We start from the raw sequence: 57,671 nt of genomic DNA on the forward strand, positions 1-57,671 counted from the left end.
TACCATCAGCGCGACGCAGGCTTAGCTTCCGGGTTCGGAATGGGACCGGGCGTTTCCCTGCCGCTATCAACCACCGACACAACCAACCAGACAACACACAAACAAATCATGTGCCCGTCAACCACACAAACACGGCGTGGTGTGTCAAACACTGCATAGTGGACGCAAAGCACAACAAAAATTAATCTCTCACGAAAAACACCAGCCAAAAAACCGGCATGTTGTAGTAGTTCGGTGAATTAGTACCAGTCACCTCCACGCCTTACAACGCTTCCAGATCTGGCCTATCAACCCCATAGTCTCTAGGGCACCTAATAACGAAACCTCATCTCAAAACAGGCTTCCCGCTTAGATGCTTTCAGCGGTTATCCCTTCTACACGTAGCCAACCAGCCATGCCACGGGCGTGACAACTGGCACACTAGAGGTGTATCCATCCCGGTCCTCTCGTACTAGGGACAGCCTTTTTCAAGTTTCTACGCGCGCGGCGGATAGAGACCGAACTGTCTCACGACGTTCTGAACCCAGCTCGCGTGCCGCTTTAATGGGCGAACAGCCCAACCCTTGGGACCTACTCCAGCCCCAGGATGCGACGAGCCGACATCGAGGTGCCAAACCATCCCGTCGATATGGACTCTTGGGGAAGATCAGCCTGTTATCCCCGGGGTACCTTTTATCCGTTGAGCGACACCACATCCACAAGTAGGTGCCGGATCACTAGTCCCGACTTTCGTCCCTGCTCGAGCAGTAACTCTCACAGTCAAGCTTCCTTGTGCACTTACACTCAAAACCTGATTGCCAACCAGGCTGAGGAAACCTTTGGGCGCCTCCGTTACTCTTTAGGAGGCAACCGCCCCAGTTAAACTACCCACCAGGCACTGTCCCCAACCCAGATCATGGGCCAAGGTTAAGGTATCCGATCAAGCCAGAGTGGTATTTCAACAACGACTCCACACACACTAGCGTGCATGCCTCACAGTCTCCCACCTATCCTACACAAGCCAAACCGAACACCAATACCAAGCTATAGTGAAGGTCCCGGGGTCTTTTCGTCCTGCCGCGCGTAACGAGCATCTTTACTCGTACTGCAATTTCACCGGGCCTGTGGTTGAGACAGCAGGGGTCTCGTTACGCCATTCGTGCAGGTCGGAACTTACCCGACAAGGAATTTCGCTACCTTAGGATGGTTATAGTTACCACCGCCGTTTACTGGGGCTTAAATTCTCCGCTTCGACCCAAAAGATCTAACAGGTCCTCTTAACCTTCCAGCACCGGGCAGGCGTCAGTCCATATACATCAACTTAACGTTTTCGCATGGACCTGTGTTTTTGATAAACAGTCGGACCCCTCTATTCTCTGCGGCCCCACCAAGCAAAACCCGGTGGGGCTCCCCTTCTCCCGAAGTTACGGGGACATTTTGCCGAGTTCCTTAACCACAGTTCACCCGAACGCCTTAGTATTCTCAACCTGACTACCTGTGTCGGTTTAGGGTACGGGCCGAATATGCACTCGCTAGAGGCTTTTCTCGACAGCATAAGCACACCACATTCACCCAAAAAAGGGCTACGCATCACGCCTCAGCAAACAGTGCCCGGATTTACCAATGGCACCAACCTCAACGCTTACACCAACAATCCAATAAGCGGCGTGGCTGCCCCACTGCGTCACCCCATCACTTGGACCACAGATCAGGCCCCACAAACTCAACCCATCAACACACTCAAAGAGCATAATCAATGAGTCTCACACGTGGTTAGTATCACTGCTTTACCATTGACGCACACACTCGGGTACCAGAATATCAACTGGTTATCCATCGACTACGCCTGTCGGCCTCGCCTTAGGTCCCGACTCACCCTGGGAAGACGAACTTGACCCAGGAACCCTTAGTCATCCGGCGGTAAGGATTCTCACCTTACAATTCGTTACTCATGCCTGCATTCTCACTCGCACACAATCCACACGTGTTCACACTCATGCTTCACCTCATGCACGACGCTCCCCTACCCAACTAAAAATAGTTGCCGCGGCTTCGGCGGTGTACTTGAGCCCCACTACATTGTCGGCGCAGAACCACTCGACCAGTGAGCTATTACGCACTCTTTCAAGGATGGCTGCTTCTAAGCCAACCTCCTGGCTGTCATCGCGATCCCACATCCTTTTCCACTTAGTACACCCTTAGGGGCCTTAGCCGGCGATCTGGGCTGTTTCCCTCTCGACTATGAAGCTTATCCCCCACAGTCTCACTGCCGTAGAACACTTCAATGGCATTCGGAGTTTGTCTGATGTTGCTAAGATGATAGTCCCGCTCAACCAAACAGTAGCTCTACCTCCACCAAGCTAACCTACGACGCTGCACCTAAATGCATTTCGGGGAGAACCAGCTATCACGGAGTTTGATTGGCCTTTCACCCCTACCCACAGCTCATCCCCGCAGTTTTCAACCTACGTGGGTTCGCGCCTCCACAACCTCTTACAGCTGCTTCACACTGGCCATGGGTAGATCACCCCGCTTCGGGTCCAGGACATGCCACTACAACACCCTAATTAGGATTCGCTTTCGCTACGACTACCCCACACGGGTTAACCTCGCGACATGCCGCTGACTCGCAGGCTCATTCTTCAAAAGGCACGCCATCACACAACAAAAGGTGCTCTGACGGATTGTAAGCACATGGTTTCAGGAACTATTTCACTCCCCTCCCGGGGTACTTTTCACCATTCCCTCACGGTACTATCCGCTATCGGTCACACTAAGTATTTAGGCTTACCGGGTGGTCCCGGCAGATTCACGGCAGATTCCACGAGCCCGCCGCTACTCGGGAAACAACAACCAACACGCACATGCCTTCAACTACAGGACTCTCACCTACTCCGGTGGGCCATTCCAAACCACTTCACCTAACACGCACGCACCAGCACAGCCATGGTAGTGACTGAACAATTGCTCCCAACAACCCCACACATGCAACCCCTACCAGGTATCACACACATGCAGTTTAGCCAACATTCGCGTTCGCTCGCCGCTACTAACGAAATCACTATTGTTTCCTTCTCCTACGGGTACTGAGATGTTTCACTTCCCCGCGTAACCCCCATACTGACTATAAATTCACCAGCAGGTGACTGCGAATAACCACAGCCGGGTTTCCCCATTCGGACATCCTCGGATCAACGCTCGATTGACAACTCCCCGAGGCATAACGCAGCCTTCCACGTCCTTCATCGGCTTAGCATGCCAAGGCATCCACCATGTGCCCTTACAACACACAACAAAATAAACACAAAAGAAAAAAATTACAGCACACACAACACAACAAAAGCTGCATCATGCGCACAGATGCTCGCGTCCACTATACAGTTCTCACACACCACACCAACCACAACCACAAGCAAACACAAACGTTCACCCACAGCCATGATGGTCAACGAACAACACACAAGTGCTGCCCGAGACACCCAACAACGTGCCAACACACAAAAAAATGATACCCACTCAACCAAGTGAAAACAGAATGCAAACCCACAAACAAAAAATAATAACGCTGCAACCCACACACCCACATACAGGTGCATGAACAACAATCACAGCAAAACACTGACCACCCACAACTGTGGAAACAATCAGTGCACAATAAAAACTCCTTAGAAAGGAGGTGATCCAGCCGCACCTTCCGGTACGGCTACCTTGTTACGACTTCGTCCCAATCGCCGATCCCACCTTCGACGGCTCCCTAAACGAGTTTGAGCCACCGGCTTCGGGTGTTACCAACTTTCATGACGTGACGGGCGGTGTGTACAAGGCCCGGGAACGTATTCACCGCAGCATTGCTGATCTGCGATTACTAGCGACTCCGACTTCATGGGGTCGAGTTGCAGACCCCAATCCGAACTAAGACCAGCTTTAAGCGATTAGCTCACCCTCACAGGCTCGCTGCGCATTGTACCGGCCATTGTAGCATGTGTGAAGCCCTGGACATAAGGGGCATGATGACTTGACGTCGTCCCCACCTTCCTCCGAGTTAACCCCGGCAGTCTCTCATGAGTCCCCACCATAACGTGCTGGCAACATAAGACAAGGGTTGCGCTCGTTGCGGGACTTAACCCAACATCTCACGACACGAGCTGACGACAGCCATGCACCACCTGTACACTAGCCACAAGGGAAACTACATCTCTGCAGCGATCCAGTGTATGTCAAGCCCAGGTAAGGTTCTTCGCGTTGCATCGAATTAATCCACATGCTCCGCCGCTTGTGCGGGCCCCCGTCAATTCCTTTGAGTTTTAGCCTTGCGGCCGTACTCCCCAGGCGGGGCGCTTAATGCGTTAGCTACGGCACAGAAACCCCAAAAGGTCCCTACACCTAGCGCCCACCGTTTACGGCATGGACTACCAGGGTATCTAATCCTGTTTGCTACCCATGCTTTCGCTCCTCAGCGTCAGTAACTGCCCAGTAACCTGCCTTCGCCATCGGTGTTCCTCCTGATATCTGCGCATTTCACCGCTACACCAGGAATTCCAGTTACCCCTACAGTACTCAAGTCAGCCCGTATCGCCTGCACGCCCACAGTTAAGCTGTGGAATTTCACAGACGACGTGACAAACCACCTACGAGCTCTTTACGCCCAGTAATTCCGGACAACGCTTGCACCCTACGTATTACCGCGGCTGCTGGCACGTAGTTAGCCGGTGCTTCTTCTCCAGGTACCGTCACAAAACGCTTCGTCCCTGGCGAAAGGAGTTTACAACCCGAAGGCCGTCATCCCCCACGCGGCGTCGCTGCATCAGGCTTGCGCCCATTGTGCAATATTCCCCACTGCTGCCTCCCGTAGGAGTCTGGGCCGTATCTCAGTCCCAATGTGGCCGACCAACCTCTCAGTCCGGCTACCCGTCGCCGCCTTGGTAGGCCATTACCCCACCAACAAGCTGATAGGCCGCGGGCTCATCCTACACCGAAAAAACTTTCCACCACACACACTAAAGCATGGTCCTATCCGGTATTAGACCCAGTTTCCCAGGCTTATCCCAGAGTGCAGGGCAGATCACCCACGTGTTACTCACCCGTTCGCCACTCGAGCACCTCCGAAGAGGCCTTTCCGTTCGACTTGCATGTGTTAAGCACGCCGCCAGCGTTCGTCCTGAGCCAGGATCAAACTCTCCATAAAAAATCAGAAAAAGAGTCTGATAACCTAGTCAAAAAACTACAAAAGAAAAATCAAAGAGCAACACTTACTCAAAACGATTAATCAAATGCAGAAACAAAAAGGATCTACATCCCACTAATCAAGTAAGTATCAAAAATAATAAGTACATTGACACGCTATTGAGTTCTCACACAACACCACCACCCCACTACTCAAGCACCCTTATCAACGAGCGCCCTTCCGTAAAGCAGCCAGACCGATGTTACACACTACGTTGTAGAAACACAAACCAGAACACTGTGTCGTTCACCACAACAACCGGAACCAGAAAGCACCCACAACCAGCGCCACCCACCAACACAACAAACAGCAAAAACCATCCGAAAGCCAGCGAGCATCGGCCCTATAAAATTATCACCATCACCACCAGACAAACAAAGAACACAACCACCAGAACCAACATCCTGTGAAGTTATTTTCTCTGTCAGCCCCTCGCGGCGACTTCGATAAGCTTAAGCGATAACAAAACACAATGCAAATTCGGGATTTATTGCAAAAGTTTCTGCAGGTAAGGGGCTGTTTTTATGAACAACACCATTATGCACAACTCGACCAAGATTTGCGTGACTATCACGATCGGAACCGCCTCAAAACCATCCGGAAATGCGAAAGCAATTGGCATAACAACTAGGGAATTTCGGGTGACGCCAGAAAATACCGCTGCCACCCCGTCGTCGATACGCAAATTAGCCACTCTTACGGCAACAATTCCGACCATCGCCATGATTACTGCGAAGACGACATAGATAGCTACCGCAGGTACCAGCTCGCGGCCTTCGCGGAACACATCTGCGCCGTACGTCGCGGTGATGGCGAATAACGTCACCATCATCAACGGCACCATTGCGGCATCTAAGGTGATTCGAGCGTGTCTGGCTATCTTTCCGACGCTCCGGTGCCGCGACGTGCGTTCACACCGCTGTAGTAACCATGCACAACCCAGTGGGATAGCCAACATCCCGACAACGGCACGCAACATTGGCCCCATCGCAGAATCAACGAATTCCGCCCCAATCAACCGCGGGAGTAGCAGACTGAGCAGCGTCATCTGCAGCAGAAACAGCAACGGTGTGATCGCCAATATCCGGTGATGCGCGGCTCCGGCCATGCCAGAAAATGGCACCACGTAGTCGATGCACGGGGCTAGCAAAACCAAAGTAATCCCGATGAGCAGCACCTGGTCACCACGTACAGGCTGGATTAAAGCCCAAACAACACACGGCACGATGAGAAAATTTAAAACCAAAATTAGTGCGGTTAGCCGTGGGGCTAATCGCACTCGCCGGAGCGGGAGCGCAGAAAACGTCGACAGCATCAAGAGACCAAGAACCGGAGTCACCATCTTCTCCAGGTCCCAAGGGGAGGCGAAAAGGCCGAGCAGTATCGCCGTAACATAGAAAAGAACCTGGTGCTCAGCAAGGAAATCTATCCAACGCTGCATCCGCTGTGCCACCAGGTTCTGATTCATCATTTCGCCGTCACATTAGCGACGTCATATTTTTCTCTGTCACATTCTCACCGTCGTCGGTTAATTTAGTGATAGCAGGCCAGCAGGCCGTCCGGCCCATCAATCACGGCGATGTTCGTATTGAAAATCTCGGTAAGAATCTGATTTTTCATGACCTCTTCTGGAGTACCGAACTCGCAAATCTGCCCGTCTTTTACCGCACAAATATAGTCCGCGTAGCGTGCAGCGAAGTTAATATCATGCAGCACCAGAATGATGGTCCGCCCGAACTCCGGACCTACTTGTTTCAGGTGGCGCATCATCTCGACTGAATGCGCAATATCAAGGTTATTTAGCGGTTCATCGAGCAGCACATAATCGGTTTCCTGGCACAACACCATCGCGACGTACGCGCGTTGGCGTTGCCCACCCGATAGCTGGTCCAAGTAGCGGTTTTCCAACGAAGTGAGATTCAGAAAGTCGATGTACTTCGAAATGATTTCTTCATCAGCAGGAGTCAAACGACCTTTGGAATACGGGAAGCGTCCAAACCCAACGAGCTGGCGCACCGTCAAACGCGTAATGAAATGATTTTCCTGGCGCAGAATGGAAACAATGCGCGCCAATTCCTTCGACTTCGTATTAAAAATGTCTGCCCCACCGACGGTGATCTCTCCGGAATCCGGCTGCAGTAACCGCCCGATCATCGTAAGCAAGGTTGACTTGCCTGCGCCGTTCGGGCCGACGAGCGCGGTGATACCGCCGGCAGGAATCTCCAGATTCACCGGGCCAATCTCAACGTCACTGCTATAGGCCTTGTGCAGGTTTCGGAGGGTAATCACAAGCGTCCCTTTCTCAAAATGACAAATAGGAAGACCGAGCCGCCAACCAGCTCGATGACGATCGAGACGACTCCCTGGGCATAGAAAACGTGGTTGAGCACGAAATACGCGCCAGTGAGTACTGAAAATGCGGTCAATACCGCCATGGGGAAAACGAAACGGTGGTCAAAAGTATCGGCAAATTGATAAGCCAACGTCGCTACCAAAAATCCAAGGAAGGTCATTGGTCCGACCAATGCCGTCGAAACCGCCATCAGCACGGATACCAAAATCAGCGTACCAATCGACCACAACTTATAGTTCAAGCCCAGGTTCATTGCTGCGTCTTTGCCAAGCCCCAGCACATTCAACCTGCGCGAGAAAACGAACAATAGTCCGGCCGCCCCCAGGCAGAGCGGAATAGCTAACGGATAATATTCCGGATCAGCATTATTGACCGACCCAAACATTCGTGCGGTCAACACATCGAACTCGGACGGTGTGAGCAAGCGCTGCATGAACGTCGAAATGGAACCCAGACCGCCACCGATAATGATGCCGACCAGCAACATGGCGTGCATATTTGCATGCCTTCCGGTCAACAGCCAAGAATACAGAATCAAGGAAAGCAGAATCATCACGACGATCTGGAACACGAACGTCGACAAGGTGCGGGCGTTATGCAATCCGGCCGCTCCCAGGAAAAACACGGTCGAGGTATGAATCAGCACATACAGCGATTCAAACCCCATGATGGAAGGGGTAATAATGCGGTTATTCGTAACGGTATGAAAAGCCACCGTCGCCATGGCCTGACAGATCGCGACCACCGCCATCGCGATCACGGAATTCATCCGCCGCTCGGCAATGAGCCAAAATTGCTCGGTGCCCACCGGCATCGGGTTCCCATAAGCCAGAAGGCCGAACCCGCAACCAGCAGCTATGACCGCGAGGACACCGAAAATAATCCAATATTTGCGAGCCGCGGCGGAATTTTGAAAGGCAGAGGCACTGCGTTCCCTTCGTTGTTGCCCTTGGTTCTCGCTTATGCATGCTGCCGCACTCATACCGTCTTCCACACGATCCGAAGACTCAGGATTTCCCACCTGCGCACGATCTGCTGTACGAGAAGTGCGTGCCGATACCTTATTTGTCTCAAGATTATCCACGGCGTGCCTGCCTAACAATCAGGGTGACAAAGACAATGGCACCAACGATGCCCAGAATGACAGAAACGGGCATTTCGAATGGACTGATAATCGTACGTCCGATGAGGTCGCACACCACCACAATCGCGATTCCCAACAAGCAGACCCACGGAAGATTCGAGCGCAAATCATCGCCGCGGAACATGGAGACCACATTCGGCACAATCAAGCCCAAAAACGGCAAGGCTCCCACCACTACCGTGACCACGCCGGTGGCTACAGCGATCAAGGCAGTGCCCGCCAATACGATCCGCGCATAATTAACGCCAACGTTGGTGGCAATATCTTCACCAAGCCCGGCGACCGTCAAACGATCGGCAAAGAAAAAAACCGCAACGGCGATCGCAACAACTACCCACAGCACCTCATATTGGCCTTTGTATACCGAGGTAAACGAGCCCATAAACCAGATGCCCAACGATTGCAGCATATCGAATTGCAAGGCGAAAAAAGTCGAGATCGACGAGACCACTGCACCCAGCATGATGCCGATAATTGGAACTACCAACGATGACCGCAACGAGACCTTGCGCAAAAACAGGAAAAACACCATGGTGCCGACAAAAGCAAAAAAGACGGCACCAATCATGCGTTCAAGCACCGACGCCGTCGGAATGAAGTACATGACAAACAGCAGACCAAGCCCGGCCCATTCGGTAGTTCCAGTGGTGGTCGGCTCCACAAATCGGTTTTGCGTCAGTAATTGCATGACCAAGCCCGACATCGCCATTGCCGCACCTGCTAATACCAACGCAATAGTACGTGGCAAGCGCGTGATGTAGAAAAAGTCCGAACCGTCAGCTGCTTCAAAAATGTTGTATTCGCCAACCATCAGTGATGTCACCAGCAGCGCTGCGACGACGGCGAAACCGACGGCCAGTTTCCAGTCAAATAATTTCGTGCGTGTCTGCGCTCGCCGTGATTGGGATTGCTGTCCCGGCTCGTCGGGAGGCGGACTTGTGCCATCGGGGGTGCTAGGCGTTGTGGCAGTGGTCATGTCTTGTGCCTTCATTTCTTCATCATCGACCGATGCTCATGGCAATGCCGAGGCTACGAATTCGTAGCCTCGGCTGGCATTGTAGGCCTCACTTGTGCATCATTCGAGGAATAATGACTACTCTCGGGACGATCACTCGCACCTACAAACGAGAGCGGAAGAATTACTTCTTCGCTGCTTCAAACGCGTCAGCGATATCGTTCAGAATCTCGGTGTAGGTAATGATGGATTCGTTAGTGTAGGTGTCTTCTGGAGCGTAGACAATCTGCCCGTCTTTGACAGCAGCGACGTTACGCAGAGCATCGGAACCTTCAATCACATCTTTCGCTGCCTGGTAGCCAGGTTCCAACCGTGCAGAAATTGCAGCGTCGCGGTCCAGCACGAACATCCAGGCTGGGTTCGAGTCTGCGATGGCTTCTACGGAAATATCATCACCTTTGTGGTTTTGTGATGCATCATCAACCTCGAGCGCAGGTTTCAAATCCAGCATGTCGAAGATCGGTCCATAAACACGGCCCTTGGACGGAGCGACATATCCAAGCTCACCACCGGAGACGTTCAGTGCCATCACGCTGGATTCACCATCATAGGCTTTCTTCGCGCGTTCGATCGCAGCATCAAATTCGTCGACGAGCTCTTGGGCATCGTCCTCATGCCCGAGCACCTCTCCGAGTGCCAATGCATGCCGACGCAGCTCTTCCGCGAAGTCTTCGTCGTCACGAGGCTCAAACTCTACCAACGCAGCATCTGGGTTCAGCTGCTTAATGTCGTCGTAGTGCGACTGGAAACGCTGCCCATTGATGATGAGATCCGGCTGTGCAGCAACCAAAGCCTCGAGGTCCGGTTCGCGGTGCATACCCAGATCGGCGACCGAATCGTCCTCGCGGTAAGCATCGACCGTATGCGGAACCAGTTGCTTCGGAGCAGCAACCAGGTCTACTCCCCACTTTTCCAAGATCTCGAATGAGCGGTTATCCGTTGCAGCAACAGCCTTGGCGTTTTTCGGGACTTCCTGGGTGCCGTGGTTGTCTTCAATTGTGATGGTGTCACCGTCGGAGGCAGCATCCGACGAAGAGTCCGCAGCGCTTGATTCTGCCGACGTCGTCGCATCTGCGCTGGTGCTCTCGGCATCATCAGTGGAACAAGCTGTAAGAACCAGGCTGGATAGAGCAAGTCCAGTGATTACGGTATTGCGGATCTTAATTGAAGCCATCTTCGTTCACTTCTCCTCGGGGGTAATGTTCGTTCGCAAAACTGGAAATTCTCTGTGTGAAACCTCTTGTACACACAGCCAAAGCTTAACCCTATTAAGCACGGGTTGACTTAACAAGGATTGGCTGGACTATTACACCCTTAGATGGACACGATTCATTAGGAAATCGTTACTTAACCAGCATTTTCCTATGCTTTTCCAATCTTCCCCGTACCCCCGCTAGTGATTTAACCGACGTTGCGCTTGCCGACACGCCATGCACCGTAGATTAAAGGAATTTGTAGGGGCAATCGCAGTACACTCACCACGGCTTTTCGCCGTGACTGCAGCACCCATCGCCTCATCATTTCCACGTTTGCGGGAAACACTGCAACCAAAAACGCCGCCGAAGCATAACCGGCAATCGAGCGGGTATGGGATTTACGCAGCGCACATGCAAGCCCGAGTTCTGCTGCGCCACTGACATAAGTAGCACAACGTGCAGAGACCGGGACCCACCCCGGAACAATCGAATCGAAAACCGCGGGGCGGAGAAAATGCAGTATGCCCGCGACCCCGAAAATCGTGCTCAGCCCACGAGCACCTGGCGTTATTCGCTCATTAAGCTGTTGGAACTGCCCACCCCGGCTGGTCGAAACACCCAGCACGTCGGTTTTCTTATCCCGTGCCATATTCATTTCCCGCGTCGCATTCATTACCCCAACTTAGCAAAATTAGGTCTTAGAAATTCCAGACTCATATTCGTATTTTCCACGCTTCTATTCGTCGTTTAGCCCCCTTGTGTTCACAGCACAAAAGTGTAGTTTTAGGCTGTTAACGTAATCATTTTCGTGAGTAAGTTCGAGGATTCTCTCATGTCTACATCTCAGTCGGCGACAGACACCGGCACCGCACCAGACGAAACCGGGCCAGATACCGGTTCCGCAACCTTCTTTGGCCACCCACGCATGCTGGCCAACTTGTTTTTCGTGGAAATGTGGGAGCGATTCTCCTTCTACGGAATGCAGATCATCTTGGTCTACTACCTCTACTATTCCGTTGCCGACGGCGGGTTGGGTCTCGATAAAGGCGCTGCTACCGGTGTAATCGGTGCATACGGTGGCATGGTTTATCTGATGGCTATTGTCGGCGGATATCTAGGCGATAAAGTTTGGGGCCCCGAGCGCACGCTGTTTTATTCAGCCATTGCGATCATGGCAGGTCACATCGCATTGGCTATAATCCCAGATGTCAGCGGTGTCGTCGTCGGCTTGATCCTTATCGCCGTAGGCTCCGGTGGTCTGAAAACCAACGCATCTGTCCTGGTCGGCTCGCTCTATGACCTCAAAGACACCCGCCGGGACGCTGGTTTCACCATCTTCTACATGGGCATCAACATCGGTGCGCTGCTGGGCCCCTTGGCGACGAACTTCGCCTGGGATGTATCCGGTTTCCACCTAGGCTTCGGCATCGCGGCCATCGGTATGGCACTAGGACTCATCCAATACTGGTTCACCCGAAAAAACTTGCCAGCCAGTGCTCACCACGTGTCGAACCCAGCGTCGGCCGCGGAAAAGAAAAAAGCACTCGCTGCAACCATCGCCTTTATCGTTCTCGTCGTCGTCATGGTCTGGGTCGGCCTCATCACGCCAGGCAATATCGATACCTGGGTTATCGGGCTCATCGCAATCTGCGCCATCGTGTTGTTCGTAATTTTGTTCCGCAGCGACAAAACCAACGAAACCGAGCACTCCCGTGTCAAGTCTTTCGTTCCTCTATGGTTCGGAAGCGTGCTGTTCTGGTCGCTCTACCAACAACAGTTCACCGTTATGGCGGTCTATTCCGATACGCGTTTGAACTGGAATATCTTCGGGATGGAGCTCAAGCCCGGATTGTTCAACTCCATCGCACCGCTGTTCATCATCATGTTCGGCACACTGTTTTCCGTCATGTGGACCAAAATGGGCGAAAAACAGCCCACTATTGTCACCAAATTTGCACTCGGTCTACTGGGCGCAGGTATCGCCTTTGCCATTTTCCTGTTTCCTAGCGGACAAGCAATCGTCAACGTGGGATGGTTAGTGGGTGTTCTGTTCGTGATCACGCTAGCCGAGCTATGCATCTCTCCAACCGGCACATCGCTGGCCACGAAACTGGCACCAGAAGCCCACAAATCCCAAATGATGGCGCTGTTCTGGACTTCATTGGGTATGGGCACTGCCATCGCTGGATGGTTGGCGCAGTTCTACAGCGAAGAAAACGAAGTCGTGTACTTCTCGATCATGGCGAGCGCGTCATTGATTGGTGGTTTCGCGGTATTCTTCGCACGCAAGCCGATCCTAAAAATGATGCGCGGAGTACGCTAACTTCCCACGTGCATCCATCATCTGCAACCCTTGCTGGCCAGACTGAGAAAACCTCGGACTGGCCAGCTTTTCTTATACACCGTCTGCTATAGCTCTGGCTCGTCTGCCCCGTCTGCACGAATGGCCAACAAAGCGTAGGTGGTCAACCAATGCGTCGCCATAAAATCGCCGTCGACAAGCTGCTTTTTCACGCTGTCCAACATTGCTGGTGTGCGGTCCGCGATCACCTCTTGAGCTTTTCGACCCAAATGTGGTGCCAGCTCACGCAACATCCACGCGCGCGATAGCGTCAAGCCATACAAATGCGCCAATTGACCATCGGACGGGTCCAAAACTTCCGGGGTCTGGGTCAAGAAAACCAGCGCTTTTTCTTGGCTAGGCAAGTATTATTCTAGCCACGCGCTAAATTCGGCTTTATCCAGCACGCGAGAAAGCAACAGCATTTCACACAGCGCATTCGAGAGGAAGTCACTGCCCGACAGCTCCCATTCCACCGGGTAATTGCGATCCCCCAAGAACAGGTTGCGGGCGGCGTCGGCAAGCACATCGGCGAATCGACCTCGCCCCATCGCTTGCGCGGCATCCAGCATCAAAAACAGATTGAATGCCGTGTTGTAATGCATACCGTGCCGGATCGGTTGGCTTAGCGCAGAAACCCAATTCATGATGTGCTTCTCAGTTAACTCAACTAACGGAAGGAATTCTTCCCGCCCAGAACGGCGCGCAAGTTGTAGCAACCAGGCGCGGCCGTAGGGCTGCTCAAAACTGGGATCATTGACCAGATAATCGTATTCAGCCTGCAGGGACTGCTTATCCCACCGCTGTTCCAGGATATTATGCAGGCGCGTACTAGTTTCCGACGATAGCTTTTCTTCTGACAACAAGCACACCGCCGAATATTGCATGTGCACGCTGGAGTGCCAATCGAAACAGCCCCAGAAACTCGGGTGCTGCGTGCGTGGCCGCACATCGCAATCATCGGCAGAGGTACTAATGTGCATATTGACTGCAGGAAATTCCTGCTCCAGCACATCCGCAATACCGCGGGCCCACTTTTCTGCAAACTGCCCTAATGATCCTGTGGCAAAAAGTCCTGGAGTCGAATCAGTCATAGCTCACAGTATGCCGAAGGTTTTGCTGCTGAGCCCGAATTGCGCCCCGATTGTGTCCAACCCACATTTTTCAGACATACGCCAGGCATGTATCCGGAATCTTTCTGGATAGCGATACGGATAAGCATCCGGCAGATCCCATAATTTGGCTGATCGATGCCAGTAGCCGCCCCGTAAGAGCGCCAATAAAACGTCCCATCGCCGGTAATCATGTCTCAGGTAATCAAGTGTTTGGTGCATTTTTGCAAATAGGCGCGCTAAAAGCGGCCTTTTTTGTTCACTATTTGCAAAAATGCACCATATGTCGACACGACGACCAGGCACATTCCTGGGGATTAACCCAATTTGGCGTTTAACCCGAAGATCATGGCACATATGAGATATTTATGGAAGATGAACACCCCCACTTGCACGCCTATGCACGCTACTGCACAGTTAGCATAACCGCAGTACAAGTGATGATTACATGAGAAAAGCCCAGGTTATTGCTAACCTGGGCTACCCCCATACTGTGGAGCTGCCGGGACTTGAACCCGGGTCCTTCGTTGTTTCGCCAGGGCTTCTCCGTGCGCAGTTCGCGCATGATCCTTACTCGGCCCTCCGACTCGCACGAACACGTCTCGGAAGATGGGCCCAGCCATCAGTGAGTGTCCCTACTGGCCCTGATGACTCAGCCAGAAGGCAAGCTCTTTAGTCGATGCCAGATTCCAAGCCAAGAGCATAACTTGGGCTGACAGACACGCGGTCGCTGCAGCTTAATTAGGCAGCGAGGGCGTAGTCACGCTGAGAGGTCTTCTCTGCGTTTATTGTATTTGTAACGCCGCTTACGGTGGCCGTTACCTTACACCGGCACGCTTCCCCTGGCTCAACAGACGAAGTCGAAACCAAATCAACCCCGTTGTCAGGGAAACCCTTGTAAGCGATCAGAATACACCTGTTTGTTGGCTATGTGCAAGCTTGTGCAAGCTTAGGACTATACAACCCGCAGAGCATACTCGCTCTTGCCTGCGACCACATGCAGATTCGTAATTTCGTTAGCATGAACCAATGCGCACGAAACTTTTCCTCGCTTCTTCGCTAACCACCACCCTATTGCTAGCAGCATGTGCGGGACCAGACAGTTCCAGTGAAAGCCCGGCAACAACAGAGTCAACTGGAACAGCCGAGGTAGCCGAAGCAACTCGAGCAACCGGGGCAAGCTCTGCAGAAACTGCGCCTGCAGATTCCTCATCTGACGCGCAACGAAGCCAGTTCCCCACCGCAGAAAATGACGCGGCGAAGCTGTTGGAAGGCATGACGGTCAGCAATCTCGTCGACAAGAAATCGCAGGAGACCGCGCATAAGGCACTCACCGATGCAGGTGTGCCACAGGAAAGTATCGACGGTTTCTTCCGGCTTGTCGACGAATACAATCACGCCGTTCCGACCGGCAGCCTCATCAACGACGGGTTCACCGACTACGGAACGCAAGATCCAGACTATGACGTTGAGGCAATCACCACGGCCTGGCAGCAGCATCACGCCAATTATGCAGGCACGAACTGCCGAATCAACACCTTTACGCTGGCAGATTCCCTGTTCACCGTCAGAAACCAGGACAACCCGAACGAGTCTCTACTGTTTATCGACCAGGAGTCGCTGAACAACGCGCCAGTAGAAATTCTGGATGAGCAAGAGCGCCGCAAGTTCGCTGCGTTCTATAGCAATATCTCAACGACGACAGATCAAGACCCGGCACAGCACATCGCCGATATCCAGGCACATTTCAACGAGCGTGGCATCGAATTCGCCGAGACCGACGCCCGAGTGATCTCAATGTTTTCGCACGACACGCTCACTGACCCGGCGACACTATTCATTGGGCACACCGGCGTCGCAGTGCCGCTGGACGATGGCTACCTGTTTCTAGAAAAAATCGCCTTCGATATGCCGTACCAAGCCATCACCGTGCGGGATATGCAGCAGCTCAACGACTATTTAATGCACAAATACGACGATGGGCCAGCCCTAGAATATGGCCGACCCATCATCTTCGATAACGACGAAGTCATCGGCGGTATGCGCTTCGCCAAGCGCTAATACCCGGGTTCGCTAACCCAGCTAGGCACAAGACGAATTAGTCAGCAACGTCGGCTAGTCTCACAACATCTTCCGGAATGGCCCGGTTAGCAGAGAGTATCGGTGTTTTTATCCCCGTTGACGTATTGCTGCAGCGCATATGTGATCGCAGTAACGTATTCGGTAGCACCAATCGGATCCGGGTGGATACCGTCCTCGCGCAACGCCCCTGGGGTGTGCATCGCGTGAGTGCACCAGTCCGCAATATACACATTGTCATAGGTCTTAGCTGCCTCAATGATTTGCTCGCGGGCGCGCGGCATCCAGGATCGGTCACCATATGGCAGAACCATAACGACGGTGCGGTCTTCGCCCATAATCTCCATCATCGAAGCAATCTCGCCCGGATGGGCCTCGCTATTGGTCCCGAATCCGAGGACCACCGTGTCGCGCAGCAGTCCTTGCGAGGCCAGAGATGATGCAACCTGGATGCCGACTCCCCATGCCCGGGAGACATCCGCATCAACATAAATGCCTGGGTATTCTTCGTTCAACGCCATCAACGATGCCAGCATCACCGAATCACCGATGGCGGTAATTTCATCACCGGCGGGCATGCTGCGATCGGAAACGTCTTCCTTATTTGGCTTGTCCTTCGATTTCTCACGATCGCTAGAACTGCCCGTGGAGCTGCTATCGTTGCTGCTTTTCTCGCCGTCGCTCTTCTCAGTATCTATCTTTTTGGCATCCCCGGTTTCAGCATCGCCAGCTTGCTTCTGCATCTCCTGGCGTTGCTGCCGGTTGTGCTCAGCAAGCGCATCCAAATCTTGCTCCAGCTGCGTTTTATCTGATGAATTCACCACCGCGTAGGCAGTTCCGCTCACCGAGCCAACGGTAAGCACGAGCCCGGCTATCCAAGCAACAGGCGCTTTGGGCGAAGCCGTAGCGGAAGCCGAAGCCTTGCGCGGACGGTGCGCCCAGATAACTGCGAAGACTGTGCCATAGCCCTTGCGCCGGAAAGGGTTTTCTATCCAGCGGTAGCTCAATTCCGATAGCCCTAGCGACACTGCCACAGCTAAAAGCCCCCACCAGACAGCATGTCTGTCCAGTGTCTCCTCTGGCGCCAGCTCGCGGATAATCATTATGACCGGCCAGTGCCACAAGTAAATGGAAAACGACCGCTGCCCCAGATAACGCATCAGCGGGAATTCGAAGATCCACCGCAGCGGAGCGACTTCATAGACCACTGCGTAGATCATTCCGGCGCCTGCCAGACTCGTGATAAACAATCCGCCCCAATACGGGAAATTGCCATCATCGGCCATGAAAAATAACTGGACTACATAGATCGCAGTAGCACTTACCCCGATCAGTGCGGCCAAGAACCGCGCTCGCGCAAGCTCTAGTACAGGCCAGGAATCACGTGTCGGATCAGCTTTGCTGGTGGTCAGCAACATCGCCAATACGGCTCCGATCAGCAAGCCAAACGCATGAGTATCGGTGCCGTAATACACACGAGTGGGATCAGCATCCGGGGAATAGACCACCGCCATGGCAATCGCCGAAGCTACCGCCGCCAGCAGCGATGCCAGCGCAATATGCAATCGCTTGCGCGCACCCCACACGGCCAGCAACGCGAACAATGCTAAAGGCCACAGCACGTAGAACTGCTCTTCTACTGCCAGTGACCAATAGTGCGCAAAGACTTCGACCTCGTTATCAGCAAAATACGAGGCCGACGTAGCGATCTGAGTCCAGTTGCTGACGAAAAACAGTGAACCCAAAAACTGCGTCCGGATATTGACTGCAAAATCGCCCCCAATAACACCGACGATCGCGGTGCAGACCACAAGCACAACGACCGCCGTCGGCATGATCCGGCGCAGGCGACGTATCCAAAAGTCCTTCAGATTTACGGTTCCGGTCGTGTCATATTCCCGCAACAGCAACGAAGTGATTAAAAACCCCGAAAGCACAAAAAACATGTCAACGCCCAGATAACCGCCTGGTAACACGTCGCCAAAAAAGTGGTAAGCCACAACCGCTGCCACGGCTAAACCACGCAGACCATCAAGGCCAGCGACTTGCCGTAATCGAGCACGAGTTTTAGACATGAGCTCCAGCCTTTTGCGCCATGCACGCCGTTAAGTAAACATAATTCACCGGAACAACCTCACTCCCAACGAAAATTACTAAACGTTGATGCCCTTCACACGACGTCCCAGCTCTCGAGAGACTTCACGGTTGATGTCGCGGCGTTTAATGTCCTCACGCTTATCGCGGTTCAATTTACCTTCCGCGAGCGCGATTTCACACTTCGCTCTTCCATCTTTGAGGTATACCTTCAGCGGGATTAGCGTGCGGGAGCCATCGCGGACCTGCCCCATCAGCTTGTCGATCTCTCGCCGGTGCAGCAACAGCTTGCGGGTACGCTTCGGTGAGTGGTTCGTCCAATGCCCCATGGAGTATTCCGGGATGTGCAGGTTACGCAACCAAATTTCATTTTTGTCCAAGGTGGCAAACGCGTCGACAAGAGAAATCTTTCCTTCGCGCATGGCTTTAATCTCCGTACCTACCAGCACCATTCCGGCCTCGTAGGTATCGAGAATCTTGAAATCGTGGCGTGCCTTGCGGTTGGTTGCCAAGACCGCCGAGTTGGCCGCCACCGCGTTCTTTTTCGCCTTATTTCCCTTTTTCGCCATAATAAATGCAATCCTACTAGCTTTACTTCCGCACGTAAGAGCGCAACGTGATATACGCGGTAACCCCAGAAAAAGCCATGCCTACAACTGCCACAGTCGGGAAACTAGCCCAGATATCGCGCGTACGGATCGGAGCAATCAACTGCGCCTCATAAAGCCCCGCCAATGAGGGATCCACAATCATGAATTTCGCTGCAAACAAACCAGCCCCGGCAACAACAGCACCGAGCAAGGTAGCCAACATCGCTTCAATAACAAACGGCGCCTGCGTGTACCAGCGGGAAGCCCCCACTATGCGCATAATTCCGATTTCTTCGCGACGGTTGAAAGCCGCAATTTGCACCATGTTGGCGATCAAGAAAATCGCAGCTACCGCTTGCACAATAGCCAAAATAAACGTCGCATTCCGAATGGTGTCCAAATTATCCGTGGCCCCACGGACGTCTTCTACCTGATCAATGACGCCATCCACCTGCGGAAGATCGCGAATTGGATCCAGCGGGCTGGTATCGGTCGGGTCAGCCAAACGGACATGCAGTGCAGCGGGCAGCGCGTCCGGCGAAGTCTCTTCCACCAACACTGGGTCGGTTTCACCGAAAACTTCCACAAACCGTTCATAGGACTGCGCTTGCGAGCGGAAAATCACCGATTCCACGCCATCTTCCGACTCCAAAGCTTGTTTAACCTCGCTACATTGTTCCGAGGTGCAGTCTTCATCATTCGCCGAAACTTCTTCATTCAACTGGACCATTACCTCTACACGCTCGAGATAGATGCCCTTGGTATCCGAAGCCATCATCGAAACCAACACCCCTGCGGTGACCAGGCTGAGCGAAATCGCAGTCGTCACAATCAGCGCAAAAGCCATGGTGAAGTTGCGGCCCAAGCCCTTGAATGATTCTTTGAGCACAAAACTCAGTTTCATATATTTCTCCTGCCCCTGCGGGCTCTCGTTCCTAGCGCGCTTGCCTACCGCGATTCGCCATATACACCGTGAGCTTCATCGCGCACGATCTTGCCGAGGCTCATTTCGATCACGCGTTGACGCATGTCGTTAACCGTGCGTGCGTTGTGCGTAGACATAACGACGGTAGTACCCTTGGCGTTAATCTGCCGTAACAGCGTCATGATCTCGTCTGCGGTGTGCGGGTCCAAGTTGCCCGTCGGCTCGTCGGCAAGCAACAACAATGGCCGGTTTACAAATGCGCGGGCAATGGCGACACGCTGCTGTTCACCACCTGAAAGCTCATTCGGCATCCGGTTGGCTTTGGCATCCAGCCCAACCATTTCCAATGCTTCCATGGTGCGCTTTTTAATGCGCTGTGGCCGTTCGCCAATGACCTCCAGTGCAAAAGCCACATTGTCGTACACGTTTAGTTTGCTGAGCAGACGGAAATCCTGAAAAACGTAGCCAATGCGCTGCCGCAGTTTGTTAATTTCGCTGCCTTTCAGCTTGTTGACGTGAAAGTCTGCGAAATGGATATCACCTTTGGTCACGTTGGTGTCCCGGATGAGGAGCTGCAAAAACGTTGATTTTCCTGATCCGGACGGACCGATCAGGAACACGAATTCACCTTTCTCGATCTGCAAATCGATTTCATCCAGCGCGGGACGTGTTGACGTCGCGTATTCTTTGGAGACTTTGTCGAAAGTGATCACACGTAACACTCTAGCCCCAACCGTGTACCTCGGGTGCTAATGTCGCAGCCCCTGGACAAGTTTCCCTCAGTCCAGATATCGTGAGACGGATCACCAACCAGGTGGTTTCAGAATAATCTCAGAAAACCGGCAGTCAGACCAACCACAGATTGGCCACGCAATGAACACTACTGCTCCTCATAAAAACGCCACAAAGAAAAAAGAAAATCAGACTGCCGCCGATAGCGGCGACAAGACAACTGGATCCGCGGGAGGGTTCCTCGGGCTGATCGAAAAGATCGGCAACAAACTACCAAACCCATTCTGGCTCTTCGTCATCCTTGCCGGCATCGTCGCGTTGTCCAGCTGGCTTGGATCCACACTGGGAATGAAAGCAACCCAGCCTGATTCCGGGGAAATCGTTGCAGTTCAAAATCTGCTGACAACCGAAGGTATCCAACGCATGGTTACCGAGGCTGTCGATAACTTCACCAGCTTCCCGCCGTTGGGCGTGATCCTGACAGTGATGCTCGGTGTAGCTGTTGCGGAACATTCCGGACTGCTCAGCGCCCTGGTGCGGTCCATGGTCGCCAAAGTCGGGCCAAAAGTCTTGACCTTTACGCTAGCTTTGGCCGGTGTCACCGGTTCCGTAGCGTCCGACGCGGTTTATGTCATTTTGATTCCGCTAGGCGCAATGTCTTTCCACGCTCTCGGACGCTCTCCCATTGTGGGCGCGATGGTGGCATTCGCAGCCTCCTCGGCGGGTTTCAACTCCTCGCTCATCCTCAACATCACTGACTTGCTACTAGCAAGCATTTCCACCCCAGCAGCACAGCTTGTCGACGAAAACTACGACGTATCGCCTCTGGCAAATATCTTCTTCGTCATCCCCTCCGCAATCGTGCTCGCTTTGATCATCACGGCTGTCACTGAGCTGTTCGTGAATAAACGTGCACACGATCTGGTAGATCACGACAAAATTGACTACTCCGAAGTCTCCTTCGACAATGCCGCCGGAGCTAGCAATACATCTGGGGCGGACGAGTCTGCCGACTCTGCCGGCAACAACGAAAACAACGAAAACAACAGTGACCAGCTCAAGCTCGCTGCCCATGAGAAATCTGGCTTGCGCGCCACCGGCATCGCTTTATTGCTGATGCTCCTGGCATATTTTGCTTTGCTGTTTATCCCCGGCTCACCTCTGGCTGGACCTGACGGGGAAATCATGGATTCACCCCTGATACGCGCTATCGCAGTTCCAATCGCCGGCATGTTCTTCCTGTGCGGCATTGTTTACGGCCTGGTAGCCAAATCCATCACCAGCTCTGCTGATATCCCAGATTTCATGGCCGCCGGTTTAAAAACCATGCTGCCCATGATCGTGCTGTTTTTTGCGGTAGCACAGTTTTTAGCTTGGTTCGAATGGTCTAACCTCGGCGTCTGGACCGCGATTACCGGTTCTGAATTACTCGAACGCGCAGATCTGCCACCAATTCTGCTTTTTGCCGGCGTTGTTGCATTAGTAGCGCTACTGAACCTATTCATCACTTCAGGCTCAGCGCAATGGGCGCTGATGGCACCAGTCCTCGTCCCCATGCTGATGTACGTCGGTACTGCACCAGAAGTCACCCAGATGCTGTTCCGCATCGGGGACAGCCCGACAAATATCATCACGCCGATGTCGCCATACTTTGCGCTGGCACTCACCTTCTTGCAGCGCTACTACAAGCGTTCCGGAGTAGGTACGCTGATGTCGCTGGCGCTCCCCTACTCAATCGCAATGATCATTGGCTGGTTTATCTTCTTTCTGATCTGGTATTTCCTGGGCATCCCGCTGGGGCCAGGATCACCGATGGAATATCCTGCCAACTAGTCCGCAGCAGCGTCATCGCTGCTTGTCTCCCCTGCATCCGACATACGCCAACGGATGGCAGCTTCTAAGAAGCCATCCAAATCACCATCAAGCACCTTGCCCGGGTCCCCAACTTCATAGTTGGTCCGTAAATCTTTCACCATCTGGTACGGGTGCAGGACATAAGAACGCATCTGGTTACCCCACGAAGCATTTCCTCCCGCGCCGAGTGCATCCAGCTCGGCGCGTTCTTCTTGCCGCTTGCGCTCCAACAATTTCGCTTGCAGCACACGCATGGCTGAGGCTTTGTTTTGAATCTGAGATTTCTCGTTCTGACAGGTCACGACGATTCCAGTAGGTAGGTGCGTCAGACGAACCGCCGAGTCCGTAGTATTCACCGACTGGCCACCCGGCCCCGAGGAACGATAGACATCAGTGCGGATCTCAGAATCCGGAAGCTCGATGGAATCTGTTTGTTCTACAACCGGCAGCACTTCGACTTCGGCGAAAGAGGTTTGCCGCCGCGCCTGGTTATCGAACGGCGAGATTCGCACCAAACGGTGTGCGCCTTGTTCTACCGACAGGGTTCCATACATGTACTGGCCGTGCACAACGAAAGTCGCAGACTTAATACCGGCTTCTTCAGCATAAGAGACATCATAAATTTCGACTTTATGGCCCTTCCGCTCCGCCCAACGGATATACATGCGCATCAACATTTCGGCCCAATCTGCAGCGTCCACGCCACCGGCGCCGGAACGGATACTGATCACAGCTTCCCGCTCGTCGTATTCTCCCCCCAGCAGCGTGGTGATCTCCATCGCGTGGATATCTTCTTGCAACCCCGCTAATTCTTCATCGGCAGCGAGCATGGCCGCCTCGTCTCCACCTGCGGCGGCTTCTTCGTCGGCAAGCTCGTACAACACCGGAATATCGTCAAGACGCTGACTTAGGTCGGACAGCTTACGTAGTTTCGCCTGATTAGCCGACAATTCTGAGGTGATCTGCTGTGCATGCGCAGGATCGTCCCAAAGACTCGGATCAGCAGCTTTATCCTCTAGCTCACGCACCCGTTCTTTGAGGTGCTCCGGGTCCACGACCTGCTCGATTGAGGCCAGCGTGGTGGTGAGCTCTTTGACTACAGCTGCTTTATCCGATCGCATAACTTTCCAGCCTACTCAATGATTCTGGTTGCTCAATCATGCTGGCTACTCACTCATGCTGGTTGCTCAACTGCTCAACCCAACACGCTGCAGTAAACAACAGAAAAACTAGCAATAACCAAAAACAACGCAGATCAGCAACGTTGGAAACCGAAATTTTCCGTTGCACGCTTTTCAGGCAAAATAGATGATATGAATTCGCCTGCTGATTCTACGTCCGATTCCACTTCCGACGCGCACTCCGCTCACGATCCACAAGTGGAACTCGATAAAGCCATCGACGCCACCGCCAAAGCTTTCATGGTTGCCCACGTCAGCGATGATGACGGACAACTGGCCCAGGCGCTAGTTCTCAACGCCGGGCGCATTGCCTGGCGCTTGCGGGAAAAGGGCTTGGAACAAGACACCAAGACCTCAATCTCGGATGTAGTGACCAATGCAGATCGTGCAGCCGAGCGTTTTATCGCCGCGGTATTAGAAGGAATCCGGGCAGAAGACGGCATCGTCGGCGAGGAAGGCACCCGAACCCGCAGCCGCTCCGGGCGTAATTGGGTCATTGACCCAGTCGACGGGACCTACAACTTCGCTTCCGGTTCAGACTACTGGTGTTCCGCGCTGGCTTTAGTACGCGGAGCTGTAGATGATCCAGACGAGATTATTGCTGCTGCCGTGCACCGCCCAGCAATGGGATATACCTGGTTTTCCGGATCCGGGCTACGCACGACTCGCGATGGCAAAGAACTAGCGCCGATCGACGATCATACTCTGGACAAATCTTGTGTGGGCACCTATCTACACCCGACCTGCATGGACAAGGAACCTACCCAACGCGCGTGGCATTCTGTGCTTAGCAACGTCGCCACTCTACGAATGCTTGGCGCAGGATCTGTCGATCTGGCGTCGGTCGCTGATGGCACTCTGCACGCTTGGATGCAGCATTCGGTTCCTGCTTGGGATTGGCTCCCAGGGAAGGCACTGGTAGAAGGCGCAGGCGGGGCCACCGCGATCCAATTTGCAGGCGGGGTTCGCTGGCACATCGCAGGAAATCAACGCACCGTCGCGGAAATCGTGGACATACTGAAAGGCACCGACCATGACTAACCCAGTCTCGGAATCCCGTATGGAAACCAGCACCGGCTCCGCCTACGCCGAAGACCTCGCACTCGCACTTGAGCTCGCCGATCGCGCGGATGGCATCACGCTGCACCGTTTTAACTCCGCCGACCTGCGCGTGCAATCAAAGCCGGATATGACGCCGGTCAGCGACGCCGATATTGCCTGCGAGGAGATGCTACGTGAACAATTGGGCGGCGCCCGCCACAAAGATGCCATTCTTGGCGAGGAAATGGGCGGCACCCCGGTCTTTTCTGGACGACAGTGGGTCATCGACCCCATCGATGGCACCAAAAACTACGTTCGTGGCGTCCCCGTGTGGGCGACGTTGATTGCTTTGCTTGTCGACGGCGAGCCTGTCGTCGGAGTTGTCTCTGCCCCAGCTCTAGGCCGACGGTGGTACGCGGCCAAAGACCACGGTGCTTTCCGACGCGTATTTGCCGGTGAACCGGATCCCTTATCGGTTTCTGAGGTGCGCGATTTAGGCGACGCGTCAATGTCGTTTTCTTCTCTGGCCGGTTGGCAGGAACGAGACAAGCTCAACGACTTCGTGGAATTGAGTGACAAAACCTGGCGACTGCGTGGATTTGGTGACTTCTGGTCTTACTGCCTAGTAGCCGAGGGGGCAGTCGATGCCGCTGCGGAACCAGAAGTATCGCTGTGGGATTTAGCAGCGCTGGACATCATCGTGCGTGAAGCCGGTGGGAATTTCACCAGCCTTGATGGCAAGCGAGGCCCACACGGCGGCTCGGCGGTGGCCACGAATGGTCACCTGCACGAATCCGTGTTGGGCCTTCTGGGTTAATACAGACTGGGTGAGCCAAGCAAGATCTTGTGTTGCCACGCTACCGCGCGGTGCAGTCTTAAGACTGCACCGCCTTTAGTTTTCCGGCAACTGGAAACCGGCTCCTACCCCACCCCGTGCATTGAGATCAGCAAAAAGGGTGTTGGCATCAGTAGCCATGGTTGGTACATGCACGAACCCTTGCAATGGGCTCCGGCAGGATAGATCCAGCCCGGTCGGATTCGCACCACCCGAAATCACTCCTACCAAGCGGTTGCCAGTCAGGAGCGGCCCACCGGAGTCTCCCAGGCTCGCGCATACCTGATTGAACTGAATGCCCTGAACCGCACCGTAGTGAATACCGCAGGTATAACCAGTGGCCACGCCGTTCTTGCACACTTGTTCACCGAAATGCGGGCCATCTGCTATCTCGTCGATGGTGACATTGTTATAACTGCGCGTGACCTCAGCATTGGAACCAAATTCGATCACAGAATAGTCGTGCCGCTCATTGGAAGCGACGATGGTACCGGAATTACCCACTTGCCAGGAGTCACCCGAGGCAACATATTCGCCTTCTCTACCACAGTGTCCGGCAGTAATACCTACCTTGCGGCCTTGTGCATCAGTGCCGGCAACCGCGAGCGTGCAGACTCCCGAGTCACCGACAAATAGCGGCGTACCTGGGCCATACAACGATTTTCCCTGTGCGAGGTATTCATTTGATTCTTCCGGAATACGGGGCGCATCAAACCAAGATCCGGGAACTCGGTGCAAAATGAAATCCTCGGTGGGCTTGCCCGCCAGGATCTTCGACAGCGGGTCATTAACCCAGCGCATATTAGGATCCACTGCCGGGTTTTCGATAATCGCCGGGCGCTCGCCGATGCCGTCATAAGCTGTGCCTGAAGCTGTGCCGACGCTTGCACCTGTGTCTGCGTCGACAGCTGACTCGTCGACATGAGTTTCGTCGGCAGCGTACGCATTACCAGAGGTTTGGCGGGTGGAAATCTGTTCAACGGACTTTGACTCGTTTGCCGACGCCTGTGGGCGCTGCGGGCTCCGGTGCTGAGGTAGCACGCTGGCGATCTGCTGGTCGATAGCATCGGTGATCTCTCGGTCTAGCTCCGGGGGTTGAATCCCCCACTGCTGTAACTGGCCACGGGCGTTATCGACGAATCCGGCAGAATTAACCATTGGACCTTCTTCGATGGTCTTGCGGACCTCGTGATACGCCCCGGCGCGCTGATCCCAAGGTTCGGCGTGCGCGGTGGCAGCTCCTGTTACTAGGCCGGTCACACACGTTGCCGCAGACGCAATGATGGCGGTGAACTTCCGCTTCCCGCTACTGCGCGTGTTCACCGACTGTGTGCTTGTCTGCTGTGCTTCACGGTATTGTGCTGCTCGCTGCGCCGCTGGTCGTCCTCGCACGAATCATCCTCTATTCTGCTCGCTCAGGGTAATTCTTTTCTGCCTCATGGTGGCATGCTCATGGTGGCATGGAGTTCCAGTAATCTGGTGGGAATTAATCAGGTCGTTGGATGATAGTTACCAAACGTTTATTACCTGTGAGCGCGAGCTGGGAGAACACTTTTTGGTCACTGCACGCACCACCCCCATACGTGCAGTTAGTCCACGATCTTTTCCGGATCACCGAGCCGCTCGCCAAGCCCCACCAGCACAGCAAAAACCGCAGCCAAAGCCAGCGAAATGCCTGACCAGAACGGGTACAACTTGGGCCCAGCTGCCTTCGCTAACAACGCGCCGAGAAACCCGCCCAGAGTGTTGGAGAGGAGATCATCAGTAGAGCTTCGTCCGATAGAAAATGCGTATTGTGCTATTTCGATACTGAAACTGCACAGCGCAGCCAGTACGGCGACTTTCCATACGCTTGCCCACCCAGTCCGCGGTCCACCGCGCACTCGGTTGCTTCCCCCGCGCGTGCTTCCCATGGAAAGCACGATAAACAACAACGCACCAAAGGGAATGAATAAAGCGGTATTACCGCCATATTCGAACACACTGAGGAACCAGTTCGATGACGAGCGCCAGACATCGAGTGGTTCCAGAATGATTTCACGCACCCGTTGGTTGTCTGGGTCCCAGAGATAACCGATCTGATAGAAGCTTTTCAGCAGAGTTAAGGCAATGATAACTACCAGCCAAGCTAGAAATGCGATTCGGTGCAGGTTTTTCATTAGTCGTTATTGCCGTTTTCTGGGCTGCGGGCGGAAATCTGCGATTGTTGCTGCTGTGCTGAGTGCCCGCGCAAAGCTTCCAGCCCTGTCGTCGCCAAGGGAATTTCTTCCCGACGCATTGCTTCGAGCACCGCGAAGATCACTGCATCGGTGGCCTCGCGGGATTCTAGCCGCGTGGACCCAGACCAGAATAGTAATTCGAGGCTGACGGTTTCGGTGCCGACTTCGAGGTAATACGCAGTTGGTGCAGGGTCGTGCAGGACACAGTCCACCGAATCCATCGCTGCAATCGCGGTGTTTTTGGCTTTGGCGAGATCAGCGTTGGTAGCTATATCAATCACCACCCGGGCACGGATGGTTTCAAATCCGGTCTGCACGATGACTTCTCCCGAATGCATGAGCGTATTCGGGATGACGACGAGCTGGCCGTCGAAACGTCTAATGCTTGTGGAACTGAGGTAAATATAAGTGATGGTCCCGGCGTTATCACCCACCTGCACCTGATCACCGACGCGGAATTGATCACGCGCGAGGATCATGATGCCAGCAAACATGTTGCCCAGCACCGTCTGAAAGGCAATACCGGCAGCGATGGAAACGACACCAATGCCGCCGAGAATATCAACCGGGTTAATCGAGGGAAAAACCACCGTCATGGCGGCAGAAAAGGCCAGCACGGCGATGATCCAGAACACCAAACGGCCGAACACCCTGCGTGAACTGTGTACTCTACCGCGTGCTCGCAAATAAAGGCGTGTGATAGCAGTTGCAACGGCTGCGATGACAAGACCAATCAGCAGCGTAATAAAACCACGGAATACCCCATCCCACGTAATAGTGCGGATGAGTTCTTCACCAGGTGCATTCACGCCGAGTCCATTCACACTTCACTATCTTAGAAGCCATGAGCTTAGAAAATCGAGTAACTAATCCCGACGGATCCATCACGGCGGTTCCTGTTGCCAGCTATCCGGTGCGTAGGCATGAGATCCTCTTATTCCGTGTCTTCGACGTGCGCGGTGAACAGGGCGGTGAGGGGACGGCACGCCCGGCAGCGTTTTCGGTGCTGGCCGACCGGCTGTGGCCGCGCGGGATCAGCAAAGAAGATCTGCAGCCAGACCTGTGGGAGAAACAGCTGTGCCCGTCGAAAGAACTCCGGGAAGAGTTCCACGACGGGCTGTCTTTCGACGAATTCAGCCAGCGCTACAGGTCCGAGCTAGACCAGCGAGCTGCCAATGGCGAGCTTGCCGACGCCATGACGACCTTGTCTAAAGCAGCGGGGCAAGGAAATATCGCGCTACTGTTCGCCGGCAAGGACACTGAGCACACCCATGCTCGTGTCCTGGCGCAATGGTTGGTGGAAGCAGTCAGTGCAGACGCAGATTCTTAATTCACGAATTGCGTATTGCGTGTTGTTCCACACGCCTGAGCTTTAGTCTTCGCGGGACTTAAATGGGGTCGGAATCCGCACACCGCGCTCTTCTGCGACTTCATTAGCCCGGTTGTAACCAGCATCGACGTGGCGGATCACACCCATCGCAGGGTCGTTGGTCAACACAGCTTCCAGCTTCTTCGCGGCCAGCTCCGTACCATCAGCGACCGTGACCTGGCCACAGTGGATGGAACGGCCCATACCAACGCCGCCACCGTGGTGCAGGGACACCCACGTGGCACCGCCGGAGGTTGCGGTCAGCGCGTTGAGCAGCGGCCAGTCAGCAACAGCGTCGGTACCGTCCAACATGCCTTCGGTTTCGCGGTATGGCGAGGCTACCGAACCAGAGTCCAAGTGGTCACGGCCAATAACGATCGGCGCTTTGACCTTGCCTTCTGCTACCAGCTTGTTGAACAGCAAACCTGCCTTGTGGCGCTCGCCGTATCCCAACCAGCAGATACGTGCTGGCAGGCCTTCAAATTCCACGTATTCATCGGCAGCATCCAGCCAGTTGTGCAGGTGCTCGTTTTCTGGGAACAGTTCCTTGATGGCCTGGTCGGTGACCTTGATATCCTCTGGATCTCCGGAAAGCGCCACCCAGCGGAATGGTCCCAGCCCTTCACAGAACAATGGCCGGATATATGCCGGGACGAAGCCTGGGAATTCAAATGCGCGATTATAGCCAGCATGTCGGGCCTCGTCACGAATGGAGTTGCCGTAGTCGAAGACTTCAGCACCTTCATCCTGGAATTCGACCATCGCTTGCACCTGAGCCGCCATCGATTCGCGTGCTTTCTTGGTAAAAGTCTGCGGGTCAGCCTTCGCCTCGCGGTGCCATTCGTCGACTGAGTGCTCCACCGGCAGGTAGGACAACGGATCGTGCGCGGAAGTCTGGTCTGTCACAATGTCGACTGTGAGCTCGCCTGCGCGGTGTCGCTTGAGCATCTCTGGGAAGATTTCGGCAGCATTGCCGACGACACCAATGGTCAGCGCGCGTTTTTCTGCTTTGGCCTGGTTAGCCATCTCGATGGCTTCATCCAGCGAGGTGGTGACCTCATCCAGGTAGCGCTTGCCTTGTCGACGTTTCAAACGGGTCTCATCAACATCGGCAATGATGCACACACCACCGTTGAGCTTGACGGCTAGCGGCTGCGCACCGCCCATACCGCCGCACCCACCGGTCAAAGTCAGGGTTCCAGCCAAGGTGTCGTTGAAACGCTTGGTGGCAACCGCAGCGAACGTTTCGTAGGTACCCTGCAAGATTCCCTGGGTGGCAATATAGATCCAGGAACCTGCGGTCATCTGGCCGTACATCATTAGGCCTTCAGATTCCAGCTTGCGGAAGTGCTCCCAGTTGGCCCAGTCACCCACCAGGTTGGAGTTAGCAATCAGCACACGTGGAGCCCATTCATTGGTACGCAGCACGCCGACAGGCTTACCGGATTGCACCAGCAAGGTCTCATCAGATTCCAGGTCCTTAAGCACATCAACGATGGCATCGAAGGATTCCCAATTACGGGCAGCTTTACCAGTACCGCCATAAACCACGAGATCTTCCGGACGCTCTGCAACCTCGGGGTCCAGGTTGTTCATCAACATGCGCAGCGGAGCTTCCGTCTGCCACGATTTTGCGGACAATTCGGTTCCGCGTGGGGCGCGAATTTCACGGGGTTGCGACATAGTGGTGGGTATCCTTTCACTCAAACACTTCGTTCTTGCTGTTTAATTTAGAAGTTTTCTAGATCACAAAACAGGGACTTGCCGACGGTTATGTCTGAAATACGAGACGGATATGTGCCGCGGGTTATCCCGGATTGCCATACATGCGTGATGAAATGTCGCGCGCAGCAGAACTCAGGTGATCTCGTAATTGTTCGAATTGCCCAGCACGCAAGCTATCCACCGGATACGTCACTGCCAACGCCGCCGCGGGACGCTGCAAATGATCCAACACCGGCACCGCAACACTGGCCTGCCCCCTGCTTACTTCTTGCACTTCCACATCAAATCCGCGTTCGCGGACGTCGGCAAGATGTTTTTGAAACGCTCCCCAACCTTCTGCCGCATCCGACGCCGAGTAAACCGCACGGTATTCCGTTTCCGGCAAGTGCGCGAGCATAGCTCTCCCAGAAGCCGTGCCCACCGCTGGCAAGCGGACCCCCACCTGACTAATCAACGACACCGCCCGCGCAGCACGCGTTTCCTGCAAATACACAATCTCAGTGGCAGACAAGCGGGATAAGTGCCCCGATCCGCCTGCCAAACTGGCGGCTTTATCCAGGTATTTCTGACTTAATCGCACCAAAGGCTGCTGGGTCGTATAGGCATTTGCCATGGAATACGCAGCCAGGCCGAGACCATAGGTGCGTTCACCAGAAAGGTGGACAACAAAGCCAGCCTCGACCATCTCCGATAACAGGTGGTATGTGGTCGAACGCGGAATACCCAGTTCACGATGGATGCGCGCTGCGGAAATCGGCACATCGATGGTAGAAAGCAACCGCAAAATATCTAGCGTGTGGCGTGCTGCGGGAACCTGCGGGGAATTCATGTTTTCAGACTAACGAATGGTGCTACAACAACAGATACGCAATCGGGGTGGCGATAAGAATCGTCAGCGCCACGCGTTCAAACCAGATGATGACGATAGCAGTCAGGGGAATCGGGATACGGGTAGCCATGATGCATGGAATAAGTGCAGAGAAGAAAATGATCATCGAGATAGAAACCACGCCGACAACGAACTTCGCCACCAGATCTTCCGCGCCTGCCATGCTGGCTGCAGGCAGGAACATTTCTGCAATACCAGTAGCCATCGCCTGGCTGGCATCCATGGTTTCTGGCAGGCGCACGATCCAAGCGAACGGGTAGAACAGATAGCCGATCCACTCAAACACCGGGGTGAATCGCTCCAGCAAAATGCCACCCAGGCCAACCGAGAGAATCGACGGCACGATGGCACCAGCCATCTTGACTCCATCCACGAAACTATCGCGCACCGCCCGCCACAGGCTCGGGGCATTTTCCAAGGTATAGAGAGCCTCATGCCACGCGGCTTTAACCCGACTGCCACTGACTTCTGTTTCTGGTTCTGGAGTCGCGCCCTCGTGATAATCATCCGGAATACGCGACAACGGCGGAATACGTACGGTGATTGCGGTGACCAGGAAAGTAACGACTAGCGTGACGAAAAAGAACGTGGTCCAAATTTCCATGAGGCCGAGTGCATTAGCGACGATGACCATGAACGCTGCAGAGACCGTCGAAAAGCCGGTGGCAATAATGGCGGCTTCTTTCGCGGTATAGCCACCGCGCTGATAGACGCGGTCTGTGATCAAGATGCCCAGCGAATACGAGCCAACGAACGAAGCCACCGCATCGATAGCCGAACGGCCCGGGGTTTTCCACAGCGGACGCATAATCGGCTGCATAAGTACGCCGATAAATTCCAAGAAGCCATAACTGACCAGCAACGCGAGGAACGCCGAGCCAATCGGAACAATCAACCCGACCGGAGTGGCAATCTTTCCCCAGAGAAATGGCACCATGTCTTCGTCGCCAAGCACCCACGGCAGCGCATCCAACACCGCCAGCACCGCGATGATAAAACCGATGACATTCGTGACGACGAAAATCGCAGCGAGCGTGCCTTCTTTCCAGTTTTGGTTATAGATGGAACGAACAACACCAAAACCGGCCAGAGCCAGGATGATCCACGGAACGATGGCGGGCACACTGTCCCGCACGATCGTAACCATGTGGTCGAGCGGGATCGAGCTTTTGTCTTGATAGGTCAGTGGGAAGAAAAAGACGAATGCACCAATGGCGCTGTAGACAAACAATCGCCAGATATTTTTCGGGACCGGCGGGTCAGTGTGCCCAACGCTTGGCACGTTGGTGACGTGCTTCGGTTCTGGAATGGTCGGCGACACGGCTATTCCCCTTTTGCTCTACAGCTGGACTCAGCAGCTGGTTACTCGTTACTACACGTTCACTGTTTCCGCGTCACATGCCGACTGTTGTGCGGGATAGATCAACGGAATAAGTGATACCGATAACATTAGTTTTTGTTGAACAGTGTGAGCAAGACAATACAAAGGGTGCAAGTCTGGGATCACAGATTTTCGGAGGCTACGGCGTCGCCGCCAGTGTCATCGCCGTCCGGTTCCAATTGGTGGAATAAATCCAGGCTCCACCAACGATTGGGATACTGCCCCCGGACGAGGTTGAAAGCGCGTTGTGGCAACAAGCTGAGTCCCGGGAAATAATGGAAAAACAAGGAAAATTCCTAAAAGTCGCAGTGTCTGAGATATCAGGATTGATATGAAGAACACGCATAGTTTTTCCTTTTTATTGTTTAGACAAGTTCGAAGAAATAGAAGACACCAATAGAAATGAAGACAATGCCAGGCAGAAAACGAACAGAAGGAATTCGGGCCAGAGGCGAATTCACTGCTGCTTTCAACAGCACGGACATCATGAGAAATACCAGCAGAGTCACCACTAGCAGAAGGCCGAGAACCAGGGATTTCTGGCTGAATTCTGTGTAATGGCTCATCATTTGAGTAAAGAAAGAGGTAAAGAAAACCAATGCCTTTGGATTCGAAATGTTGGTGACAAAACCCAATCGAAGCGACTTAGCCCATGCACCGGTCCCTAGCGATCGCGCCGAAGGAATCGATTCTGCCACCACTTGGTCGCTATGATTGCTTGCTGGCCTTGCTGCATCACGGAGAGCCAGAACACCCAATATCACGAGAACCACGCAGCCGACCATCGGTAGCACAACTCGCAGAGTAGGAACAGCGACCAACAACGCTTCGATACCAACCAGCGAGAGCACTGACCACACTGCTACTCCCAGCGCAGCGCCGAGAGCCGTCCAGAACCCCGCACGCAGACCATACCGCGAGGTTTGCAGGCCGATAGAAATAATATCGGGCCCCGGCATCGCCATAACAAGGGCCCAACTAAGAAAATCAGCTAGCACTCTCGTCTCCCTTGGCTCTTGTTGAGCTCCACGCGGTGAGAAAATCAGATATACGAAAAATCCCCAGCAGCGCTAGGCGCCACTGGGGGTCCGTTGAATATTGGTAGCGGGGACAAGATTCGAACTTGCGACCTCTGGGTTATGAGCCCAGCGAGCTACCGAGCTGCTCCACCCCGCGTCGGATGATATTCAATTCATCTGCCAGCTGAAGGCCTCCGCTTTCAGCGGACCTTCGCGATCTCTCGCTTGCTGACATCATGTAACTATACATACCATCGCTAGATATACCAAATCCCGCCATGCGCTGGGCACACAGCGGGATTATCAACGATCTCGCGAGCGATATCTTACTGACGTTGCATCGCTGCCAATCGTGGTATCGCTAGTTCTGCGACTGGTAGTTTTCCACCGCACGGTCCAAGCGATCCAGCGCACGTCCGTATTCCTCGAAGGAACCATCCCGCGCCTTCTCCAGATCACGGAGAGCATCATTAATAGCGTCGACGCCTTGGCCACTAGCTGGCGGGGTTGGACCAGAACGATCCGCAGAATCGCGATCCGAGTCAGCATCTTTGTCGCTGGAAGCCGAAGCACCAGCCTCTGCAGTATCAGCCGCATCAGCATCATCGGAGGAACCACGGGAACTGTCCTCGTCACCATCGACCAGGTCGATATCCTGTGCCGCCTGTGAGTCGATGCCTACCTGTTCCAGCGCCTCACCAATAGTTGGTGCATAACCAATGCGGCCCTTGTAAGAAACCAACACACGCAGCAGCTTCGGGAAGGCCGAATCTTGGTCTTTACGCTCGGCGTAAATCGGCTCCAAGTAGAGGATTTCACCGCCGCCTACCGGCAAAGTCAGCAAGTTACCGTTGTAGAGCTCGTTCGTGCGCTCCCACAGACCACGGTCACCAGCAACCTGGTCAGACGACATCATCGCATCCTGCGCCTGGCGCGGACCTTGCGTCTGCGTATTCGTCGGCAAGACACGCACGGTGATGTCACCGTAGTTTTCCGGATCCGAAGACACCGTCATGTGCGCCGACAGGAATTCACGCTCCAAACCACGGAACGGAGTAACCATCTGGAAGCTGGACTTGTCCGGGTTTTCTGGGTCCGCAGCCATCACGTAATACGGAGGCTGCGGCAACTCCTGGGATTCCGGCTGGGTTGGGTCCAGAGGAACCGACCAGAAAGCATCGTTGGAGAAGTACACGCCTGGGTCATCCACGTGGTAGCGCGCGAGCAAGTTGCGCTGCACCTTGAAGATATCTTCTGGGTAGCGGAAATGTGCACGCAGCTCATCAGAAATCTCGGATTCATCCTTCACGGTGTCCGGGAATACTCCGCGCCACGCATCCAATACCGGGTCTTCGGTATCAAACTCGTACAGCTCCACGGTGCCGTCGTAGGCATCCACGGTGGCTTTCACCGAGTTCCGGATATAACCAATACGGTCGTTAATCAAACGCTGCTCGGTGCCATCCGGGTTCAGTGCGTCGCGAGTGGCCTGCGACAACGACATCTCCGTGCTGTAGGGCATCGCATCCAAGGTGGTGTAGCCATCCACGATCCACTTGATCTTGCCGTCGACCACAGCCGGGTAGGTGTGCGAATCGGTGGTCAACCATGGGGCGACCTTTTCGACGCGGGCACGTGGGTCGCGGTCATACAGAATCTTCGATTCTGCACCAACACGGTCCGACAGTAGGAAGTTCATCTCCTGGTATTTCGCGGCATAGATCGCACGCGTGAACCAGTTGCCAATACCTACCCCGCCTTCACCGGTGTAGGTATACGACGAAGAATCAGTGTCGTATTCCACGTCGTTGCCAGTGCCTCCAACAATTGCGTAGTCCAGACCGTCTTGGGCCGAGGCAATGACCGGGCCGTAGTACACACGCGGCTGATCCACCTTGATGCCGAGTTCTTCAGCATCTTCGTCCTCGGCACGGGAAGCCAAGGTCTGCAAGTCAGAAACCGTGTATACCGGGAAACCACCACGGGTGGAACCAGCGGATTCTGCGGCTTCGTTGATGGTATTGGCTTGCGCTGCTACGAAACCGTTGCCATGGGTGTATACGGTGTGGCGGTTAATCCAAGAACGCTGGTTTTCCCGTAGTGCATTCGGATCCAACTCACGAGCGGCCACCACGAAATCACGCTGTTCCCCGTCGATCTCATAGCGGTCCATGGACAACACATCAGGGAAACCGTAGAAGTTACGCAGTTGTTGTTGCTGGGTAAACGTCGGCGCCAAAATGTCTGGATCGAGCAGACGCAGGTTGGAAATGGTGTTTTCGTCTGCAGCGACGTCGTCATCAGAGACTTCTTCCGCGCCCCAGTTCGTTTCATACTCCACGTTGGTTTCATCGATGTTGTAGGCGAAACGGGTAGCCTCGATATTGCGCTCAATCGATTGCGCTTCTTTCAGCGCGCGGTTCGGCTGCACAGAGAACTGCTCCATCAGCATCGGCCATGCAGTACCAACAGCGATAGAGGTCACCAGCATCAGCACCACGGCCAGGCCGGGGATGCGCAGATCCTTGATCACGACAGCCATGAAGAATGCGACGGCCACCAGCGCAGAAACCACAATCAGAATGATCTTGGCCGGCAAATCTGCATGCAGGTTGGTAAACGAAGCACCAGCGAAAATATCGTGCTGGTTAAACAAAATGGTGTAGCGATCCAAGAAGTAGCTGGCAACCTGCACTAGCATCCACAAACCGGCAATAACGGCTAATTGAATGCGCGCAGGCTTCGATACCGAGCCCTTTACCCCCGCTGCCTGGCTACCAACGCGGATCCCACCCAGGATGTAATAGCCCACCAGCGAGAGCACAAAGCTGATGATCAAAAGCACGCTTAGCGAGGACACCAGAATATTCAACAGTGGCAGGTTAAAGGCATAAAATCCCAGATCCATACCGAATTCTGCGTCTTCACGGCCAAAATCACCGCCGTTTAAAAACAACAGAACCGTGCGCCAGTAGGCCTGGCCCATGAACCCTGCCGCGAGTGCGATAATCAACGGTGCACCATAGAGGAATTTGCGCATCGTCGCAGCAATGGAATCTCGGTACTGGTACACCGGCGAATTGACATCCGCCATCGAGACATCGCTCGGACGGTTCTTCCAGGTAAGCCAGCTAATCAAGAAGGCTACAAGACCCGCGACGATACCGAAGGCGAAAAACAGGATGATGCGGGTGATAATCGCAGTGGTATAAACCCCACGGAAATCAACCTCACCAAACCATTGCCAGTCGGTATACAGTGACACCGCGAGCGGGCCGACCGCGAAGAGCACCACGATAATACCCACGAGCCACGATAAAATTCGCGGCGGTTTACGCAGATTAGTTGACGGTTGGTTAAGGCTGCTAGCCAAGTCCAACTCCTTTAAAATAATCGAAAATGGAAAGCGTTATAGTGATCTAGCTTAGGCAATAGTCGACCGAAACAAAAGCACTAGCCAATCGAAGAAAAAGGACGAATTCTGATGAATACGCAGCAGATAACTCAGCCAATGCTTAATCGCGCGATGATGGAAGCCGTCGACTTCATTCACCCAGAAGGCTGGGACTGCCCGCCGACGCTTTTCGCCTTGGTGCCCACTAGTTTGCTCGCCCAACACGCAGTGGACGTCGACGACGACTCTCCCCTAACCCTCGTTGTGCAAGATGACCTGCCGAGCAATATTGAACCCGGCTCCGAGCACCTGGCCGACTATGTCTCGCGAGTTATCTGGCCAGACAACGTCGTCGGTGCGGTTTTGGCACAAGAGATCAAGTTCAAGGACACAGCAGATTCACAGAGTTCGAAGCCACGGCCTGCGCGCCTATTTTCCGGCGTGATCCGGGAAGAATTCGCCGCCACCAATAATTCGGATTTCGTGGTCGACGAATTGCTTGTCGACGACGCCGACGACTCCGGCGACGCGCAGACCACAGGAACAGAAGGTATAGAGCAGACCTTGCTACAGTTACGCCCTACCGAAGAAGAGCTTGCCGACGCCGGCCCGTTCGCCGAAGACGATATCCAGCTTCGCGGTGGCCCTGGTATTGCTCCTGGTGTTATCGCCGCCTTGCGGCATGGCTTAGACCAAAATGGTAGTGGCGTACTCTAAAGTCTCAATAGTCACAATAGTCTCAACCAGAGATTGAAAGTTTTGCCGAACCCGGGAGTTGTCGTGTCCGCCATCTTTTCTGCTCGCACTTTTCGCACGCGAGCTGTCACACTCGCAGCCAGTGCAGCCCTACCACTAGCACTCGTGTCTTGCTCTTCCGAAGGCGGCAACTCCGATAATTCGGCACACCCAGGAACCTCCGCCACCACTACTGCTGCAACGTCGAGCAGCACCACTTCGAGTAGCGAAACCACGACCAGTAGCACGTCGACAAGCAATACAACCAACACTGCTTCTACCAGCACTGCACCTACCAGCACCACTGGCGCAGAAGGATCTGCTGCAAGCAGCGCCGGAGTCGCGGCAGACAAATCCCCTGCCTCGACCGGAACTTCGACGCAATCCACACAATCTAGCAACCCCGTAGAACTACCGGAATCAGTAGAAAATGCCTACGAAATTTTCGGTTCCTTGGTTCCACGGTCCTTATTCGAAGAATTCGACACCTGCGAGGCCGTCGGCATGCAAAGCTACTACAACTGCACCGGGGCTTCGGTGGGACAATTCCAATTCACTGAATCAAAATCCAAGGCTGTCTCTACGCTGCAAACGCTAACCGAGCTGCGCACCTCACAGGTCGTGGACGATTCCGGTGACCGTGTCGTCGGTTGGTCCTCGTTGGGTTCCACGGTGATCATCACGGTGGTAAGCACTGAATCCGGCCTGGTTATGCAGCACATGATTTCTGGTGATGCGGAAGAACCAGAGCAAAAAATCAAAGAATTAGGGTTGGCAAACTAGCTAATTCCCCTGGCAGAAATCGGCTTTTATAGCTCCGCCGCGCAGGTCTCGACTTCACCACCGTGGGCAAAGGCATCCATCGCCGCAATGGCATCATCCAGGGTGTCAACTTTCGCGATAACCATGTCTCCGTGATCGGCGCGAACGGCTTCCGCACAGTTTTCTGTGGGCGCCAAAAACAATTCTGCACCCACCTCGTGTGATTTCGCTACCTTGTGCGCAATCCCTCCAATAGGCCCGACCTTTGAACTAGCAGAGATAGTTCCCGTACCAGCGACGAACTTCCCGCCTGTGAGGTCATCCTCGCTGAGCTTGTCAATCACTGCCAAGGAAAAAATCATGCCTGCCGACGGACCACCCACATCTTGCAAGTTATACGTGACATTAATGTCAGCATCCGGGACCGAGGTCATGGTAATTCCCAGCAATGCCTCGCCCTTAGCATGTGGATTTTCTAAAAGTTCGACATCTTCGTCGTGTTTTTCACCATCACGCTCAAACTCCAAACGGATAGTTTCTCCCGGCTTATGCGAACGCACCGCGTTTTGCACATCTTCGGGAGCAATTACCTTGTGACCGTCGACTTTCACTAGTATGTCGCCGTCGGCAAGCTGCTTGGCACCGGCAGAAATGTCCAATACTTGGGCAATTGCGGTGCGCGTCGGAATATCCAAATAGTTCAACGCCGCCACCGTGGCCGCATCTTCCGAAGCCGTAAACGCTGCCTCGTTTTGCTCCTGGAATTGCTCACGATTGGTGCCTGGCGGATAAATTTTCTCGATCGGCACAATCGTGTCACCAGACCCGATCCACCGCCCAAAAGCTTGTGCAACAGTCATATTGGTGCGCACGGAAACCGTCGTCATGTTCAGGTTACCTGCAGGGGTTTCGTCCACCGTAAAATCTTCACCTGCTTCAACAGCAACCACCGGGGTTCCGCTGACCTCGCTCAAAGTATTAAACGTGGGGCCTTTGCCTTCAGCGGCATAAGGAACCGCCAAGGAAATATTGGTGCCGGGAATATGGTCCATGCTAACCAATGCACCGAGGATGACCACAGGAACGGCCCCCAACGCAACCGAGCCCAATCCAGGTTTTTTCGTGGTGTCAGCATCGTTCTTCTTGGCAGCATCATTCACGACTCACAGACTACCCTGTTCGCTGTCAGCGTTGCGATTTCCAGAGCCTGCCACAAGCGAAGCCGCCGACATCTTCTGTAAGTTGGAGACATGACTAACGGATTCGGATTTTCCTTTCCCAACAGTGGCAACGGTGATGACGACGATGACCGTAACCACAACAGGCACGGTGGCGCCGGTGGTCTCGGCGATATGCTGAACCAATTCGGCCAGATGCTGTCTGGCATGGGCTCGTCGATGAACAACAGCAGCGACGATTCCCCAGTCAATTACGACATGGCCAAGCGCATCGCCGGCCAGCAAATCAAATCTGCAACAAAAATTTCTACCCAAGACACCAAAGCGGTAGAAGAAGCAGTCCGGCTAGCCGAACTGTGGTTAGACGATTCCACCAACTTGCCGACGTCAGAAAACCGGATGGTTGCCTGGAACGCCGAAGACTGGCTACAGCAGACTCTTCCGATATGGAAACGCTTTGTTGATCCAGTAGCCAAGCACATGAACAAGGCCCAACTGGATTCGATACCAGAAGAAGCCCGGCAGATGATGGGCCCAATGTCGAACATGATGGGCCAGCTTTCCGGAATGAACTTCGGCATGCAGTTAGGCCATGCGTTGGGTGATCTTGCACAACAGGCGCTAACAGGTTCGGACTTCGGCTTGCCGGTTGCACCGACAGGCACCACAGCGATTTTGCCGCATAACATCCAATCCGTCGCGCGCGATCTCAACGTGAAAGGCCAGGAAGTTTTGGTCTACATCGCCGCACGAGAAGTTGCCCGCCAGCGCCTGTTCAAACATGTACCGTGGTTGAGTGAGCGTCTAGTGTCTTCCGTCGAGGAATATGCAGTGGGCTTAGTTATCGATACCAGCCATATCGAAGAGGCCGCGCGCGATCTGAACCTGGAATCCGGTGACCCGCAAGCAATTCAAAACGCGATGCAGAATCTGCAGGGCATGGACTTGTCCCCTCGGATCACCTCACGCAACACTGCGGCTGTCGCGCGCTTGGAAACCTTATTGGCTCTTATCGAGGGCTGGGTCGAATTCATCGTTGGCGAAGCGCTACAGGACCGTATTCCTTCTACCCAGGCCATGGCCGAAGCATGGCGTCGCCGCCGCGCTTCCGGGGGATCAGCAGAAAAAGCCTTTGAAAAAGTTGTTGGTATTGAACTTAGCGCACCGCGAGTAACCGACGCTGCGGAGTTGTGGCGCCGTTCCACCGTTGCAGTGGGCATCGATCGGCGGGACTCGGTTTGGGAACACCCAGACTTTTTGCCGCAACCAGAGCACTTGGATAATCCTGCCGCATTCATCGATAGTTTATTAGATGACAGTGACGACCAGGAATTCGAGGCCGAGTTCGCGAAGCTGGAAGAGATGCTGCGCAGTGAGGACGTCAAAGAAAACGGCAACGCAGAAAACAATAGCACCGAAAACAACGGTGCTGAAAACAGCGGCGACGGTACCGATTCTGAGGGAAACAACGACCAAGACGGTTCACGCTAATATGGTGTGAGTTAGACCGCACAACTCTCGGGGGGGATTGTATGGGAGACGAGCAACACCGGTTTTACTTCGCGCCCGGTGTGCGCGTTGTCCAACGTGATGAAAATTGCCTACAGTTTGGGGTGGATTCCACCCGCGTGGGCATCATCGAAACCACACGGCCAGGGACATTAGCCACAAGCTTGCATGAACTTCCGCGTGTGTTTAATCGCAAGGATTTTTCCATCGCCAGCCACAGCGCTGGATTAACCCAACCTGCGGCGCACAGTTTATTTGACGATTTGCTGGCCTACGGCATCATTCGTCCAGCGCTATCCCGGCCAGTAATTGTCCTCGGTACCGGGTTTTTGGCAACAATGCTGCGCAACGCACTAACTGATGCCGACTTTCTGGTGCGCTCGCCTTTGCCAGGCGAACCAGAAGAAACCTATCTCAGCATGCAAAACGCCCAAGACAACAATATTCCAGTGCTCGTGGTTGACCGGTTAGCAGAGACCACCACTATGGCACCGCTATTGTTAGCAATGGCTCGTACCTGGATTCCCGTCTCGTTAATCGATGCCACTGGTGTCGTCGGCCCTATTCATATCAACGCGATGGGTCCGTGCCCACTATGCATGGAGTTGCATCGCACCGACCGCGACCCCACGTGGCACGCTGCAACCCAAGGTCTGCAGTCACATCAGACAAGTCCGGGCAGCACAGCGTCACCAGGCAGCAAAGCAAACAAAGGAAAGAAAATCGCCGACGGCAGTATGCAGCACTTCCCCACTGCAGCTGCGCATTCCACGGTCGCACACGTTATCGTAACCTTGGAGAGCTTCTACGAGCTCAGCCCACCACCCGGGGCTTCTCCACACAGGATTCATCCCGGCCAGCTCTACGAATTAGATCCCTATGCCCGCCCGCAACAGCGCATCGTTGATAACCATCCACGTTGCCCAGAATGTTTTATGCATACTGACGGACGATATCGAGCAAATCCTGCCCAAACAGTTCAGCCTTTTTCTGGCCTATTCCGCTGATCGCATAAAGCTCATCCACCGTGGTCGGCAATGCTTCACTTATTGCCTGCAAAGTCGCATCAGAAAAAATAATATACGCCGGGACCTGTTCTTCCCTGGCTACCCGCGCCCGCCAGCCCCGCAGCTGGCCAAAGAGGTCTTCGTTTCCAGGCGATTCACACTCTGCATGCCTACCCACGACTTTCTCGCCCGGGGTGGTCAAAGCTTCCCTACACACCCGGCACTTTTTCGTCTTCCGCACCCGAGCCGCAGACGGCTCCTCACTGGTACTCTGCGCGACTAGACCATCCAGAAACCTGGTTCGTTTGCGGCTTGCGCGGCCACCTTCTTGCCGGGCAGGCGCCCAGGACAACGCCAGGTGTTTCCGTGCACGGGTAATACCAACATAAAACAGACGCCGTTCTTCCTCAATCTGTTCATCACCGGCATCAATCGCGTAGCGAAACGGCAATAATCCTTCGGTAAGGCCCGCCAAAAAGACGGCATCCCATTCCAGTCCTTTCGCCGCGTGCAAGGTCACCAACGTCACGCTGTCGACGGCCGGAGGTTGTTTATCCGCGGCTCGGCGGCGCAGCTCACCCAATACGACTTCTAAGGAGTCCGTGTTCCGCAGCTGCACGATATCTTCCACCAGGTCAACCAAAGCACGGAGCAATTGCCAACGCTCACGCTCTTGTGCGCCATCGGGTTCTTGCGTCGAATAGCCCAGTGGCGCCAAGGCTGCCCGCGCAATAGCAACAGGGTCCGGTGGTAGATCGTTTTGCAGGTTGGCACGGATTAGCTGCTGCATGGCATCAACGATCACGCGATTTTCGAAAAAGCTCGTGCCACCGCGAACTTGGTACGCAATGCCGGCGTCGGCAAGGGCTTGCTCCAGCACCGCGGACTGGGCATTGATGCGATACAGCACAGCGATTTCTTTAGCTGGCACACCTTGGTCTAGCAACGTGAGGATCTGCCCAGCAATCTCACGGGCTTCCGCTGGGTCAGACTCGAATTCACGAAATATCGGCTCTGGGCCGGGTTCACGCATACCTTGTAACTCCAGGCGTGTGCCAGCGATCCGGCCTTTCGCTGCACCAATCACCTGATTTGCCAAAGTAGTGACCTGCGGGGTGGAACGGTAGTCTCTTTGCAGCTTAACGACGTGCGCGTTGGGGAAATGCCGCGAAAAATCCAGGAGATACTGTGGCGTGGCGCCGGTAAATGAATAAATAGTCTGGTTCGCATCACCAACGACGGTGAGGTCGTCTCGATCGCCTAACCAACCTTCCAATACCCGCTGCTGCAACGGCGTAACGTCCTGATATTCATCAACGACAAAAGTGCGGTAACGCTGCCGGAATTCTTCGGCCACGGCTGGAGCATTTTCCATGGCGCCGGCAACGTGCAGTAGCAGATCCGAAAAATCCAGGTGCATGCCTTCGTCGCTGGTTTTCAGCTGCTCGTAGCGCCGGTACACCTCCGCCACTTGTTCCGCGGGCAGCGGTGGAGTGCGGTCAATGCTGTCAACGTATGCGGCATAGCCATCCGCACCCAACAGGCTGGATTTCGCCCACTCGATCTCGTTGAGCAAGTCGCGGATAGTGTCTTTGCTTGGGGTATTCGTTACCGAGCGTGCGGCGCGAGCAACAACGGGAAAGGCGCTGTCCAGAAGTTTCCATTTCACATCACCGGCGATTTGTGGCCAGAAATAGCGCAACTGACGCCGAGCCGCGGCGTGGAAAGTCATCGCCTGGACTCCCCCGATATTCATACTGGCGAGGCGATCACGCATCTCACCGGCCGCGCGGGAAGTATAAGTCAAAGCCAGCACGCTGTTAGTGGTGGCAAAGCCTTGATCAATCAGGTGCGCAATCCGGTACGTGATGGTTCGAGTTTTACCAGTGCCGGCGCCAGCAATGATCGCAACCGGACCCCGCGGTGCCGTAGCAGCCGCACGCTGATCGTCATCCAACACATCCAGATTCACCATTGGCTAAACCCCTATTCGTTTCCACCGGATTCTTTGCTTTTCAGCTCACGTTGCTCATCAATATGGCGACCGTGGCAGTCCCCGGAGGTATCAGTCACTTCTCGACTCTTAGATTCCCGGTGCGATTTATCTTTCGCTTGCTTGGCTTTACCTCCAAGACGTTCCATCTCGCGTTTTTCGTTCTGCTTCTTCCGTTCTGTCTCATCGCTTTTGCGGATGTACAGCAGGCGGTCTTGTGCACGTAGCTCCAGGGTTTCATCCATATCCACACGGTAAACCCGATCATTACGAATCACGCTGAGCACAATATCCGATAAATGCCGGGGATTGGCACCAACCTCATAGCTAGCAACCGGGCGCTCTGCGACCGAGAAGCCTTCCGAGGGCGAAAGCAGATCATCCATCATTTTCACCACCGATGGCGTGGACGTCGACAAGCCCAACAAACGGCCGGCGGTTTCTGAGGAAACCACAGTGGAATTTGCGCCAGATTGCAAAAGGAGGTGCCGGTTTTCTACCTCCCGCACTGCAGCGGAAATCTTTGCCTTTTTATTCATTTCTCGTGCCGACAAAGTGGCCAAGACATTAGTGTCGTCACTATTGGTGGCCACAACGACGTTTTTCGCACGTTCGATACCAGCGATTTTCAAGACATCCGACTTTGTCCCTGAGCCTTGTACAGTCACCACTTCTTGTGCTTCTGCTACGCGCAGGCAGGCACGCTCTGGGTCCACAACCACAATATTGCGCACATCGGTACCGTCATCGAGCAACGCCTGCATCGCGGATTGCCCCTTAGTACCAAAACCGATGATGATTGTGTGATCGTGCACGTGTTTTCTCCATTGCTGAATCTGGAACGTTTTGCGTGAGCGCTCCGTCAGCACAGATAAGGTTGTGCCGACGAGCAAAATTAGGAACATTAACCGGGCTGGGGTAACCAAAAGGATATTGGTTAAACGGGCACCGGTGGTGACAGGAACAATATCGCCGTAGCCGGTCGTTGTCAGCGAAATAGTCGAATAGTACAACGCATCAATGAGATTGAGTTTTTCGTTGTAACCATCTTGCCCGATATAGACAACAGCAGCGACACCTGTGACGATAGCTGCTGCCAGCATGAACCGGCGCAAGATCAGAAAAAATGGGTGCGTTCGCATGCCTTCGGGGATATGAATGACATCCTCTAAGGCATAATTCGGCAGCGAAGTCAGCTCAAATCGCCGCAGCTTCGCTCTGATTCTTCCGCGCATTGCTGTGTTCTAGTTTCCTTTATTATCACTGTGCCCAGCAGTTCCTGGCCCATTCTCGCGCTGCAGCATGCTCGCAAGCTGTCCAGCATCTGGGAGTTGCTTGGGTTCGAAAGTGTAATTATCCATGATGTAGTGGAACGCCGCACGTACCGGTTTTTCGGTGCCACTGAGGCGCTGCCATGCTTCACGATAGACCGCCAACTGAATAACCGCCGAACGCATCTGCTCGCCTTGCGGTGGCCTGCCGGTTTTCCAGTCGACCACCATCCATTCATCTCCCAAATCGAAGACAGCATCCATACGGCCGCGGACGACGGAACTTCCCAAGCTAAATTCGAAGCCTTGCTCAACATTCGTCGGGGTTCTATCCGCCCAGGCGCTAGCAAGGAAAGCATCTTTCAATTTGTCGAAGTCTGCTTCCACGTTTTCTTCACTACCGGGCAGCTCCGTCTCATCCAAGATCGCGTTGGCGCCATAGCGATCTTCGATCCATTGGTGGAATGCTGTACCGCGCTTGGCATAAGCATTTGGCTTAAACGGAACCGGGCGACGTTGTCTCCGTGCGAATTGAGTCGGATTATCACGCAAAGCAACCAACTCGGACGCAGTAAGCTCGCCTGGTATTTCTACATCAACGATGGGTGCAGAAAGCGCACGGTGTTCTTCAATAAGCGCGGTGGCTTCGCGTTCCCACAACGAGAACAACTCACCGCCTAGTGCCAGGATTTCTTCATCAGTTCCTAGGCTTCCCATTGCTTGTTGCACTAGCTCAGCGCCACGCCGCACTTCCTCCCGAGGGCGTACTGACGGAAATTGTGCAGTGAACCCGGTTAGAACTTCTTCGACACGCTCTTCATTAAGAGTCGCCCTATCGAGCAGTACGGTTTCTCCCATCTCTGTGGCAACCTTAGCGTCCGTCACGTCCCGAAGTTCATCGGCGGCGTCGTCAAGCTGCCAATACACAATCGTGATTGGTGGCTGTTCTGCCTTCCGCTCGGCTTCTTCTGCACGCTGCTGGGCATAGCGATGCATCTCTGCAAAGTGCTCATACGGGTCCTTCTCCGACCCTGTGACCACCAGTTCATCTTCAGCCCGCGTTAATGCTACGTAAAATAAACGGGAATTTTCTTCCGCATCCACTCCTTTTTGCGCAGCAACAAATGCCTCACCGTTGTTCTGGAATTCTTTACGATCTTCGGCTTCGAATAGTTGCGGCCAATCATGATGTGGAGTACGCGCAGCATCAGTCAAAAACGTACGAGTTTGCGCCTTGTAGGTGCTGGAATCAGCGTGACACACATACACCGAAGAAAACTCCAGGCCTTTCGACTTATGCGCAGTCATAATCTGTACCCGATTGTTCGCCTTCGGTGTCTCACCCGGTGCTAACGAATCTTCGTGTTCCCGCGCTAGCTCAGCATAATCAAGCCAAGCTGCGAGGGGTTCACCGTCAAATTCAGCAATGGCTTCTAAGGCTCTGTCCAAGTGCACTGCCCCCGCACGCCGGTGTGTGAGCACTTCCGTACGGAGATGGAAGGTATCAATGATATCAGCGAATAAATCACTCAACGGCTTGCCCAGACAATAGGTGCGCAAATAACGAAGCTTCGAGGACAATTCAGCTATGCGTTCTAATCCCTCTGCGGAATAGCGTTCCGGCTCACCGAGATCTGCAATCGCGTCAGTCAGGCCAACTGTGTGATCGACTTCTTCCGCTAGGGCTTGCGCTAATTGTGCTTCCAGTATGTCTTCCGGCAACTGTGGTTCATCTACTGCTTGCATGTCGCTAGGCTTCTCTGCTTGCTCGGCAGTGCCCGAAGTAGACTCCTCTGGTTGTCGCAAACGACCAGCCAAGTTTTTCGCACGAGCAGCCAAGGCTTTGATATCGACCATCCCCAACCCCACCGCAGGTCCAGAGACGATGCGCAATGCTGCTGTCCAATCATCTGGCCGCACAAGCATCGTTGCGATCGCCATCATGTCTGCAACTTCCGGGATTTCTAATAGGCCGCCCAGGCCAACTACCTCATACGGAACACCTCGTTCTTCTAAAGCTTCCGCAATGACCCCTGATTGCTTATTCTTCCGCACAAGTACTGCGGCGCTGAAACGAGCATGTGGGTCATGCTCGTTTCGTTCCAAGTATTGCTGGTATTTCTGGTGCAGGTTTCCAGCAACCCACGAAATTTCTTCCTCCGCATTCGGCCAATACCCAAAACTCACCTCTCCGGCTCCCGCCCCGGCGCGTGGTTCCAGCGGGGCGACAGGGCGCTCTGGGCCTGTTCCCAACACGGTATGGGACACTGTATTGGCAATGTCCAACACGGTGGATGGGTTGCGCCAGGAAGTGGTGAGTTCTTTGCTGGGAGCAGGCTGGTCTCCCTCAGCTCCAACTGGGAAATCCTGAGGGAACTGCGCCAGGTTTTCCGAGGTGGCTCCACGCCAACCATAGATTGCCTGCATAGGGTCACCGACTGCAGTTACCGTCAATCCTTCGTGTGGGGTATTACCGAACAAGTTGCGCAAAAGGACCCGTTGGGCATGCGAAGTGTCTTGGTATTCATCGAGCATGACTACCTTCGTCTGCCGTCGTTGTGAAACGCCTACTGACGGATGTTGTTGGGCTAACTGTGCCGCAGCGGACATCTGTTGGGTAAAGGTGACTGCATTACGCTCTATGAGTTCGCGTTCGAGTTGCTCGATCATCGGCAAATAATCGATGCGCAGTTGCTGGCGGTCAACCCAGTTTTGGACATCTTTATTGAGGTCTTTCCGCTGCCGTGGTGCTCGCGGCAAATATTCCACCTCAGCGAAAGCGCGCGCACATTCGCGGAAATCATCGGCGAAACTCAGGTTATTCGCCATGCGTTCAAATAAATCCAGCAATTCCGTAACGATGCTGGATTCTTTTTTATCGGTCTCTAATTTTCCCTCATAGTTACGCACCACGGATTGTGCGATGGAGACCAAATGTGCACGAGTAATCAGCCGGGAAGTAGGCTCGGCCGGCAGCAAAAGACCATATTCACGCACCAAATCCCCTGCATAAGAGTCATAGGTAGACACCCGTGGCGCAATGGTTTCCAGATTCGCACGCAAGCTCCCATCCGGATCTATTTCTGGCAAGCGTGGGGAATCACGCAGCACCTGTAACCGGTCGCGAATACGTTTAGCTAACTCCTGTGATGCTTTGCGTGTGAACGTAAGACCAAGCACTTCCTCGGGCAAGGCGTAGCGATTGGCGACCAGCCAGACCACGCGAGCTGCCATGGTCTCAGTTTTTCCGGCACCGGCGCCAGCCACCACCAACAGTGGTCCAGGTTCTGCACCAATAATTTCGGCTTGTTGCTCTGTCGGAGCAAAGCGTTGTCCCAAGATCTCCGACAACAGCTGCGGGCTGACGATCCCGGAATTCTTGTGCTCAGTGTGCGTCGCATTAGACATTGGTGATCACTTCCCCTTCTCCCTGTGCTGGACAAACTGGACGCAGTGAGCAAAAGTCACAATGCTCCCCGGGCCTTGCTGTGACCGTCGGCCCGGATAATTCCTCAACCAAAGGTGGTAGCTGTGCCTGAAACTCTTGTAATTGTTCTTCGTCCAGGCGTGGTTGTTCCCGCGTACCGGCAGCTTTCGTCCGTCCCATTGGGTAGAGCAGCATCGCCATACCAATCTCGACCCCGTCACCGGTGACCACACGCACTTCTTGCTTCTGATCCGTGATCAGCTTTCCCTTACTCAACGCGAGCTGGTACGCGCTTAGCTGGGGATTTTTCGCGGTTTCGCGAAAACTCGGCATCGCCGAGGACGACGAAGTTTTCAAGTCCACAATCACGTAGTTGCCTGCCTCGTCTTTCTCTAAACGATCGATGCGGCCACCGATGGAAATTCCCGGCATAATTTCAACAAAAACATCAACTTCGCTTCCTACGTATTCCAATGCATCACGTGTGCTCACTATCCACGCTTTGCTGCGTTCGAGTAGTTGCGTAAATCGAGCCTTCTCAGCAGCTTGGCGCCATACAGGACCACGGTAAGTCTCTTGATATGCGGCTTCTGTTTTTATCTGTGCCCATTCAGGGTCGACCCCGCGCCCGAGTGCTTCGAAATAAGCGTGGACCAATGTGCCCTGTCGCATGGCATCGGTGGAGGTGGAATCACCCAGCTTTTCGACGAGCTCCCGCATCGGGCAATCCAGCAGCCCACGGATCCGTGACGGTGACAATCGGGTTCTCTCGGGTTTTGGCACTTCCCCAGCAACGGTCTCGGTGGCTGCCCACCACTGTGCCGGGTCTGCACCAGGAACTCCCGCTTTCGCCATACGCGCTAGTTGTCTTGCTGCTTGTCGGGTTTCTTGTTCCCCGGAGTCTGGAGAACACACAACGCGGCGTAATTCAGCAACCAGAGCCGATACGGACAATACCCGAGGTACTGTCAGCCCGCCGGTGTGCGTCTCGCCTGCAGTATCGGCACCGGATTCTGCATCATAAGGCTCCTTAGCTGCAGCAGCTGCTCGCTTTAGTGCCTCCTCCTGATCTTGTGCGGTAGCAGCCGAGACTATCCGCTCTGGTTCCAAATCAAATTTCAGGCACCAAGCATGAAAAAACCGGGACGGTTCAATGATTTCGTCGGCATGTGGTGCGTATACCGCTGTCACGATTTGCAGCGCGCGAGCACGACTGGTGGCTACTCGGAAAAGACGACGTTCTTCACCCAAACGGTCTGTGGCATGTGAAACATATTCGTCGGGAGCGATGCCGTCATCCAGGAAATCCACCAAATCTTCCTGGCCGAACAGCGATCCGGTCTCTGAAAGATCTGGCCAACTTCCTTCTTGTACGCCGCTGACCACGACGGTATCCCATTCACGACCGATTGTCCCGTGTGCGCTGACGATTTCCACGGAATCTGTGCGCGAGCCACGTCGCTCACGCACACCAGTAGGCAGTTCTTGTTCCACAATATGCTGCACGAAGGTTTCTACGGATGCGTCCGGGCGGCGTTCTACAAAATCGCCCGCGGTATCGAACAGTGTCATCACCGCATCCAAGTCCCGGTCCGCCTGCGAACCGGCTGCTCCACCACGCAATGCAGTCGCTGCCATACGGCTAGATAGCTCTGTGGCATCCCATACTGCCCACAGGACGTCTTCAACGCTACCGCCCTGCAGTGCTTCTCTGCCAGCTTGAATTACGCCACGAATGCGCACCAAAATATCAATTTCGCGTTCTGTAAGCAGTTCGGCAAAATCAGGTAAAGCTTCGTCAGTGCTCAGCAAATGCACCAAGCTATCAATGCCGCGTTGCTCCGGGTTGAAACGACGCAACCCACTTATCAGCCGACGCAAAGTAACCGGATCTGCTCCGCCCACCGGGCCAAGCACCAGCTTTTCCATCTCTGCACGGCTCAGATCTTCCTGCAGCGCCCTAATTCCTAGTAACAGGTGTGCAACGACAGGTTGTTCTGCCAACACGGTATCGGTGGGGCTGATATACACCGGCACCCCAGCCGCCAATAACGACCGTCGAATGCCTGCCATATCCGCGGAAGAGCGCACCACTACAGCGATATCTGACCAGGAGATGCCATCGTCGAGATGACGACGCCGCACCGCATCCACCACCGCAGCGCTGTTTTCCGTCCCGGAATCTGCCACTAAAGCCCGACGTTGTGGGCTGCGGTGCATGTCTCGTAATTCCACCGACTGGTCCGCCGACAACTGGTCAAAAAATTCACTGCTCGCACCGCGGAAATGAAAGATTGCATGCTCTCTATTACCGCCGACAACAGCAAGGTCGCAACCATCAATCAGTGTTTGCACCAAGCGACCAGCAGTGGGATCAAGTAACTGGGCATCGTCAACGATAATGGTATGCCATGGACTGAGCTCCCGAATCTCATCTAAATTACGCGAGACCTCGGCCATCAACTCCGCGGCCGAATACCGGTAGGTGCCCTCTAGCTCCATCATTTGCGTGTATTCCCGCAAAAATTGCGCGGCAGCCGTCCACATCGGACGCTGAAATTCCCGGCCCAAATCTTCCAGTTGCTGCGCTGATACTCCACGTTCTACTGCCCGCAACAAAAAATCCCGTAGCTGTCGGCCAAAACCAAGATAGCTCAGGGCGGGTCGCACATCGACGGGCCAATCTACTGAACTTACAGCAAGCTCAGACTCGCTTCCGGCAGCGGCCGCGGAGTATTCCTGCGCTTGCAAGCGCAGGATCTCACGCATCATCGCGTCTTGTTCAGCACCACTGATTAGCCGTAGCGGTAAATCAGTAACCAGGCGCAACAAACCAAAAGCTACCGAGTGGATAGAACGAACCAATGGCCCCTGCGAATAGTATTGCGAGACTTTCTCCGATAATTCCCGCCGCAGCCGGGCGCCGGATTCTTTCGATGGTGCGATCACCACAATGCCAGAAGGGTCTTCGCCTTCTGCTAAGCACTGCTCCACTCGTTTCACAGTGGTATCGATCAAAAAAGATGAGACACCGGAACCCGCTGGACCAGTGATTTTCCAGACCCCGGCTGCAGGCAGCTCTACAGGCCATTGTCTTTGTTGAACTTGTCGGGTGTGAGATACCAGCCTGACTTCCGGGTTCGGATGCATTCTCCTCATGTACTACAGCATGGCATACGCCCGTGACACGAGAAGGTCTTCCACCCGGTTAATATGCGAACGTGTGTTTGCTTTTGCCTCGGGGTGCAGGTTATTCACGTGCCGACGATAAGCCACCGCACGCAAAAGCAATTGATCGATGTCGCGAATATGCGCAAAGCGATCACAAATAGAATCATCAACCGCTCCGGCAATCATGCCGTCAACAATCACCAGCGCACAGGTATAGCCCCGCGGACGCAGAGCTGCCGTCGGCACGAGATCCACAATGGTCGGTGGCAAGAGGTGATGGAAAATCGTAGAGGCCAATAAATCAGCATGCCCGACGCAGAGCTCAGTATCCGGAGCCAGGCTCCGATAGGCTTCCCCAGTTTCTTGCCACGCGGCGGCTTCGGCGCGAGCAAAAACATCATCCCGCTGCGCGGTTGGTGCAGGCACAGAAGCCAAACTGTCGGCCAACTTCAGTGCTAACAATGCAGTTTCGTCAACCCGCCGCGCCAGGTCTCCTTGGCTCCAGGCACTAGCTTTCCAGCCAGCCACTGTGTAGCGCCCATCAGTAGACAAAATCGGCCGAGCAATGCGCGCTCCTTCCACAGATAAACCGGCTCGCACCTTGGCCGACCACAATGCAGTCGGGGTGGCTTGCGAAAGCGCCATGTCCCCAATTTTTGTTCCGTTATCCCAAGCATGCCCCAACGGAGCTGGGACTTCTTTCGGCGTCTGAAATGCTTCGCAAACGTGATTAGGTGGCACTGGCATGGCTGTATTTAGGCCTCTTTCTCCGGTTCGTGCAGAGCATGGAGTGCCGCGCCGTTAGGAAGCGGGCGCGGGTACGGCCATGGGTTTGGCCGGCACGTATCAGGATTATCCGGATAAACCTCATCCGGATTCAGCTGAAAAAGTTCAGAATTTTGCAGGCTGATCGTTTGCTGCATCATCACCGGCGCAAGATTCCCATCGCCTGTGCAAGCCTGGTGGTGCGGATAGCCGATCGCATGCCCGACTTCGTGATTGATTAAATACTGGCGGTAAGCACCCAGATCACCTTGAAAAGGAGTAGCCCCACGAACCCAGCGCGACTCGTTGAGCAGTACCGTGGAACCACCCGTGATCGTCGTATGGCACGAGGTTTCTAATTCCAGGTCTACCCCACACATATCAGCGGTGGTAGTCACCGAAGCCAATAAAATCCGGGTGTCAGGATTTTCCTCCGCACCAACATGAACAAATTTAAAAGCTGGATCGTAAGTCCACCCACGCGGATCAGACAATGTTGCATCAACCAAACGCGCAACGGCATCATCACCGCCATAGGGTACGGTGTCCAGACCTTTTTCTACTTCCACCGTATAGCGAATCGTCTTTTCGGTTCCCAGTCCGGCTTCCATCCCTGGGGTTCCAATAGCACGGAATTCGCCCATACCATTGGCGGAATAAATCCCACCCGCAGGCAAATCACGTAATCCCAGCTCCGCTCGCGCTGCCGAACCCGGATCAGGCCCTAACCCAAGTTCACTTTCCGGGTCATCGTGCCCACCGTGCCTGTCATGAGCGCTGCCACCACGATGGTGTTCCGCGGACGAATCCGCATGTGCACCGCCAGACTGAGCAGAATCGCTACTGTCGCCACTGGCGATTTGCACGAGCACAGCAGCGGTTAAAACCAGCAGCACGGGAATAACCACCGCGCGCCGCCAGCCATAATTCTCGACAAATTGCACTACCTGGTTTTTCATAATTCGCTATCGGAGCCTATCCCGGGCCCTTGGGTTCTGCCTGAACTGCAGCGCCCGAACTGCAGCGCCCAATTCCTTAGCTTCCTCAGGTTCTTCAGCTTCTTCAGCTTTCCTAGGGCCCGGCGAGAAATATTCGACGCCCAGGCTTAGGCGCCGCCGAAACCGACAATTGGCTGCTCACTGCTACCAACTTCCACATAAGCGATTGCGTTGGTACGCACCAGGTACTTGCGACCTTTCGCGTCCGCAAGCTCAACGACATCATCAGCTTTGCCCAGTACATCCTTGACGAGCTTCACGGCCTCGTCATGCGACAGCTCAGAGTTGATAACTAGCTCACGTGGAGATTCAATCAGACCAATTTTGATATTCATATCCCATATTCTAGTCAAGTTCTCAAAATTCTGTATCGGTGCGGTTTCTATGCCGGACTAGCCGCAACGGTTAGTATCAAGGTGTGTCTTCCCGCAATGTATCTACCCCGCCCGCCACGCCAACGTTCGCAGAATTAGGCGTGGCAGCGGAAATCTGCGAGGCGCTTGCCGACGACGGCATCCACCACACCTTCGCTATCCAAGAACTCAGCTTGCCCCTCGCACTCGATGGCAAAGATCTGATTGGGCAAGCTCGCACCGGCATGGGCAAGACCTTAGGTTTTGGAATCCCACTGCTCGACCGCGTCTTCGATGACGCAGACATCCCCGAACTCGACGGCACTCCCCGTGCACTGGTGATCGTCCCAACACGCGAGCTGGCAAGCCAGGTCGGCGCGGATCTGTCCCGCGCCAGCCGCTACACACCAGTACGCACATTGACGATTTACGGTGGGGCATCGATCGAAAAACAAGTCGAACAAATAGAAAACGGCGTTGATGTAGTCGTCGGCACACCAGGGCGTGTGCTTGACCTGCATCAACGGGGTTATCTGCAACTGGATCGCGTAGCAATCTGTGTGCTTGACGAAGCCGACGAGATGCTGGATTTAGGATTTTTGCCGGATATCGAGCGAATTTTCCAGGCCTTACGGCCAAAGGCGCCAGCTGAAACCCCCGCACGACGGGTGCACACTATGCTGTTTTCTGCCACCATGCCTGGCCAAATCAAGGCATTAACTCGGAAATTCCAGCACAAGCCGATCCATATTCATGCCGAAGATCCGTCGGCAAGCGCTACCCACACGAGCACCCGACAGGTGGTTTTCCAAGCCCACCAATTGGATAAGCTCGCGGTGATTTCTCGGATCCTGCAAAGTCCGGGCCGGGAACAAGCGGTGGTGTTCACCCGCACGAAGCGATCGGCTGCCTTCCTGGCAAATGATTTATCCGAGCTGGGTTTCCGAGTTGCTGCAGTACACGGTGATCTTAACCAGGCGCAGCGCGAAAAAGCCTTAGCTGCTTTACGCGCGCATAGCGTCGACGTTTTAGTCGCTACCGACGTTGCCGCTCGCGGGATCGATATTGATTCGATCACCCACGTAATTAATTATCATCTTCCCGACGACGCCATGACGTTTGTCCACCGCATTGGCCGTACCGGGCGCGCGGGAAAGACCGGCACCGCAGTTACTCTCGTCGGCTTGGAAGAAGTATCCAAATGGCGCGTGATTAACGACGAACTAGCGTTAGGCCAGCCAACCCCACCGGAATGGTTTTCTACCTCCACTGAACTTGCCGACGCGTTCGACCTGCCCTCCGACATCAGCAACCGCGTGGGTCCAGCCACCCAGGTCATTGGCGTGGATCCGGATAGGCACCGGAAAAAGCGCACCGGTGACTCTCGCGGCCCGCGGCAGAAGCCGAAGCGCTAGTGACAAGGCGAGAGAACATGGCCCCAAAACCAACCATCGATACCCGCACCGGTACAGTGCCATTTTCGGCACCACTACGGCGCACACGCACAGATCTCACCGTCATGGCGGCCGTCGCCACCATCGCGGTGCTTGCCGTGTCAATCGTGTATTCCGGTGCATCGATCCGCAACAGCGAGTTAGTTCTCGCCAAACAGGCCTACGCCGCTCCGGAACCACGCAGCGAGATCCCGAAAGAATTTACCGAAATTGGCCGACTACACTCGGAGCAGTTTCCTGGTGCAGATCCCGCGACTAGCCCGGCACAACCACCAATAGTGGCAGCGGGATTACTCATCACATACGACGAACACGATGGCATGCACCGAGTGCGTGCTTATGCCCCAGAATCTCTTGCCGACGGGCCGCAATCTGGCGCTATTCGGGGCGCCGAAATTGCCCAAGCTACTGCGTCCAGCGAGGAAACGCCCCATACAGAAGCGACACCGCATTGGGAATATTCCCGCGAGTATCCGCTCTGCAGCATCGGTAGTGCATGGGATAGTGTCGTGCTCACCTACCGTACTGCTGCCGGGTGCGGCGATGTCATTGCTTTGGATGCCGCTACCGGACAATATGATGCCACCCGCTCGGCCGTAGCACCGGATGTTGTCGGTGGGGTCCAATCCAATGATCGAGTCGGGATAGTCTCTGCACAACGCGTAGAACTGTGGCGCTCGGATTTGGTTCGCACAGTGGAATACGGTTCTGTGGAAGCCCCGCAAGAACCAAACAGCCAACCAAACGCAAATTGTTCCATCCATTCAGCCTTAACTCGTACAGAATTGCTTGCAGTCGTTGAACACTGTCCCAACGACCCCCAACACAGCGTGTTACGGCTGCAGGAAGCGACGCCGGAAGATTCGCGAGTGCCGGAGGTCAATTCCAGTATTGGCTTAGACCACCCAGGCGCGCATGTCGTTGCTATAGGACAAGATGCTGCAGCCGTCTATCTCCCCGGCGAGCAACCAGAACTGATGTCTTTTAATACCGACGGGACCCGCACGAGCCAGCGTCGTGTAGTCGAAGCAGCAGATTTGGGAAACTTCACCGTCCCAGCGACCGCAGATCTGCCACACCACATGACCTGGTTCGATGGCCACCGCCTGTATTTTTTCACCCCAAATGAACTAGCGGTCGAGCATATTATTGAAGCGGCACTAGGCACCGGAGTTGCGGTGGAAGGCAAAGCGCTAGTGCCAACAGAATTTGGGATCAGCGTTGTTAACTGGAACAACGGAGAAATTGAACGCACCATCCCGTTAGACCGCGGAGATTACCGTGGCCCTGTCTCGCTTGCGGTTGCTGGCGAGCATATCGTCGAAAAGCGCGGAACTGAGTTGGTGGTTCTGCGCTA

40 protein-coding genes, 1 tRNA gene, 3 rRNA genes, 1 other RNA gene and 1 pseudogene (1 of these 46 running past the window's edge) are annotated in these 57,671 nt (G+C 54.3%); 12 read left to right on the forward strand and 34 right to left on the reverse strand.

Annotated elements, in window-relative coordinates; all coding sequences use genetic code 11:
* From rrf to HMPREF1292_RS00040, 9 genes are all read right to left on the reverse strand, one after another.
* Positions 1-77 (reverse strand): 5S ribosomal RNA (gene rrf, locus HMPREF1292_RS10300); the annotation flags it as partial.
* 141 nt (positions 78-218) lie between these two features.
* A 23S ribosomal RNA gene (locus HMPREF1292_RS00005) occupies positions 219-3,273 on the reverse strand.
* 375 nt (positions 3,274-3,648) lie between these two features.
* A 16S ribosomal RNA gene (locus HMPREF1292_RS00010) occupies positions 3,649-5,164 on the reverse strand.
* 526 nt (positions 5,165-5,690) lie between these two features.
* A complete protein-coding gene (locus tag HMPREF1292_RS00015; RefSeq protein WP_084521286.1) occupies positions 5,691-6,674 on the reverse strand; it encodes a hypothetical protein in 984 nt (327 codons plus the stop codon).
* A 62-nt stretch (positions 6,675-6,736) separates the two neighbouring features.
* Positions 6,737-7,492 carry an ABC transporter ATP-binding protein gene (locus HMPREF1292_RS00020; RefSeq protein WP_023018216.1) on the reverse strand — a complete coding sequence of 252 codons (756 nt, stop codon included), beginning with the start codon at positions 7,490-7,492 and terminating at the stop codon, positions 6,737-6,739.
* Positions 7,489-8,538 (reverse strand): iron chelate uptake ABC transporter family permease subunit, encoded by a 1,050-nt coding sequence (locus HMPREF1292_RS00025; protein ID WP_051137398.1) that lies wholly within the window; start codon positions 8,536-8,538, stop codon positions 7,489-7,491. Before HMPREF1292_RS00025 ends, HMPREF1292_RS00020 begins: the two co-directional genes overlap by 4 nt.
* Positions 8,539-8,632: 94 nt before the next feature.
* A complete protein-coding gene (locus tag HMPREF1292_RS00030) occupies positions 8,633-9,676 on the reverse strand; it encodes an ABC transporter permease (RefSeq protein WP_023018217.1) in 1,044 nt (347 codons plus the stop codon).
* 163 nt (positions 9,677-9,839) lie between these two features.
* A complete protein-coding gene (locus HMPREF1292_RS00035) occupies positions 9,840-10,889 on the reverse strand; it encodes a siderophore ABC transporter substrate-binding protein (protein ID WP_023018218.1) in 1,050 nt (349 codons plus the stop codon).
* A gap of 227 nt (positions 10,890-11,116) precedes the next feature.
* Complete coding sequence (locus HMPREF1292_RS00040; protein ID WP_232217995.1) at positions 11,117-11,584, reverse strand: hypothetical protein; 468 nt, start codon at positions 11,582-11,584, stop codon at positions 11,117-11,119.
* 159 nt (positions 11,585-11,743) lie between these two features.
* Between HMPREF1292_RS00040 and HMPREF1292_RS00045 the strand changes: the two genes are divergently transcribed.
* Positions 11,744-13,234: a peptide MFS transporter gene (locus HMPREF1292_RS00045; protein WP_021353709.1), complete on the forward strand. Its 1,491-nt coding sequence runs from the start codon at positions 11,744-11,746 to the stop codon at positions 13,232-13,234.
* A gap of 86 nt (positions 13,235-13,320) precedes the next feature.
* On the opposite strand, the pseudogene HMPREF1292_RS11300 reads toward HMPREF1292_RS00045, so the two are convergent.
* Positions 13,321-14,346 (reverse strand): annotated as a pseudogene (locus HMPREF1292_RS11300) (DUF2891 family protein).
* A 509-nt stretch (positions 14,347-14,855) separates the two neighbouring features.
* Positions 14,856-15,243: a transfer-messenger RNA gene (gene ssrA / locus HMPREF1292_RS10580) on the reverse strand.
* A gap of 150 nt (positions 15,244-15,393) precedes the next feature.
* Here ssrA and HMPREF1292_RS00055 point away from each other — a divergent pair.
* The gene (locus HMPREF1292_RS00055) at positions 15,394-16,425 is read left to right on the forward strand and encodes a DUF4300 family protein (RefSeq protein ID WP_023018223.1); all 1,032 of its coding nucleotides are present in this window, start codon (positions 15,394-15,396) and stop codon (positions 16,423-16,425) included.
* A gap of 86 nt (positions 16,426-16,511) precedes the next feature.
* Here HMPREF1292_RS00055 and HMPREF1292_RS00060 read toward each other — a convergent pair whose 3' ends face one another.
* The 4 genes from HMPREF1292_RS00060 to ftsE all read right to left on the reverse strand — a co-directional run bounded on the left by HMPREF1292_RS00060 (position 16,512) and on the right by ftsE (position 20,765).
* The gene (locus HMPREF1292_RS00060) at positions 16,512-18,518 is read right to left on the reverse strand and encodes an acyltransferase family protein (RefSeq protein WP_021353702.1); all 2,007 of its coding nucleotides are present in this window, start codon (positions 18,516-18,518) and stop codon (positions 16,512-16,514) included.
* A gap of 78 nt (positions 18,519-18,596) precedes the next feature.
* Positions 18,597-19,106: an SsrA-binding protein SmpB gene (gene smpB / locus HMPREF1292_RS00065; RefSeq protein ID WP_021353701.1), complete on the reverse strand. Its 510-nt coding sequence runs from the start codon at positions 19,104-19,106 to the stop codon at positions 18,597-18,599.
* 22 nt (positions 19,107-19,128) lie between these two features.
* Positions 19,129-20,031: a permease-like cell division protein FtsX gene (gene ftsX, locus HMPREF1292_RS00070; RefSeq protein ID WP_021353700.1), complete on the reverse strand. Its 903-nt coding sequence runs from the start codon at positions 20,029-20,031 to the stop codon at positions 19,129-19,131.
* 44 nt (positions 20,032-20,075) lie between these two features.
* On the reverse strand, positions 20,076-20,765 hold the full coding sequence (gene ftsE, locus HMPREF1292_RS00075) for a cell division ATP-binding protein FtsE (RefSeq protein WP_023018224.1): 690 nt from the start codon (positions 20,763-20,765) through the stop codon (positions 20,076-20,078).
* Between the two features lie 160 nt (positions 20,766-20,925).
* Here ftsE and HMPREF1292_RS00080 point away from each other — a divergent pair, with 160 nt between their 5' ends.
* The gene (locus HMPREF1292_RS00080) at positions 20,926-22,617 is read left to right on the forward strand and encodes an AbgT family transporter (RefSeq protein WP_023018225.1); all 1,692 of its coding nucleotides are present in this window, start codon (positions 20,926-20,928) and stop codon (positions 22,615-22,617) included.
* Here HMPREF1292_RS00080 and prfB read toward each other — a convergent pair.
* Positions 22,614-23,759: a peptide chain release factor 2 gene (gene prfB / locus HMPREF1292_RS00085; protein ID WP_023018226.1), complete on the reverse strand. Its 1,146-nt coding sequence runs from the start codon at positions 23,757-23,759 to the stop codon at positions 22,614-22,616. The two genes, HMPREF1292_RS00080 and prfB, sit on opposite strands and share 4 nt — an antisense overlap.
* Positions 23,760-23,951: 192 nt before the next feature.
* Between prfB and HMPREF1292_RS00090 the strand changes: the two genes are divergently transcribed.
* Both HMPREF1292_RS00090 and hisN read left to right on the forward strand, forming a co-directional pair.
* Entirely contained in the window at positions 23,952-24,860 is a 909-nt protein-coding gene (locus HMPREF1292_RS00090) for an inositol monophosphatase family protein (protein ID WP_023018227.1), read from the forward strand.
* The gene (gene hisN, locus HMPREF1292_RS00095; protein WP_023018228.1) at positions 24,853-25,677 is read left to right on the forward strand and encodes a histidinol-phosphatase; all 825 of its coding nucleotides are present in this window, start codon (positions 24,853-24,855) and stop codon (positions 25,675-25,677) included. Before HMPREF1292_RS00090 ends, hisN begins: the two co-directional genes overlap by 8 nt.
* 75 nt (positions 25,678-25,752) lie before the next feature.
* Here hisN and HMPREF1292_RS00100 read toward each other — a convergent pair whose 3' ends face one another.
* From HMPREF1292_RS00100 to HMPREF1292_RS00110, 3 genes are all read right to left on the reverse strand, one after another.
* Positions 25,753-27,087, reverse strand: a complete 1,335-nt coding sequence (locus HMPREF1292_RS00100; RefSeq protein ID WP_023018229.1) for a S1 family peptidase — start codon at positions 27,085-27,087, stop codon at positions 25,753-25,755.
* Positions 27,088-27,284: 197 nt separating this feature from the next.
* Complete coding sequence (locus HMPREF1292_RS00105) at positions 27,285-27,854, reverse strand: VanZ family protein (RefSeq protein ID WP_023018230.1); 570 nt, start codon at positions 27,852-27,854, stop codon at positions 27,285-27,287.
* The gene (locus tag HMPREF1292_RS00110) at positions 27,854-28,723 is read right to left on the reverse strand and encodes a mechanosensitive ion channel family protein (RefSeq protein ID WP_023018231.1); all 870 of its coding nucleotides are present in this window, start codon (positions 28,721-28,723) and stop codon (positions 27,854-27,856) included. The genes HMPREF1292_RS00105 and HMPREF1292_RS00110 overlap by 1 nt, the downstream gene beginning before the upstream one ends.
* 35 nt (positions 28,724-28,758) lie before the next feature.
* Between HMPREF1292_RS00110 and HMPREF1292_RS00115 the strand changes: the two genes are divergently transcribed.
* The gene (locus tag HMPREF1292_RS00115; RefSeq protein ID WP_021353691.1) at positions 28,759-29,244 is read left to right on the forward strand and encodes a DUF488 domain-containing protein; all 486 of its coding nucleotides are present in this window, start codon (positions 28,759-28,761) and stop codon (positions 29,242-29,244) included.
* A gap of 42 nt (positions 29,245-29,286) precedes the next feature.
* Here the strand turns inward: HMPREF1292_RS00115 and HMPREF1292_RS00120 are convergent, their stop codons facing one another.
* The 6 genes from HMPREF1292_RS00120 to HMPREF1292_RS00145 all read right to left on the reverse strand — a co-directional run bounded on the left by HMPREF1292_RS00120 (position 29,287) and on the right by HMPREF1292_RS00145 (position 37,670).
* Positions 29,287-30,966: a urocanate hydratase gene (locus HMPREF1292_RS00120; RefSeq protein ID WP_021353690.1), complete on the reverse strand. Its 1,680-nt coding sequence runs from the start codon at positions 30,964-30,966 to the stop codon at positions 29,287-29,289.
* Between the two features lie 124 nt (positions 30,967-31,090).
* Entirely contained in the window at positions 31,091-31,837 is a 747-nt protein-coding gene (locus HMPREF1292_RS00125) for an IclR family transcriptional regulator (RefSeq protein WP_021353689.1), read from the reverse strand.
* A 22-nt stretch (positions 31,838-31,859) separates the two neighbouring features.
* On the reverse strand, positions 31,860-33,218 hold the full coding sequence (locus tag HMPREF1292_RS00130) for a YjiH family protein (RefSeq protein ID WP_023018232.1): 1,359 nt from the start codon (positions 33,216-33,218) through the stop codon (positions 31,860-31,862).
* A gap of 425 nt (positions 33,219-33,643) precedes the next feature.
* Positions 33,644-34,276: a LysE family translocator gene (locus HMPREF1292_RS00135; protein WP_023018234.1), complete on the reverse strand. Its 633-nt coding sequence runs from the start codon at positions 34,274-34,276 to the stop codon at positions 33,644-33,646.
* Positions 34,277-34,377: 101 nt separating this feature from the next.
* A tRNA-Met gene (locus HMPREF1292_RS00140) sits at positions 34,378-34,454 on the reverse strand.
* 204 nt (positions 34,455-34,658) lie between these two features.
* A complete protein-coding gene (locus HMPREF1292_RS00145) occupies positions 34,659-37,670 on the reverse strand; it encodes a UPF0182 family protein (protein WP_023018235.1) in 3,012 nt (1,003 codons plus the stop codon).
* Between the two features lie 111 nt (positions 37,671-37,781).
* Between HMPREF1292_RS00145 and HMPREF1292_RS00150 the strand changes: the two genes are divergently transcribed.
* Positions 37,782-38,408, forward strand: coding sequence for a PPA1309 family protein (locus tag HMPREF1292_RS00150; RefSeq protein ID WP_021353684.1), 627 nt, complete (start codon positions 37,782-37,784; stop codon positions 38,406-38,408).
* 11 nt (positions 38,409-38,419) lie between these two features.
* On the opposite strand, the gene HMPREF1292_RS11305 is transcribed toward HMPREF1292_RS00150, so the two are convergent.
* Positions 38,420-38,815 (reverse strand): hypothetical protein, encoded by a 396-nt coding sequence (locus tag HMPREF1292_RS11305; protein ID WP_023018236.1) that lies wholly within the window; start codon positions 38,813-38,815, stop codon positions 38,420-38,422.
* Between the two features lie 64 nt (positions 38,816-38,879).
* Between HMPREF1292_RS11305 and HMPREF1292_RS11310 the strand changes: the two genes are divergently transcribed.
* Positions 38,880-39,209, forward strand: coding sequence for a hypothetical protein (locus HMPREF1292_RS11310; RefSeq protein WP_052013833.1), 330 nt, complete (start codon positions 38,880-38,882; stop codon positions 39,207-39,209).
* A gap of 26 nt (positions 39,210-39,235) precedes the next feature.
* Here the strand turns inward: HMPREF1292_RS11310 and HMPREF1292_RS00160 are convergent, their stop codons facing one another.
* Positions 39,236-40,348, reverse strand: coding sequence for a PDZ domain-containing protein (locus tag HMPREF1292_RS00160; RefSeq protein ID WP_021353682.1), 1,113 nt, complete (start codon positions 40,346-40,348; stop codon positions 39,236-39,238).
* 90 nt (positions 40,349-40,438) lie between these two features.
* On the opposite strand from HMPREF1292_RS00160, the gene HMPREF1292_RS00165 reads away from it, so the two are divergent.
* Complete coding sequence (locus tag HMPREF1292_RS00165; RefSeq protein WP_023018238.1) at positions 40,439-41,857, forward strand: zinc-dependent metalloprotease; 1,419 nt, start codon at positions 40,439-40,441, stop codon at positions 41,855-41,857.
* A gap of 41 nt (positions 41,858-41,898) precedes the next feature.
* Complete coding sequence (locus tag HMPREF1292_RS00170; RefSeq protein WP_021353679.1) at positions 41,899-42,882, forward strand: hypothetical protein; 984 nt, start codon at positions 41,899-41,901, stop codon at positions 42,880-42,882.
* Here the strand turns inward: HMPREF1292_RS00170 and HMPREF1292_RS00175 are convergent.
* From HMPREF1292_RS00175 to HMPREF1292_RS00205, 7 genes are all read right to left on the reverse strand, one after another.
* A complete protein-coding gene (locus HMPREF1292_RS00175; RefSeq protein ID WP_021353678.1) occupies positions 42,809-44,857 on the reverse strand; it encodes an ATP-dependent DNA helicase UvrD2 in 2,049 nt (682 codons plus the stop codon). The genes HMPREF1292_RS00170 and HMPREF1292_RS00175 overlap by 74 nt on opposite strands.
* An 11-nt stretch (positions 44,858-44,868) precedes the next feature.
* Positions 44,869-46,110: a TrkA family potassium uptake protein gene (locus tag HMPREF1292_RS00180; protein WP_023018239.1), complete on the reverse strand. Its 1,242-nt coding sequence runs from the start codon at positions 46,108-46,110 to the stop codon at positions 44,869-44,871.
* A 9-nt stretch (positions 46,111-46,119) separates the two neighbouring features.
* Positions 46,120-49,554 carry a UvrD-helicase domain-containing protein gene (locus tag HMPREF1292_RS00185; protein WP_023018240.1) on the reverse strand — a complete coding sequence of 1,145 codons (3,435 nt, stop codon included), beginning with the start codon at positions 49,552-49,554 and terminating at the stop codon, positions 46,120-46,122.
* On the reverse strand, positions 49,547-52,732 hold the full coding sequence (locus HMPREF1292_RS00190) for an ATP-dependent DNA helicase (RefSeq protein WP_084521288.1): 3,186 nt from the start codon (positions 52,730-52,732) through the stop codon (positions 49,547-49,549). The genes HMPREF1292_RS00185 and HMPREF1292_RS00190 overlap by 8 nt, the downstream gene beginning before the upstream one ends.
* Positions 52,733-52,735: 3 nt before the next feature.
* On the reverse strand, positions 52,736-53,491 hold the full coding sequence (locus tag HMPREF1292_RS00195) for a hypothetical protein (RefSeq protein ID WP_021353674.1): 756 nt from the start codon (positions 53,489-53,491) through the stop codon (positions 52,736-52,738).
* Between the two features lie 8 nt (positions 53,492-53,499).
* Positions 53,500-54,468 carry a DUF3152 domain-containing protein gene (locus tag HMPREF1292_RS00200; RefSeq protein ID WP_021353673.1) on the reverse strand — a complete coding sequence of 323 codons (969 nt, stop codon included), beginning with the start codon at positions 54,466-54,468 and terminating at the stop codon, positions 53,500-53,502.
* A gap of 146 nt (positions 54,469-54,614) precedes the next feature.
* Entirely contained in the window at positions 54,615-54,842 is a 228-nt protein-coding gene (locus tag HMPREF1292_RS00205; protein WP_021353672.1) for a DUF3107 domain-containing protein, read from the reverse strand.
* An 83-nt stretch (positions 54,843-54,925) separates the two neighbouring features.
* Here HMPREF1292_RS00205 and HMPREF1292_RS00210 point away from each other — a divergent pair, with 83 nt between their 5' ends.
* Together HMPREF1292_RS00210 and HMPREF1292_RS00215 are read left to right on the forward strand one after the other, a co-directional pair.
* On the forward strand, positions 54,926-56,275 hold the full coding sequence (locus HMPREF1292_RS00210) for a DEAD/DEAH box helicase (protein ID WP_023018242.1): 1,350 nt from the start codon (positions 54,926-54,928) through the stop codon (positions 56,273-56,275).
* Between the two features lie 17 nt (positions 56,276-56,292).
* Positions 56,293-57,671, forward strand: the 5' portion of a protein-coding gene (locus HMPREF1292_RS00215) for a hypothetical protein (RefSeq protein WP_023018243.1). The gene runs 1 nt beyond the window's last position; 1,379 of the gene's 1,380 nt are visible here — the first part of the coding sequence; the start codon lies at positions 56,293-56,295; only part of the stop codon is in view: it crosses the right edge, with 2 bases visible at positions 57,670-57,671.

It is taken from the genome of Corynebacterium sp. KPL1995, from assembly GCF_000477935.1.
GTDB classification, from domain to species: domain Bacteria; phylum Actinomycetota; class Actinomycetes; order Mycobacteriales; family Mycobacteriaceae; genus Corynebacterium; species Corynebacterium pseudodiphtheriticum.

Coding starts and splice junctions, on each gene's coding strand:
- HMPREF1292_RS00015 (WP_084521286.1), bottom strand. CDS start 6,674: ATGATGAATCAGAACCTGGTGGCACAGCGGATGCAGCGTTGGATAGAT.
- HMPREF1292_RS00025 (WP_051137398.1), bottom strand. CDS start 8,538: ATGAGTGCGGCAGCATGCATAAGCGAGAACCAAGGGCAACAACGAAGG.
- HMPREF1292_RS00030 (WP_023018217.1), bottom strand. CDS start 9,676: ATGACCACTGCCACAACGCCTAGCACCCCCGATGGCACAAGTCCGCCT.
- HMPREF1292_RS00035 (WP_023018218.1), bottom strand. CDS start 10,889: ATGGCTTCAATTAAGATCCGCAATACCGTAATCACTGGACTTGCTCTA.
- HMPREF1292_RS00040 (WP_232217995.1), bottom strand. CDS start 11,584: ATGAATGCGACGCGGGAAATGAATATGGCACGGGATAAGAAAACCGAC.
- HMPREF1292_RS00045 (WP_021353709.1), top strand. CDS start 11,744: ATGTCTACATCTCAGTCGGCGACAGACACCGGCACCGCACCAGACGAA.
- HMPREF1292_RS00055 (WP_023018223.1), top strand. CDS start 15,394: ATGCGCACGAAACTTTTCCTCGCTTCTTCGCTAACCACCACCCTATTG.
- HMPREF1292_RS00060 (WP_021353702.1), bottom strand. CDS start 18,518: ATGTCTAAAACTCGTGCTCGATTACGGCAAGTCGCTGGCCTTGATGGT.
- smpB (WP_021353701.1), bottom strand. CDS start 19,106: ATGGCGAAAAAGGGAAATAAGGCGAAAAAGAACGCGGTGGCGGCCAAC.
- ftsX (WP_021353700.1), bottom strand. CDS start 20,031: ATGAAACTGAGTTTTGTGCTCAAAGAATCATTCAAGGGCTTGGGCCGC.
- HMPREF1292_RS00080 (WP_023018225.1), top strand. CDS start 20,926: ATGAACACTACTGCTCCTCATAAAAACGCCACAAAGAAAAAAGAAAAT.
- prfB (WP_023018226.1), bottom strand. CDS start 23,759: ATGCGATCGGATAAAGCAGCTGTAGTCAAAGAGCTCACCACCACGCTG.
- HMPREF1292_RS00090 (WP_023018227.1), top strand. CDS start 23,952: ATGAATTCGCCTGCTGATTCTACGTCCGATTCCACTTCCGACGCGCAC.
- hisN (WP_023018228.1), top strand. CDS start 24,853: ATGACTAACCCAGTCTCGGAATCCCGTATGGAAACCAGCACCGGCTCC.
- HMPREF1292_RS00105 (WP_023018230.1), bottom strand. CDS start 27,854: ATGAAAAACCTGCACCGAATCGCATTTCTAGCTTGGCTGGTAGTTATC.
- HMPREF1292_RS00115 (WP_021353691.1), top strand. CDS start 28,759: ATGAGCTTAGAAAATCGAGTAACTAATCCCGACGGATCCATCACGGCG.
- HMPREF1292_RS00120 (WP_021353690.1), bottom strand. CDS start 30,966: ATGTCGCAACCCCGTGAAATTCGCGCCCCACGCGGAACCGAATTGTCC.
- HMPREF1292_RS00125 (WP_021353689.1), bottom strand. CDS start 31,837: ATGAATTCCCCGCAGGTTCCCGCAGCACGCCACACGCTAGATATTTTG.
- HMPREF1292_RS00150 (WP_021353684.1), top strand. CDS start 37,782: ATGAATACGCAGCAGATAACTCAGCCAATGCTTAATCGCGCGATGATG.
- HMPREF1292_RS00165 (WP_023018238.1), top strand. CDS start 40,439: ATGACTAACGGATTCGGATTTTCCTTTCCCAACAGTGGCAACGGTGAT.
- HMPREF1292_RS00170 (WP_021353679.1), top strand. CDS start 41,899: ATGGGAGACGAGCAACACCGGTTTTACTTCGCGCCCGGTGTGCGCGTT.
- HMPREF1292_RS00175 (WP_021353678.1), bottom strand. CDS start 44,857: ATGGTGAATCTGGATGTGTTGGATGACGATCAGCGTGCGGCTGCTACG.
- HMPREF1292_RS00180 (WP_023018239.1), bottom strand. CDS start 46,110: ATGCGCGGAAGAATCAGAGCGAAGCTGCGGCGATTTGAGCTGACTTCG.
- HMPREF1292_RS00185 (WP_023018240.1), bottom strand. CDS start 49,554: ATGTCTAATGCGACGCACACTGAGCACAAGAATTCCGGGATCGTCAGC.
- HMPREF1292_RS00190 (WP_084521288.1), bottom strand. CDS start 52,732: ATGAGGAGAATGCATCCGAACCCGGAAGTCAGGCTGGTATCTCACACC.
- HMPREF1292_RS00195 (WP_021353674.1), bottom strand. CDS start 53,491: ATGCCAGTGCCACCTAATCACGTTTGCGAAGCATTTCAGACGCCGAAA.
- HMPREF1292_RS00200 (WP_021353673.1), bottom strand. CDS start 54,468: ATGAAAAACCAGGTAGTGCAATTTGTCGAGAATTATGGCTGGCGGCGC.
- HMPREF1292_RS00205 (WP_021353672.1), bottom strand. CDS start 54,842: ATGAATATCAAAATTGGTCTGATTGAATCTCCACGTGAGCTAGTTATC.